Source organism: Pseudomonas sp. B414, assembly GCF_055408445.1.
This window is the reverse complement of record NZ_JBUZTQ010000035.1, coordinates 1-47,725: the sequence shown is the minus strand read 5'-3', so window position 1 is coordinate 47,725 and position 47,725 is coordinate 1. Positions and strand designations below refer to the sequence as shown.

General features: G+C 55.9%; 40 protein-coding genes and 1 tRNA gene. 15 read left to right on the top strand and 26 right to left on the bottom strand.

Annotated elements, in window-relative coordinates; genetic code table 11:
• A partial coding sequence (locus ACZRMH_RS21690; protein ID WP_464015221.1) for an Ig-like domain-containing protein occupies nucleotides 1-4,057 on the top strand: 4,057 nt, incomplete at its 5' end.
• 87 nt (nucleotides 4,058-4,144) lie between these two features.
• On the opposite strand, the gene ACZRMH_RS21685 is transcribed toward ACZRMH_RS21690, so the two are convergent.
• The 5 genes from ACZRMH_RS21685 to ACZRMH_RS21665 form a co-directional block, all read right to left on the bottom strand.
• Entirely contained in the window at nucleotides 4,145-7,723 is a 3,579-nt protein-coding gene (locus ACZRMH_RS21685) for an ATP-binding protein (RefSeq protein WP_464015220.1), read from the bottom strand.
• A 105-nt stretch (nucleotides 7,724-7,828) separates the two neighbouring features.
• Complete coding sequence (locus ACZRMH_RS21680; protein ID WP_464015219.1) at nucleotides 7,829-8,164, bottom strand: hypothetical protein; 336 nt, start codon at nucleotides 8,162-8,164, stop codon at nucleotides 7,829-7,831.
• A complete protein-coding gene (locus ACZRMH_RS21675; RefSeq protein ID WP_464015218.1) occupies nucleotides 8,088-9,260 on the bottom strand; it encodes a TolC family protein in 1,173 nt (390 codons plus the stop codon). Before ACZRMH_RS21675 ends, ACZRMH_RS21680 begins: the two co-directional genes overlap by 77 nt.
• Nucleotides 9,261-9,262: 2 nt before the next feature.
• Nucleotides 9,263-10,504 carry an HlyD family type I secretion periplasmic adaptor subunit gene (locus tag ACZRMH_RS21670; protein WP_464015217.1) on the bottom strand — a complete coding sequence of 414 codons (1,242 nt, stop codon included), beginning with the start codon at nucleotides 10,502-10,504 and terminating at the stop codon, nucleotides 9,263-9,265.
• Nucleotides 10,501-12,789 carry a type I secretion system permease/ATPase gene (locus ACZRMH_RS21665; protein ID WP_464015216.1) on the bottom strand — a complete coding sequence of 763 codons (2,289 nt, stop codon included), beginning with the start codon at nucleotides 12,787-12,789 and terminating at the stop codon, nucleotides 10,501-10,503. Before ACZRMH_RS21665 ends, ACZRMH_RS21670 begins: the two co-directional genes overlap by 4 nt.
• A 288-nt stretch (nucleotides 12,790-13,077) precedes the next feature.
• On the opposite strand from ACZRMH_RS21665, the gene ACZRMH_RS21660 reads away from it, so the two are divergent.
• Entirely contained in the window at nucleotides 13,078-13,764 is a 687-nt protein-coding gene (locus ACZRMH_RS21660) for a response regulator (RefSeq protein WP_464015215.1), read from the top strand.
• Here ACZRMH_RS21660 and ACZRMH_RS21655 read toward each other — a convergent pair.
• Together ACZRMH_RS21655 and ACZRMH_RS21650 are read right to left on the bottom strand one after the other, a co-directional pair.
• Nucleotides 13,746-14,030: a hypothetical protein gene (locus ACZRMH_RS21655; protein ID WP_464015214.1), complete on the bottom strand. Its 285-nt coding sequence runs from the start codon at nucleotides 14,028-14,030 to the stop codon at nucleotides 13,746-13,748. The genes ACZRMH_RS21660 and ACZRMH_RS21655 overlap by 19 nt on opposite strands.
• Nucleotides 14,031-14,286: 256 nt before the next feature.
• On the bottom strand, nucleotides 14,287-15,207 hold the full coding sequence (locus tag ACZRMH_RS21650) for a LysR family transcriptional regulator (protein WP_464015213.1): 921 nt from the start codon (nucleotides 15,205-15,207) through the stop codon (nucleotides 14,287-14,289).
• A gap of 305 nt (nucleotides 15,208-15,512) precedes the next feature.
• On the opposite strand from ACZRMH_RS21650, the gene ACZRMH_RS21645 reads away from it, so the two are divergent.
• Genes ACZRMH_RS21645 through pcp form a run of 3 tightly spaced genes read left to right on the top strand, consistent with a single transcriptional unit; the run spans nucleotide 15,513 to nucleotide 17,843 of the window.
• Nucleotides 15,513-16,250: a DUF969 domain-containing protein gene (locus ACZRMH_RS21645; protein WP_464015212.1), complete on the top strand. Its 738-nt coding sequence runs from the start codon at nucleotides 15,513-15,515 to the stop codon at nucleotides 16,248-16,250.
• On the top strand, nucleotides 16,247-17,197 hold the full coding sequence (locus ACZRMH_RS21640; RefSeq protein WP_464015211.1) for a DUF979 domain-containing protein: 951 nt from the start codon (nucleotides 16,247-16,249) through the stop codon (nucleotides 17,195-17,197). The genes ACZRMH_RS21645 and ACZRMH_RS21640 overlap by 4 nt, the downstream gene beginning before the upstream one ends.
• A gap of 7 nt (nucleotides 17,198-17,204) precedes the next feature.
• The gene (pcp, locus tag ACZRMH_RS21635; RefSeq protein WP_464015210.1) at nucleotides 17,205-17,843 is read left to right on the top strand and encodes a pyroglutamyl-peptidase I; all 639 of its coding nucleotides are present in this window, start codon (nucleotides 17,205-17,207) and stop codon (nucleotides 17,841-17,843) included.
• Between the two features lie 7 nt (nucleotides 17,844-17,850).
• On the opposite strand, the gene ACZRMH_RS21630 is transcribed toward pcp, so the two are convergent.
• The 3 genes from ACZRMH_RS21630 to ACZRMH_RS21620 are packed head-to-tail and all read right to left on the bottom strand — an operon-like array spanning nucleotide 17,851 to nucleotide 20,540.
• Entirely contained in the window at nucleotides 17,851-18,621 is a 771-nt protein-coding gene (locus tag ACZRMH_RS21630; protein WP_464015209.1) for a MetQ/NlpA family ABC transporter substrate-binding protein, read from the bottom strand.
• A gap of 27 nt (nucleotides 18,622-18,648) precedes the next feature.
• Entirely contained in the window at nucleotides 18,649-19,314 is a 666-nt protein-coding gene (locus ACZRMH_RS21625) for a methionine ABC transporter permease (protein ID WP_464015223.1), read from the bottom strand.
• Between the two features lie 2 nt (nucleotides 19,315-19,316).
• Nucleotides 19,317-20,540 carry an SfnB family sulfur acquisition oxidoreductase gene (locus tag ACZRMH_RS21620; RefSeq protein ID WP_464015208.1) on the bottom strand — a complete coding sequence of 408 codons (1,224 nt, stop codon included), beginning with the start codon at nucleotides 20,538-20,540 and terminating at the stop codon, nucleotides 19,317-19,319.
• A 418-nt stretch (nucleotides 20,541-20,958) separates the two neighbouring features.
• Between ACZRMH_RS21620 and ACZRMH_RS21615 the strand changes: the two genes are divergently transcribed.
• On the top strand, nucleotides 20,959-22,545 hold the full coding sequence (locus ACZRMH_RS21615; RefSeq protein ID WP_464015207.1) for an aldehyde dehydrogenase (NADP(+)): 1,587 nt from the start codon (nucleotides 20,959-20,961) through the stop codon (nucleotides 22,543-22,545).
• On the opposite strand, the gene ACZRMH_RS21610 is transcribed toward ACZRMH_RS21615, so the two are convergent.
• The 3 genes from ACZRMH_RS21610 to ACZRMH_RS21600 all read right to left on the bottom strand — a co-directional run bounded on the left by ACZRMH_RS21610 (nucleotide 22,539) and on the right by ACZRMH_RS21600 (nucleotide 25,016).
• The gene (locus ACZRMH_RS21610; RefSeq protein ID WP_464015206.1) at nucleotides 22,539-22,988 is read right to left on the bottom strand and encodes a hypothetical protein; all 450 of its coding nucleotides are present in this window, start codon (nucleotides 22,986-22,988) and stop codon (nucleotides 22,539-22,541) included. The two genes, ACZRMH_RS21615 and ACZRMH_RS21610, sit on opposite strands and share 7 nt — an antisense overlap.
• A gap of 85 nt (nucleotides 22,989-23,073) precedes the next feature.
• The gene (locus ACZRMH_RS21605; RefSeq protein WP_464015205.1) at nucleotides 23,074-24,336 is read right to left on the bottom strand and encodes a HAMP domain-containing sensor histidine kinase; all 1,263 of its coding nucleotides are present in this window, start codon (nucleotides 24,334-24,336) and stop codon (nucleotides 23,074-23,076) included.
• Entirely contained in the window at nucleotides 24,333-25,016 is a 684-nt protein-coding gene (locus tag ACZRMH_RS21600) for a response regulator (RefSeq protein WP_464015204.1), read from the bottom strand. The genes ACZRMH_RS21605 and ACZRMH_RS21600 overlap by 4 nt, the downstream gene beginning before the upstream one ends.
• Nucleotides 25,017-25,241: 225 nt before the next feature.
• Here ACZRMH_RS21600 and bamA point away from each other — a divergent pair, with 225 nt between their 5' ends.
• Nucleotides 25,242-27,608 (top strand): outer membrane protein assembly factor BamA, encoded by a 2,367-nt coding sequence (gene bamA / locus ACZRMH_RS21595; RefSeq protein ID WP_464015203.1) that lies wholly within the window; start codon nucleotides 25,242-25,244, stop codon nucleotides 27,606-27,608.
• Nucleotides 27,609-28,185: 577 nt separating this feature from the next.
• On the opposite strand, the gene ACZRMH_RS21590 is transcribed toward bamA, so the two are convergent.
• From ACZRMH_RS21590 to ACZRMH_RS21565, 6 genes are all read right to left on the bottom strand, one after another.
• Nucleotides 28,186-28,374 carry a DUF6124 family protein gene (locus ACZRMH_RS21590; protein WP_464015202.1) on the bottom strand — a complete coding sequence of 63 codons (189 nt, stop codon included), beginning with the start codon at nucleotides 28,372-28,374 and terminating at the stop codon, nucleotides 28,186-28,188.
• 19 nt (nucleotides 28,375-28,393) lie between these two features.
• Nucleotides 28,394-29,452, bottom strand: a complete 1,059-nt coding sequence (locus ACZRMH_RS21585) for a linear amide C-N hydrolase (RefSeq protein WP_464015201.1) — start codon at nucleotides 29,450-29,452, stop codon at nucleotides 28,394-28,396.
• Between the two features lie 20 nt (nucleotides 29,453-29,472).
• Nucleotides 29,473-30,288: a hypothetical protein gene (locus ACZRMH_RS21580; protein WP_464015200.1), complete on the bottom strand. Its 816-nt coding sequence runs from the start codon at nucleotides 30,286-30,288 to the stop codon at nucleotides 29,473-29,475.
• A gap of 29 nt (nucleotides 30,289-30,317) precedes the next feature.
• Nucleotides 30,318-32,105 carry an NAD(P)-dependent oxidoreductase gene (locus ACZRMH_RS21575; protein WP_464015199.1) on the bottom strand — a complete coding sequence of 596 codons (1,788 nt, stop codon included), beginning with the start codon at nucleotides 32,103-32,105 and terminating at the stop codon, nucleotides 30,318-30,320.
• Between the two features lie 356 nt (nucleotides 32,106-32,461).
• Nucleotides 32,462-33,808: a glutamine synthetase family protein gene (locus ACZRMH_RS21570; protein ID WP_464015198.1), complete on the bottom strand. Its 1,347-nt coding sequence runs from the start codon at nucleotides 33,806-33,808 to the stop codon at nucleotides 32,462-32,464.
• Between the two features lie 22 nt (nucleotides 33,809-33,830).
• Nucleotides 33,831-34,388, bottom strand: coding sequence for a helix-turn-helix domain-containing protein (locus tag ACZRMH_RS21565; protein ID WP_464015197.1), 558 nt, complete (start codon nucleotides 34,386-34,388; stop codon nucleotides 33,831-33,833).
• 182 nt (nucleotides 34,389-34,570) lie between these two features.
• Between ACZRMH_RS21565 and ACZRMH_RS21560 the strand changes: the two genes are divergently transcribed.
• Nucleotides 34,571-35,158: a LysE family translocator gene (locus ACZRMH_RS21560; RefSeq protein ID WP_464015196.1), complete on the top strand. Its 588-nt coding sequence runs from the start codon at nucleotides 34,571-34,573 to the stop codon at nucleotides 35,156-35,158.
• On the opposite strand, the gene ACZRMH_RS21555 is transcribed toward ACZRMH_RS21560, so the two are convergent.
• The 3 genes from ACZRMH_RS21555 to ACZRMH_RS21545 all read right to left on the bottom strand — a co-directional run bounded on the left by ACZRMH_RS21555 (nucleotide 35,155) and on the right by ACZRMH_RS21545 (nucleotide 37,883).
• The gene (locus ACZRMH_RS21555; protein ID WP_464015222.1) at nucleotides 35,155-35,994 is read right to left on the bottom strand and encodes an AraC family transcriptional regulator; all 840 of its coding nucleotides are present in this window, start codon (nucleotides 35,992-35,994) and stop codon (nucleotides 35,155-35,157) included. The genes ACZRMH_RS21560 and ACZRMH_RS21555 overlap by 4 nt on opposite strands.
• A gap of 84 nt (nucleotides 35,995-36,078) precedes the next feature.
• Nucleotides 36,079-37,086, bottom strand: a complete 1,008-nt coding sequence (locus ACZRMH_RS21550; RefSeq protein WP_464015195.1) for an NADP-dependent oxidoreductase — start codon at nucleotides 37,084-37,086, stop codon at nucleotides 36,079-36,081.
• Between the two features lie 14 nt (nucleotides 37,087-37,100).
• Nucleotides 37,101-37,883 (bottom strand): SDR family NAD(P)-dependent oxidoreductase, encoded by a 783-nt coding sequence (locus tag ACZRMH_RS21545; RefSeq protein WP_464015194.1) that lies wholly within the window; start codon nucleotides 37,881-37,883, stop codon nucleotides 37,101-37,103.
• Nucleotides 37,884-38,045: 162 nt separating this feature from the next.
• Between ACZRMH_RS21545 and ACZRMH_RS21540 the strand changes: the two genes are divergently transcribed.
• Together ACZRMH_RS21540 and ACZRMH_RS21535 are read left to right on the top strand one after the other, a co-directional pair.
• Nucleotides 38,046-38,594: a TetR/AcrR family transcriptional regulator gene (locus tag ACZRMH_RS21540; protein WP_464015193.1), complete on the top strand. Its 549-nt coding sequence runs from the start codon at nucleotides 38,046-38,048 to the stop codon at nucleotides 38,592-38,594.
• A gap of 154 nt (nucleotides 38,595-38,748) precedes the next feature.
• Nucleotides 38,749-38,955: a hypothetical protein gene (locus ACZRMH_RS21535; RefSeq protein ID WP_464015192.1), complete on the top strand. Its 207-nt coding sequence runs from the start codon at nucleotides 38,749-38,751 to the stop codon at nucleotides 38,953-38,955.
• A 72-nt stretch (nucleotides 38,956-39,027) separates the two neighbouring features.
• On the opposite strand, the gene ACZRMH_RS21530 is transcribed toward ACZRMH_RS21535, so the two are convergent.
• On the bottom strand, nucleotides 39,028-39,696 hold the full coding sequence (locus ACZRMH_RS21530) for a DUF3313 domain-containing protein (protein ID WP_464015191.1): 669 nt from the start codon (nucleotides 39,694-39,696) through the stop codon (nucleotides 39,028-39,030).
• A gap of 478 nt (nucleotides 39,697-40,174) precedes the next feature.
• Between ACZRMH_RS21530 and ACZRMH_RS21525 the strand changes: the two genes are divergently transcribed.
• The gene (locus ACZRMH_RS21525) at nucleotides 40,175-40,501 is read left to right on the top strand and encodes a DUF2388 domain-containing protein (protein ID WP_464015190.1); all 327 of its coding nucleotides are present in this window, start codon (nucleotides 40,175-40,177) and stop codon (nucleotides 40,499-40,501) included.
• A 145-nt stretch (nucleotides 40,502-40,646) separates the two neighbouring features.
• Here ACZRMH_RS21525 and ACZRMH_RS21520 read toward each other — a convergent pair.
• Nucleotides 40,647-40,717, bottom strand: a tRNA-Val gene (locus ACZRMH_RS21520).
• 51 nt (nucleotides 40,718-40,768) lie between these two features.
• Here ACZRMH_RS21520 and ACZRMH_RS21515 point away from each other — a divergent pair.
• The 3 genes from ACZRMH_RS21515 to ACZRMH_RS21505 all read left to right on the top strand — a co-directional run bounded on the left by ACZRMH_RS21515 (nucleotide 40,769) and on the right by ACZRMH_RS21505 (nucleotide 43,746).
• On the top strand, nucleotides 40,769-41,725 hold the full coding sequence (locus ACZRMH_RS21515; RefSeq protein WP_464015189.1) for a tyrosine-type recombinase/integrase: 957 nt from the start codon (nucleotides 40,769-40,771) through the stop codon (nucleotides 41,723-41,725).
• A gap of 892 nt (nucleotides 41,726-42,617) precedes the next feature.
• Complete coding sequence (locus tag ACZRMH_RS21510; protein ID WP_464015188.1) at nucleotides 42,618-43,028, top strand: hypothetical protein; 411 nt, start codon at nucleotides 42,618-42,620, stop codon at nucleotides 43,026-43,028.
• Between the two features lie 199 nt (nucleotides 43,029-43,227).
• The gene (locus ACZRMH_RS21505; RefSeq protein ID WP_464015187.1) at nucleotides 43,228-43,746 is read left to right on the top strand and encodes a hypothetical protein; all 519 of its coding nucleotides are present in this window, start codon (nucleotides 43,228-43,230) and stop codon (nucleotides 43,744-43,746) included.
• A gap of 523 nt (nucleotides 43,747-44,269) precedes the next feature.
• Here the strand turns inward: ACZRMH_RS21505 and ACZRMH_RS21500 are convergent.
• Nucleotides 44,270-45,955, bottom strand: coding sequence for an ATP-dependent nuclease (locus tag ACZRMH_RS21500; protein ID WP_464015186.1), 1,686 nt, complete (start codon nucleotides 45,953-45,955; stop codon nucleotides 44,270-44,272).
• Between the two features lie 493 nt (nucleotides 45,956-46,448).
• Entirely contained in the window at nucleotides 46,449-46,649 is a 201-nt protein-coding gene (locus ACZRMH_RS21495) for a hypothetical protein (protein ID WP_464015185.1), read from the bottom strand.
• A gap of 157 nt (nucleotides 46,650-46,806) precedes the next feature.
• On the opposite strand from ACZRMH_RS21495, the gene ACZRMH_RS21490 reads away from it, so the two are divergent.
• Nucleotides 46,807-47,475 carry a hypothetical protein gene (locus ACZRMH_RS21490; RefSeq protein ID WP_464015184.1) on the top strand — a complete coding sequence of 223 codons (669 nt, stop codon included), beginning with the start codon at nucleotides 46,807-46,809 and terminating at the stop codon, nucleotides 47,473-47,475.
• The last annotated feature ends 250 nt before the right edge of the window (nucleotides 47,476-47,725 follow it).

The window sequence follows — 47,725 nt, the reverse complement described above, 5'->3', positions numbered from 1 at the left end:
GGATGCTGCCATCGGCACCCTGAGTGATAACGCCGCCCCGATTACCGGCACTATCATCGACGGCAGTACCACCAATGACACCACCCCGATCTTCAGCGGCACCGCTGAAGCCGGAAGCACAGTGATCATTTATGACGGCAGCACCGAGCTGGTCCGTAAAACAGTCGATGGTTCCGGCACCTGGACCTACACCGCCACCGCCACCGCTCTGACCGACGGACTGCATAGCTTTACCACCATCGTCGAAGACATAGCCGGTAACCAAAGCCCGGCCAGCACCGCGATCAATTTCACCGTCGACACCAACCTACCAGACGCTGCCATCGGCACCCTGAGCGACGACGCCGCCCCGATTACCGGCTCTATCATCGACGGCAGTACCACCAATGACACCACCCCGATCTTCAGCGGCACCGCTGAAGCTGGAAGCACAGTGATCATTTATGACGGCAGCACCGAGCTGGTCCGTAAAACCGTCGATGGCACCGGCACCTGGACCTACACCGCCACCGCCACCGCTCTGACCGACGGACTGCATAGCTTTACCACCATTGTCGAAGACCAAGCCGGTAACCAAAGCCTGGCCAGTACCGCGATCAATTTCACCGTCGACACCAACCTACCAGACGCTGCCATCGGCACCCTGAGCGACGACGACGCCCCGATTACCGGCTCTATCATCGACGGCAGTACCACCAATGACACCACCCCGATCTTCAGCGGCACCGCTGAAGCTGGAAGCACAGTGATCATTTATGACGGCAGCACCGAGCTGGTCCGTAAAACAGTCGATGGTTCCGGCACCTGGACCTACACCGCCACCGCCACCGCTCTGACCGACGGACTGCATAGCTTTACCACCATCGTCGAAGACATAGCCGGTAACCAAAGCCCGGCCAGCACCGCGATCAATTTCACCGTCGACACCAACCTACCAGACGCTGCCATCGGCACCCTGAGCGACGACGCCGCCCCGATTACCGGCTCTATCATCGACGGCAGTACCACCAATGACACCACCCCGATCTTCAGCGGTACCGCTGAAGCCGGAAGCACAGTGATCATTTACGACGGCAGCACCGTGCTGGTCCGTAAAACCGTCGATGGTTCCGGCACCTGGACCTATACCGCCACCGCTCTGACCGATGGACTGCATAGCTTTACCACCGTCGTCGAAGACATAGCCGGTAACCAAAGCCCGGCCAGCACCGCGATTAATTTCACCGTCGATACGGTTTCACCGGATGCTGCCATCGGCACCCTGAGTGATAACGCCGCCCCGATTACCGGCACTATCATCGACGGCAGTACCACCAATGACACCACCCCGATCTTCAGCGGCACCGCTGAAGCTGGAAGCACAGTGATCATTTATGACGGCAGCACCGAGCTGGTCCGTAAAACCGTCGATGGCACCGGCATCTGGACCTACACCGCCACCGCCACCGCTCTGACCGACGGACTGCATAGCTTTACCACCATCGTCGAAGACCAAGCCGGTAACCAAAGCCCGGCCAGCACCGCGATTAATTTCACCGTCGATACCAACCTACCAGACGCTGCCATCGGCACCCTGAGCGACGACGACGCCCCGGTTACCGGCACTATCATCGACGGCAGTACCACCAATGACACCACCCCGATCTTCAGCGGCACCGCTGAAGCTGGAAGCACAGTGATCATTTACGACGGCAGCACCGTGCTGGTCCGTAAAACAGTCGATGGCACCAGCACCTGGACCTATACCGCCACCGCTCTAACCGATGGACTGCATAGCTTTACCACCGTCGTCGAAGACATAGCCGGTAACCAAAGCCTGGCCAGTACCGCGATCAATTTCACCGTCGATACGCTTTTACCAGATGCTGCAACCGGCACCTGGAGCGATAACACCCCCCTATTTATAGGCACCATCACCGACGGCAGCATCACCAACGACAATACCCCGACCTTCAGCGGCACTGCTGAAGCCGCAAGCACAGTGATCATTTATGACGGCAGCACCGTGCTGGTCCGTAAAACAGTCGATGGCACCGGCATCTGGACTTACACCGCCACCGCCCTGACTGAAGGCGTCCACAGTTTTACCACCGTGGTCGAAGACCTTGCCGGTAACCAAAGCCTAGCCAGTGCCGCCATCGGGTTTACCGTCGACACCATTGCTCCTGTTGTTCCAACAATCACCGAAGCGGTGAACGACGCAGGCGCAGTCACCGTCGCTCTAACCAACGGCAGCTGGACTGCCGACCTGACACCGACCTTAAACGGTACAGGTGAGGTTGGCAGTACCATTTACGTGCAGTACGGTAACCCAGGAGACAGTTGGCTGGATGCCATCACCTCAGTGATAGTCGGAACTAATGGCACTTGGACCTGGACCACTCCTGCTCTGGAAGAGGGCAATTGGGAGTTCCGAGCAAGATCCCAAGACACTGCTGGCAACGTGAGTGGTTATACGGAGAAGTTCACTCTAACCCTCGGCATCCCGCTTATTATCCTGGCGGTTGATGATATGGGGCCTGACATAGGTGAAATATTAAACGGGGGCCGGACTGACGATACCACCCTAACCCTGTACGGCATGGCAGAGTCAGGCAGTACGGTTTATGTTCAGTACGGTAAAACCATTGATACATGGACGGACGCCGTTGCTCCAGTAACGGTGGGTAGTGATGGTCAATGGTCATGGATAGCACCTACGTTGGATTCAGGCTTTATTTGGGAGTTCCGGGCAAAAGCTATTGACGCGGCAAGTGTTGAAAGCCCGTACTCACTGAAGTTTAGGTTGACTATTGGTCAGGATATTAGCCCAGACACGACTGCGCCGGATAATCCAACCGCACTTATCATTAACACCAACTCGGTCAACGTTGTATACGATGGTAGCCAACTGTCGGCAGGTGACTCCATCAACCTTTCAATAGGTAACGAACACTATGACTATGCGCTCACCCAGGCGGATATCCAGGCCGGGATGGTGACAATCAATGTCCCGACAGCACTCCAGCCACTTACGGTTGATGACGTAAGCGCTGCGATCGTTGATGCTGCGGGGAACAACTCTCAATACATCAGCAATGTGATTACAGTCACCACTGAAAACTTCGGCAGTGTAACCGACACTTTAACGTACCTGGCCGGGAATACTCTAACTTTGGAAAACATGCAGGTCACCGTTCTTGAAGGTCAAACTCGAGTCAATTCGTACTTCAACACATATCCCTCTTATGGCAGTGGCAAGCGTTTGTATTTCGGTGAATCTGCTGTAAACGGCACTCCCGGTGACAGACTTGAAATAACCCCAAATACCCCCTGCACGTCGATAACCTTTACCACCGATCATTTAGATGAACCGGCAAGCTATTCTTTTTACGATACTGGTGGAAACCTGCTGGAAACGTTGGAATTTGCCGCCTACAGACCTGGCTATACAGTGACTTACACCGCTCCTGCCGGTGTATTGATCGGCAGTATCCAGGCGTACACCACCGACTGGGGGTTTATGGACAACTTCCAGTTCTATCAACTTAACGGTTTTGAATTCCAGGATGCCCCAAGCATGCAAACCATCAGTGGCGAAGAGTTCGGCGCACACTATGGCACAAGCGGTAACGATGTATTTTCGCTGGCCGACGTCAGTGGCTTCACCAATAGCGTTTACGGTGAAATCCACGGTGGCAGTGGTAATGATACCCTTGCAATAACCGGTAGTGACCAACTGCTGAACTTGACCAATCTTGTTGACAAACTGAAGTCCATTGAAATCATTGACCTCGACAGTACCAATAATAACACCCTGAATTTGACCTTGAGTGATGTGCTGGAACAAGGCGGTGTCTCGTTGTTTAACGATGATGGCTTCGTACAAATGATGGTCAAGGGAACTGCCGGTGACACCGTCAATCTTGATGACCTGATGGCCGGTAGCATTGATCCGGGCAACTGGGCCAACAGTGGCCAAGTGAGCGTGAGTGGCGTGGTCTACGAGGTGTATCGCCACGATGCGCTGGATGCCGAGTTGTTGGTGCAGCAAGGGGTGCAAACAAACCTGGTGTAGGGCTCGACATTGAGTAGCGTTTTAAGCATCTGGCGAAGTAATCGGAGCGCAAATATCTGCCAATAAGTCAGCGGTCGCAGCGAGACCTCAGTGCTGCAACAGCCGCTCCTCCGACTCCTTGAGACTTGCCAGCACTGTCGCCACCGGGCCATGACAAGCCTCCAGCGAGCCTTGCTCCGCAACCCTTTCGAGCGCACTGCAGGCATCTTTTAATACGAGGTCGCCTGTCAGGTGTGCCCCGCCGCAGATCTTGTGTGCCAGTTTGCCCAGTTCCTCAACCCCTCCACTGTGCAGCAACCGCGTCAGCTCAAGCGCATCATCACGATGGGTTTTGAGGATTTCCTCCAAAAAGGAACTATAAGACTCGGGGCTGAGCAGCCTGATTTTCTCCAACTCGCCTCCCACAGTACAAGCAGCAGCCCGGGCACGACGCTCGCACTGTTGCACTACGTCGTCAATCAAGCGCGCCAGAGCATCCAGCCCCAGGGGCTTAAATATGCAGCGATTCATGCCCGCTGCCAGACCACGCTCGACAACCTGCGGCTGGGCGTTGGCAGTCAAGCCAAAAATTGGATGGCAACGCCGGGCCATAGCCTGCTCAACATCACGCATGCGCCGCGTCAACTCGCAACCGTCCATGCCCGGCAAACCGAAGTCGGTGATGGTCAGGTCGAATGCCGGGCTGGCCTGTTCCCAAATGGCCAGTGCCGACTCGCCGTCACCATATGACACGGCTTCGTGGCCCAAGTACTCCAGCTGCTGACACAGCACCAGGCGATTGGGCGCATGATCTTCGACTACCAGCACTTTCAGACGATAAGTCAAAGGCATCTTTGCTTTTATCTGGACACCGTCTTGCGCGATGTCAATCAACGGCGCTTCAAACATCAGGGTAAAGCGTGAACCCACGCCTGGTTGGCTGCTGACACTCAGGTGCGCGCCCAACAACTTGGCCAGACTGACACAGATGCTAAGCCCCAGACCGGTGCCCTTGGTTCGATCCTCGCTGGGGTTGGCCTGTACAAATGGCTCAAAAATTCTCTTCTGCTGCTCAGTGCTCAAGCCTGCCCCGCAGTCGCTGACCTCAATCGAAAACCGGCCATAGCCGGTGTTGTTCGTCCCCGGGAGCTCACGCAGCAACAATTGCACACGGCCCTGCTCGGTAAACTTGATGGCGTTGCTCAACAGGTTCGAAATGATCTGGTTGAGCATCAAGGCATCGATGCTCACGCCGTGATGAATAACCTGCATACACAACCGGTAATCCAGGCCTTTTTTTCGGGCACTGCTGTAAAACAGCTTGTACAGCGACTGCATCAACTCGGTCAGATGAGTGGGCCTTGGCAACAGCTCCATAACACCCGCTTCGATTTTGGAAAAATCCAGAATGTCACCAATCAACGACAACAATGACTGAGCTGATTGGTGAGCCACTTGCAGGTTGTCTTGCATTTGCTCCGGTGAAGCGCCCCGTACCCGCAACATCTCAATCAGGCCGATCAAGGCGCTGATAGGGGTGCGGATTTCATGACTCATGCTCGCCAGAAATACCGATTTGGAGCGGTTGGCCTCCAGGGCGTTCTCCGTGGCCAGACGCAGCTTTTCTGTCAGGTGCACACGCTCGGTAATGTCCAGCCAACCACCGATCAGGCCAATATAACGACCATTACTGTCATTGAACGGCAATACCCAATGATAAATCTGATAGGGCTGGTCTTTCACCAGCACTTCCAGATCGGCATAGACCGGCTGACCCGTTTTCAGTATGTCCAGATACAACTGATGGTAACGCGCATTGATGTGCGGGCTGACGTGCTGGCTCTCCAGTAAGGTCTTGCCGAGGACTTCGTTGGCATTGGTCTGGAGAAAATCCAGATAGGCACGGTTGCATTGAACCAGGCGTGCTTGCTCGTCCCGTACGTAAAGGGCAACCGGGGCACCATCGATCAAGGTGCGGGTGAATTCCAGTTGATCGCCAAGGGTCTGCTCGGCTTTTTTCCGTTGTTGGATCTGCACCTGCAGAAAGTAATTCCAGATCAGGACCACCAGCACAAACAAAATCGCACAGGCGATGATGATGTAAACAAGATCCTTGTAAGTGTTCCAGGAGTTGGCGAGTGCAGGTACGTCGTAACTGCTCCAGCGATCTGTCAATTGCTGAAGCTCTTCGGGGGGTGTTTCCTGCAGCACCTGATTGATGATGCCTTTAAGGATCTGATTGTCTTCGGCGACAGCCATGGCAATCCTTGCCGGCATTGCTCCAAATACCGAAGCGATATGCAAATCCTGCTGGTAGTAGTAATTGATGAAATAGTTAGCGCCGAATTGGGTCTGAACACTGCCATCGACTTGACCTGCCATCAGCATTTCCAGGCCATGGGTCGGACTTTCAACGGCCACCTGGGTAATCCCGGGATAGGTCTGCTCGGCCCAGGCTGAGAGGGCGTTGCCGGCGGGCTGTGCCACTTTCAAGCCATTGAGTTCATTAAGGCTGTGTATATCGGCATGCCCCCGCCGGGTAACCACCACAAACGGGCTGACCAGATAGGGCTGGGTATACTGCTCAGCAGAGAGCCGATAATCGTCGAGATTCAAGGCCGTAATCATATCCGCCTGATGATGCTCCAGCTGTTCGACCATATCGCCGGAACCCTCGCTGCGCACCAGCTCGAACTCAAGACCCGTGCTTCGGCTGATCCGCTTAAGCAAGTCGGCACCCAAGCCTTGCAGGCGGTCGCGCTCATCGAAAAATGTCAGCGGCGCATAAGCCCCAGCCACCAGTACCCTGACCTTGGGGTGAGCGACAATCCAGGCCTTTTGCTCGGGGCTCAAGTCGAGCATCTTGTGAGCGATCACAAAGTTGTTGCTCAACCCCCATCGTGAAGTGATCCGCGACATTCCGGCCGCCGGGAATGCCGCCTGTGATTGGTTGATCGCTTTAAGCAGTTCAGGGGTACGGGCGCTGACTGCAAAATTGATATCGGCAACATTGGGCGACGCGGCATTGCCGACAATAAAGAGTTTGTTGCGGTATAAGCGGGAAATCAGAAACTCGGCCGTAATGGCATTGGTGCGAAAGGCCTCGATCTGGCCATAAGCCAGTGCCGCCATGGCGTTCAAATGGCTGGAGTAGCGAATCAGGCTACTGTCAGGGTACTGCGCGTGCAGTAGCTGCTGCTCTGACCCGGTGCCCAGATAAGCGAGGCGGCCGCGGGCGATGTCAGTATCAGTGGTCACGGGTTCGTTAATGCGCCGAACGATAACTTGCCGGTTTAACAGGTAGGGTGTGGTGGGCAGCGTCTGCGGGTCGGTCTGGCTCACGTCGTTGAGCCCCAGCATATCAACCTCACCCCTAGCAATGGCCTGAAGCGCCTCGGGCCTGTTGCCATAACGCAGGATTTCAAAGGGAACGCCCATGGTCTGCTGCAGCAACCCCAGTACATCTGCTGTGACACCCTCAAATACATCAGGCTCATAACCTGCGTGCAGTGGAGGCCGCGCGGTACCCCAGAATGCAACCCGAACCGTAGGTTTGTTGTCCAGCCATGCGCGAGTATCAGGGTCGAACGCCACCTTGGGAGCCAGCACAGGTGTGCGCACGCGCAGTTGCGCAGGCTCTGCGGCGTAGGCCGAACAAGTCGCCACCAACAGCAGCATGCCCAGCATAAAGAGAAAACGCCTTGCGGCTGATACGTTCAAAGTGCAGCCATTCCATAGAGAATGAGGATAAAAATAAAATCCTTACACCTGACCTGGGTACAAACACCGCTATTAATGACCTTCCTGCAACCAGCGCGCAAGAACCCCCGCACTGGCGTACTCCTGCACAATCGACTGATAGCCGTCAAAGCGGTTGCTGATTTCATTGACCTGATTGTTGTAATGATCAGTTTCTGCAATGAGCACATCGAGCAAGGAGCGCTTGCCCAACTCTTTCCACTGCAGGAAAAACTCCTCACGGACAAGATCTGATTCCACCGACAAGTCGCGATACAACTCGGCCCGTTCCAGCTGGGAGCGTGCATCGTTGTCAGCCGTACGGATGCGGTACTCCAGGTCCAGGCGCTGTTGCTCCGTCTCTTGACGGCTGGCGTCGGCGCGATACAAGGCCGCACGCTCGGCTGCACGGTTTGCCCCCCCCGCTAAAGACACTCCAGGTCATATTCAGGGTGGTCTGCCAAGGCTGCTCGCGACCGAATGAGTCCTGGCTGGTGTTCTTGCTGATCACCCAGTTCAACTGCGGCAAGCCGGAAGCATGTACGACTTTGGCTTGCAACTCTGCCGACTCTGCCTGGGCAGTAGCCTGGATGATCGTTGGATGATTCTGCGCATCACTGAGCAGTTGCTCCATTGGGGTGAGGCTGATGTTCCATTGTTTGCTGCGCGGGATCGGAACCTCGCGCTCACCCACCAGTTTATACAAACTGATTTGCACATCACGGGCCCTGGCGACAGCCGCATCGCGCAAGGCCCGGGCCTGCATCAGGCGTGCCCTGGCCTGGGTCAACTCACTGGCTCGGCCATGGTCCACCGCAACGATACTAGCGAGCATTTTCTCCAAATCTTGCATGCGATTGACAAATTGCTGGCCAAGATCGCTGATGACCCGCTGCTTACCCAGTTCTATCAGGGTAGACACTACTTCGTAGCCCGTACTTTCCATCTGCGCGACCGTGCCTTCATCAGCGGCAACAGCCAACTGCTTGCGGCTGGCGATGGTGTTATCCAGGCGTCCCCAATCGTAAACCATGGTGGTTATCGAAAGGTTGATCCCTCCACCGACCTGTTCGTCCTGCGAGCTCTTGCCAAATTGCAAAGCTCTGGTTTGAGAGCCCAGTTCAACCTGGGGCCAACGGTGCCCCTTGGCTTCATCGATATCGGAGCTAGCAGCCTGCTGTTGCGCCTGGAACCCTTTCACTTTCGGGCTGCGCATGATGGCTGCGTCCACTGCCTGCGAGAAAATGCCTCGCAGCTCTTGCGCTGAAGGGCCAGTATTGATTTCGCCCTGCTGGGCCCGAGCCGTCATGCGGTTGGACAGACCGGCATAGGCCACGGCCGAGACGCTGTAGGGCTGCGGCTCAATACGCGCCAGGGCTGGAGGCGTACCAACCGCTGCCGTTTGAGAACTGAACAGAACCAACAAGCACAGCACAACGACACAAGCCCCGAGTCTGGACTGTGCAACCGCTGAATTAAACGTCATGGTTAACGCTCCCGGAATGCTTCCCGAGCCCTGAGTACCGGTTTGAGCAGGTAGTCGAGAATGGTTTTTTCACCCGTGCGGATCTCAACCGTGGCCACCATCCCGGGAATGATGGGCAGCGATTTTCCGCCGGCCTCGAGGCTGCTGCTGTCCGTCAGGATCAGCACCCGGTAATAGGTATCGTCAGCGCGGCCGGCAGCGGCTTTCTGGTCATCCTTGAGGGTGTCGGGGCTGATGTATTGGACCTTGCCCTTGAGTCCGCCATAAATGCTGTAGTCGTATGCGGAAATCTTCACCATGGCTGCCAGGCCCGGATGCAGGAAAGCCACGTCGGCTGGGCGAATCTTGCCTTCCACCAGCAACTGGTCTTCCAGAGGAATGATTTCCAGAATGTGCTCACCGGGCTGAATCACTCCGCCACGGGTATTGACCCGTACGTTCTTGACGGTGCCGCGCACGGGAGCGGTCAGCGTGGTGCGCTCCACAACATCGGCACGCCCCACCAGGCTTTCGCTGGTTTGTGACAGCTCCAGTTCAAACTTTGCCAGCTCTGCGCTGGCCTCTGCCTGGTAACGGTTAGTACGCTCGATGATCTGCGTCTTTATTTCGTTGGCTTGACGGCGCATGCGCAAGAGCTCGACCTCGGACATCAAGCCCCTGGCGCTCAGCGGTTCGGCAAGACGCAGCTCACGCGCGCTCAAGTCATAGCTGCGCTGCAGCCCGTTAATACTTTGGTTCAGTGCACTTTTGCGCGCGTTATAAGCTTGAATCTCTTGCTCCATGACCACCTTGTCGGCCTTGACCATGTCATCGAACTGCAACGGCTGCTGGTAAGCTTCGGCGCGCAAGCGGGAAATGCTGGCCTTGAGGCCGATGACTTTGGACAAGGTCTCGCGGTAACTGGCCTGGGCACGGGTAGGGTCAATCTTGAGCAGCACCTGCCCCTTCTCGACAACATCGCCTTCACGCACATCCATTTGCGACAGAATCCCGCCTTCCAGGCTCTGGATAATCTGTTCACGGCTCTTGGAGATGACCCTGGCTTCACCTTGGGTGATTTCTTCAACACGAGCGTAATGTGCCCATACCAGGCCACCTGTCAGCACCGCTACAATCAGGTACATGACCAGCCGGGAGCCAGGCGTCGTCTGGATCAGCAATGACTCCTGAACATCTTTCATGTAGAAGGAATCGCCAGGTAACAGCGGGCTAAGATTTCGACGGTGCAAGCGTATGCGGGTCATGGTGCCGACTCCGCATTGGGCTGAATTTTGCGGGTGGCATTCGAGCCAACCGACGTCGCACGGTATTTGGCTGCTGTTGGCGCGTCATGAACGTTTTTGTCCATGGCAGCCAGAATCATGTCTTTGGGGCCGTCGGCGACAATCTTGCCCTCGTCAATCACCAGAATGCGCTCTACCAGCCTGAGCACTGACGGGCGATGAGTCACCACAACCAGGGTCTGCCCCTGCGTGACACGCTGCAGGTGTTGCATAAACTGCGTTTCAGTCTGCGAATCCATGGCACTGGTGGGCTCGTCGAGCAACAGCAGTAACGGACGGGCCAGCAAACTGCGGGCCAGCGACACCAACTGACGCTGACCTCCGGACAAGCCTTCGCCCATTTCACCGATCGGCAGGTTGATACCCAAGGGATGACGAGCAGCGACATGATCCAGGCCCGTCAGACGCAGCACCCGCAAAAACTCTTCGGCTGTCGCTTCAGGCCGCCCGAGCATCACGTTTTCGCGCAGGGAGCCGTAAAACAGTCGTGCATCCTGTCCAACATAGCCAACGGCCTTGCGCCAGTCCGCAGGATCGATCTGGCTGACGTCCAGACCATCGGTAAACATCTGCCCACTCACTGGCAGGTAGAGGCGCGCCATCACCCGTAACAACGTCGACTTTCCGCTGCCGACCCGGCCGAGAATCGCCACCCGTTCGCCCGGTTCTATCGTCAGTTCAATCCCCTGCAAGGCAGGCTGATTGAGCTGTTTTGATTGCCCCGGGTAGGCGAAGGTGAGGTTCTTGAGGGTTAATTGACCGGTCAACTGCGGTTTGGCCAGATATTCAAGACTGGGATCTCGATCCACAGGTACTTTCATCAATTTGTTCAACGATTGCAGCGCAGCTTTTGCCTGCTGGAAACGCACAGCCAGCGCCACTACCTGAGCCAGCGGGGCGGTTGCACGACTGGCGAGCATCACGGTGGCAATCAGCGCCCCCATGGTCAACTGACCGGCATTGATCAGATACACCCCGAGCACAATCAGCACCACCGTCTGCACTTGTTGAAAAAACATCACCACGCCGCCGGCAACGCTCGACAGCTGTCGCGCCTTCATCGACGTATTGGCAGCCAACGCACTGAACATTTCCCAGCGCCGTTGCATAAAGGCCTCACCGCCTACAGCCTTGAGGGTTTCCAGACCTTCAATGGCCTCGATCAGCAAGCCCTGCTTGAGGCATGTTTCACGCAGGTTTTCTTTCATCGTGCGCGCTAGCGGCCACTGGACAGCCACACTGACCAGCACAATCAACGGAATCAGCAGCAATGGCACCCAGCCCAGCGGGCCGCCGACAACAAAGATCACACCGGCAAACATCAATACAAATGGCAAATCGGAGATGGCCACCAGAGTGGCAGATGTAGCGAAATCACGGACCGACTCAAATTCGCGCAACTGGTTTGCAAACGCTCCTGAAGACCCGGGTTTGTGTTCCATCTGAATCGACAATGCCTGACGAAACAACAGAGTACCCAGCACCAGGTCGGCCTTTTTGCCCGCATGATCCAACAAGTGCGCGCGCACATACCGGGCAATTGCCTCGAACACCATGGCCACCAGCACACCGATCGCCAATGACCACAGCGTCACAAAAGCCTGATTGGGGATCACCCGGTCGTAGACATTCATAGTGAAAAAAATGCTGGCCAGTGCCAGGACGTTAATCAGTACCGCACCGATGGCCGCACTGCGGTAGTAGCGCCTATAGCGCCACAGGGTACTTAACAACCAGTGCCCGGCTGGCCTTGCGGCTTCCTCGCCAGCGCGTGTATCGACCTTGGCACAGGGTTTGGCAAGAATGGCAAAACCGGCGTACAACTCGTCCATTTCGGACTGGGGGATTTCCACCGGACGGGTACTTATCTCCGGCAGAATCACCTGATACAGGCATGCCCGATTATCTTCGGCCTGAGGCTCTGCGCGGCGGCTCACCAGCACACAACCACCCCTTTCCTTGCGCAGCAGAATGATCGGAAACAACTGTTCGGATAACGCTCGAACTTGCCGTTGCACCAGTGCTGCAGTTATTCCGGCATTTGTCAGGCTGGCCAGCGCCAGCGAGGGAGAAAGTAGCCCAGCCATGGGCAAGCCCGCCGTAAGCGCTTCGGATGAGCGGCTCAAACCATAATGTTCACAAAGCCACGAGACACTTTGCAGCAACGTGTCTTCGATGCGAGTTTGTGGAGCGGATATGGCAGGGCTTTCATTCCCTGATTCGGCAGGCAGGCTGGCGGTAGACACAGAATGCCTCCAAGGTTAATCGCTAATGCCATGGCAGGCTGCGCGCCAGAGGCATTAGCCGAAGTATCCGTAGGATAATTCTGGCAACACAATCAACTCAGCGAAATGAGACTTGTCTCAAATTCAATGCATTGCATCAAAAGGAAGCACACGAGAAATATCAGCGCCCAGGACAATTGAGCGGGCTACATTGACATCCGTTATTTGTACGAACTTGAACTATAATTAATAGAATACCCTGGAAAACTTTGCAGGCTTCATCGAAACAACTTCTGGAACAGGTCGACTATGAGATGGTCTGTCGCATCGCCTTTGCGTATCGTTCTGCTGGATGATCACGCACTGATCAGGGACGCCTTAAAAATCCGGTTATCGTTGGAAGCCGATTTCAAAGTACTCGGTGCCTATTCAACAAGTCGCTACCTGATTGACAGTCTGCGAGGCCAGGACGTTGACCTGCTGGTGCTGGACTATCTGTTGGGCGATGGTGAACTTGATGGTTTGCGCCTGATTAAACTGGTACATAGCCACTATCCGACTATCCGGATTTTGATTTACTCCTCTCTGGAGCGCCCCGCCACTGTCAACATGAGCATCCGTGCCGGTGCCCATGGCTTTGTAGGGAAATCCCAGGAAACCGAAGATCTGCTGCACGCCATTCGTATGGTCGCCATGGACCGTATTTACATGTCACCCGCAATATCAACGAAAATAGAAAAGTTGTCGGTTGTGCAGTTAGATATGACCCAGCCATTTGACGGTGACAAGGTATTGGCAGACCACCCACAACTTTCCCCCAAGGAGAGCGAAGTATTGCGTTGCTGCCTGGAAGGCATGTCGGTTTCCCAGATAGCCAGCAAATTCCTGCGCAGCCGAAAAACCATCAGCGGGCAAAAACAGTCGGCTTTTAGAAAACTCGGTATCAGCACAGATACCGAACTGTTCAAACTGCAAAATCAGTTGAATGCAATTTGATCCGGATACATTTTTGCAAGCACTGCCTGCATTCCAACTTGATGGCGCAGGGTCGCGATGCAATAACCTGCATGAACCCGGCGCGGATTTTTCTGGGCGTTATTGCCCCTGATAGTGTCGCTGATCAACCCGGCGGAATCGTCGCCAGAATACCGATGCCAATGGTCAACACCAGAAAGCCGCCCAAAAACCATGCCATCTTGCTCATCAAATTTCCCCGTCAAACGTTCGTAATAAAACAGGCGCAGAGCATCAGCCGACCACACGCGAGCGTTGCTGCTTACTCAGGTCCTCGTCTGTCTCGAAAGGTTGACGGGAATTTTGCGCCGCAAGCTGCATACATAACAGTCGCAGTTAACGCGAAAAAATACGGATCAGATGTTAACTCAGCGAACGCTACTCCTGTGGGAGCGAGCCTGCTCGCGAAGGCCGTGAACGATAGCGCGTGCTGACTGGATAATCGCGACGCTCTTGAGTCCTTCGCGAGCAGGCTCGCTCCCACATCAAGTGAGCAGCATTGAATCAGACTTCAGGCAGTACAAAGTGCTCAGGCACAACACTGCGCTGATACTCAGCAACCACTGCCTGGCTGAGGCTGACCACCGCCTCGTTCAATTCCAGCCCCGCTCCCGTGCGCCAGCTCGCATACACCGCAAAGCCCGGCGCAGTTTCGATCGGCAGCGCAATCATCGCCCCGCTTTGCAGTTCGCGGCTGACCAGTACCGGTGGCAAGGCACCGATGCCGAAGCCGTCGGCCACCAGCTTGATAATCGCCGCCACCGAGTTGATACAGCTGATTCGCGGTGTGGCAATGCCGTGCTGGTGCAGGAAGTTGAGCATGTCCTGATGGGGCCGCGACAAACGCGAAAAGGTCAGCAGCCGCTCCTGGCACAGATCCGCCAGATTCTCGTAGCGGCGATCCAGCGCCGCGCCCCTGGCGATAATCCAGCTCAGGGGGTAACTGGCCAATTGCACATTGCGCACGCCATCGGCGCGCAACAAGTCGGTCTGGAAGATCAGGTCCAACTGCCCTTTAAGCAGTTGTTCATTGAGATTGAGCGCGGTATCGGCCGTCAGCTCGACCTCGACCTGGGGATAGTCGCGACTCAGGGCACTGATCAGATCCCCCAGCCAGCTGTGGATCACGGTGTCCATCACACCGATGCGCAGCCGCCCGGCAAAGCTGTCCGCCTGCCCCAGCGACTGCAGCAGGCGCTGCTGGGTGGCCAGCATCTCCTCGGCATAGCCCAGTACCTGATGACCTTCACGGGTCAGGTTGACCCCACGCGAATCACGTTGAAACAGTTGCACGCCCAGCTCGGTTTCAAGCACTGAAATGCGACTGGAGATGGCTGCCTGGGTACTTGAAAGCTTTTCGGCGGTCAGTCGAAAGCTGCCAAGACGCGCCACCCAGACGAACGTAAGAAGAAATCGCATATTCATTTAGGACGCCTCACCCAAGCAAAACCAGGGCAGCACTGTAAACCCTTGCCGCAGGTGCAGGCCAGTCGGCTTAAGTCGGTGATTGATAAAACTTTTTTGTTCAGCGGTGACAACTTTTATTGACTGGACGCCCAACCCAAAGCCACCAAACATATCGGCCAATGGCGTCATAGGTCGTCAAAAATAAAAAAACACGCTGAGTCCGGCAGCGTACCGATTTTTCGAAAGTGAGCCTGACCGCTTTCGACTTGCTCACACCAGCCTGCCCTGGTGCTGCGGCAACCAGCTAAAGGGATACTCCCCTCATGCAAACCGTCGTAAATCTGTGGCCGCTGATTGGCGTGTTCGTCATCATCATTGGCTTTGTGCTGCGCTTTAATCCGCTGCTGGTGGTCAGCGCGGCAGCCATCGTTACCGGCCTTGCTGCCAACTTCCCTCTGGAAAAAATCATCAGCGAAATGGGTGAAGGCTTTCTGCAAACCCGTGCCCTGCAACTGATCCTGCTATTGCCCCTGGCCGTTATCGGCCTGCTCGAACGCCACGGCCTGCGCCTGCATGCGCAAAACTGGATTGCCAGTTTCAAGCGCGCCACGGTCGGGCGCCTGCTGATCATGTATCTGTTTGTCCGCGAAACCACCGCCGCAGTGGGCCTGACCAGTCTGGGCGGGCATCCGCAAATGGTTCGCCCGCTGCTGGCACCAATGGCCGAGGGCGCCGCCGAAAACAAATACGGCAAGCTGCCTGCACCCGTGCGGCAGAAAGTGCTGGCCATGTGCGCTGCGACCGACAATATCGGCCTGTTCTTTGGTGAGGACGTGTTTGTGGCCTTCGGTGCAATCGCGCTGATGCACACTTTCCTGCTGGGTTCCGGGCTTGATGTCGAGCCGCTGCATATTGCCTTCTGGGGGATTCCGACGGCGATTTGCGCCTTTATCGTGCATGCCCTGCGCCTGTATCGCTTCGACCTGATGCTGGAACGCAGCATGGCCGAAGTCGCCCAGGAAGAAGCTGAAGCTGACGCTGCTCAGGAGCTGGCACGATGATTATTTCCATTGAGTATTTCTACTGGCTGGCCGGTGTTCTGCTGCTGATCACCGCCGGCATGATCCTGAGCGATCGCACCCACCCGAAACGCTGGACCAGCGGTCTGTTCTGGGCTCTGTTCGCCATGGTGTTTCTGATTGGTGATCGCTTGTCACCATTTGTGGTCGGTGTTGGCGTGCTGATCATGGCCGGTATTGCCGGTATCGGTGGCGTCGGCCGTGGTGCCCACGCCGAACTGCATGTCAAGGCCGCCCGCGCCAGTGCTGGCCGTCTGGGCCACAAGCTGTTTATCCCGGCGCTGTCGATTCCACTGGTGACGGTGATCGGTTCAATCCTGCTGAAAAACACCCAGATCGGTGGCGTGCCACTGCTCGACCCAAAAAACACCACCTTCGTGTCCCTGGGTATTGGCTGTATGGTGGCACTGCTGCTGGCCTGCATCCTGACCCGTGATACGCCACTGCAAGGCCTGCGCGAATCACGACGCCTCACCGAAGCCCTGGGCTGGACCATGGTGTTGCCGCAAATGCTCGCCATGCTTGGCCTGCTGTTCAACGACGCCGGGGTCGGTACCGCCGTTGCCCACGTCACCACTGCCTATATCAACATGGACTACCGCCTGGTGGCGGTCATTGTCTACGTGCTGGGCATGGCGTTGTTTACCGTGATCATGGGCAACGGTTTTGCCGCCTTCCCGGTGATGACCGGCGGTGTCGGCGTGCCCGTGCTGGTGGGTATCTACGATGCCAACCCGGCAGTCATGGCGGCTATCGGCATGTTCTCCGGCTACTGCGGTACGTTGATGACGCCGATGGCGGCCAACTTCAATATCGTGCCCGTAGCCCTGCTGGAACTTCCGGACAAATACGCCGTGATCAAGGCGCAAATGCCCACCGCGTTGATGATGCTGGTGGTCAATATCGTGCTTCTTTACCTGCTGATGTGAGGCCCTGATGCGCACTGTACTGCTGACCGGTTTCGAACCGTTTGACCAGGATACCGTCAACCCGTCCTGGGAGGCCGTGCGCCTTCTGGACGGTAACTTGCACGACGATATACGTATCGTCGCCCGCCAGTTGCCCTGCACCTTTAGCGGGGCACCCGGGCAACTGCAGCAGTTGCTGGAAGAGTTCGAGCCGGAACTGGTGATCGCCGTCGGGCTGGGCCCCGGCCGCACTGATATCTGCATCGAGCGGGTGGCGATCAATATCAACGATGCCCGCATTGCCGACAACCTCGGCTATCAGCCGATCGATACGCCTGTCGTGGCGCAAGGGCCTGCGGCGTATTTCAGCACCTTGCCGCTCAAGGCAATGGTGCGCGCGATTAAAGCAGCCGGCATTCCCGCGTCGGTGTCGCACACGGCGGGCACCTTTGTCTGCAATCAGGTGTTCTATTACCTGCAGCATGCATTGGCCGGTGCTGGCGTACGCAGCGGCTTTATCCACGTCCCGCCGCTGCCGCAACAGGCAGTGGAGACAGGCGGGCCATCCATGGCACTGGCCACCCAGGTGGAAGGGCTGCGTATCGCGCTGATCACGGCCCTGAACACCGGGCACGATGTGCTGGAAAGTGGCGGTCAAATCAGCTGACAGAGGATTAGAAGCCAGGCACGATCTGGCCCTTGTAACGGCTCAGGATGAACTCACGCACTTGTGGCGAGTTCAGTGCCTGGGCCAGCTTCTGGATAGCCGGGCTCTGGATATTGTCCGGTCGGGCGACCAGATACTCGACGTACAAGTCCTTGCCCTTCTCCACGATCAAGGCGCTGTTGGTGTCTATGCCCGCTTCCAGGGCGTAGTTGGCAAACACAAATGCCAGATCAACCTGACTCACCGAGCGGGCCAGTAGCGCACCTTCCAGTTCGCGGATTTTAAGATGCTTGGGGTTTTCGGCAATATCCCGAGTGGTGGACAGGGTGTTGCTCGGGTCCTTGAGCTTGATCAGCCCTGCCTCATCGAGCAGTACCAGCGCCCGGCCGGCGTTGACCGGATCGTTGGGAATGGCCACCGACGCGCCGTCCTTGAGTTCCGAAATCTGCTTGATCTTTGTCGAGTAAGCCCCGAAAGGCTCGATATGCACCCCCACTACCGGTACCAGATCGGTGTGGCGGGTCTTGTTGAACTCATCCAGAAACGGTCGATATTGATAGTAGTTGGCGTCGATATTCTTCTCGGCCAGTTGCACGTTGGGTTGGATAAAATCGGTGAACACCTTGATATCCAGATCCACGCCCTGTTTGGCCAGTTCGGGTTTGACGAACTCGAGAATCTCGGCGTGAGGCACCGGGCTGGCACCCACCACCAGTTTTTCACCGGCGTGAACGCTGAGCGCAGCAAAAACAGCCGCAAGGGCAACAAGCTTTTTCATGGCAAAACTCCAAAAAAATAGGCCGCCTCAACGACGGTTGTAACGTAAAACCAGACGATCACCGCTTATCTGCAGGGCCTGCACCAGCACCACCAGCAGCGCTACGGTGACCACCATCACGTCTGTCTGAAAACGCTGATAGCCGAAACGAATCGCCAGATCCCCCAGCCCGCCGCCACCAATCACTCCCGCCATCGCCGTGAAGTCCACCAGCACAATGGCGGTCACGGTGATGGCCGCGATCAGGCCGCTGCGCGCTTCGGGCAGCAAGGTGTGCCAGATCACTTGCCAGGTACTGGCGCCCATGGCCTGGGTGGCCTCCACCACGCCGTGATCGACTTCACGCAGGGCGATTTCCACCAGCCGTGCAAAAAATGGCGTGCAACCCACCACCATCGGCGGGATGGCACCCTTCACGCCCAGGGAGGTGCCGGCAAGCACCGTGGTCAAGGGGATCAATACGATCAGCACGATGATGAAAGGCAGCGAACGGAAAATATTCACCAGCACCGACAGCACCCGGTACACACCGGGCTTTGCATGTAACTGCTGCTTGCCGGTCAGGAACAGCACCACCCCCAGCGGCAAGCCGAGCAACACGGTAAAACCCAGCGCCACGCTGAGCATGCTCAGCGTGGCAAGGCAGGCCTCACCAATCTCCGGCCAGTTGAGGCCGCTCAGCAACGCAATCATGCTCATGACCAGTCGTGACGCGGCGGGTTGACCCCATTGAGCAGCCAGTTGCCAACTACGTGGTACTTCCAGCGCACCGGATCATGCAGGGTATGCACCCGGGCATTGCGCCAGTGGCGATCGTGGTTGTGGCGCGCCAGCGAAGAACGCGTACCGCCCAATTCGAACAGGCGGGTGCTGGCTTCCAGGGCGATCTCGGTGGTCAGCACCTTGGCCTTGGCCACTGCCACCGAGGCACGCGCCACCGCGTTTTCATCCGGGGTCGCGCGCACGCTGTCCATGACTTTTCCAGCACGTTCGAGCAGAGCTTCGGCGGCATCCAGTTGAATGCCCAGCTTGCCGATCTGGATGATCGTCAGCGGATCATCACTGGCCTTGTCCAGACCCGAGTCGATCCACGGCCGCGCATGTTCGCGAACAAAAACCAGAGTGTCGCGCAAAGCCGCACGGGCAATACCGGCGTCGATGGCCGCTGTAGTGATTTGCGCAAAGGGCCCGGCCAGGGACGGGTTTTCATAGGAGCGCCAGGTCTGGAAAACGTTGAAGTCGGCTACCAGCAGATCCTCCACCAGCACCGTGCCACTGGCCGTATTGCGCTGGCCGATGCTCGACCAGTCGTCCACCACGGTCAGCCCGGCACTGCTGCGCGGCACAAAGGCCAGGTGTGCCCTGCCCTCGTCATCCAGCGCCAGCACCCCAAGCCAGTGGGCATACAATGAGCCGGTGCAATAACCCTTGCGGCCGTTGATAACGACGTGATCTGCCTCTTGAACAAAGCGCGTCTGGATATCCTGCACGGTCTTGCCGCCGGTTTCCGAAATGGCATTGGCGAAGCGATTGCCCTTGAGGGCCAGATCGAAGAAATACGCCTTTTGCAAATCCGTGCCTTGCAGGCGGATATCTTCGAGCAGGCAGTAATGGTTCTGCGGGATCTGCCCGAGCGAGGCATCGGCGGCGGAAATAATCGTGATCACTTCGGCCAACGTGGCGTAAGACACCTGCGCCCCGCCGTACTCGGCGGGCACGGTAATACCCCACAGGCCGCTGTTGGAGAACACATCCAGCACCTCGGCGGGCACTTGGCGCAGCTGGTCACGTTCGGCATCGCCCTCCAGTAAAAACGCCGCCACTTTATGAGCGACATCGATAGCTTCGGCATCCGTGCGGATGATATGGGCATTGGCAATGGACAGGGGGTACGGGGCATCGGCAGGGGTGTACGGCATAAACTTCTCACTTCTTGCTTTGAGTGGGTCGCCAGCAAATGCGACCGTTAACAGCTTGAGAGCAGAATCCATGCCATCTATTTTTTATATATAAATCAATCAGTTATAAATATAAAAAAACATTCGCAGTTGCCAGGGCAACAGTCTGTGCAGCCACTGTTGCCTGGCAAACAGTGCTATCGGTCGGGCTGGATGACCAGAGGTTATCGCCCAATCAGCATTCGTCATTGGGCAGGCCTTCTGACAAAAACTACAGTGAGCGCCAGAAGGAGTCTTGACGGCTCGCCTTGGCTTGCCTGCGATACAGGCGATGGGTTGTTTCAGTCAGACCGCGTGGATGCCTTCGCGAGCAAGTTCGCTCCCACCGTTGACAGGCGGTGTGCCAAATAACACCACTCATTCTTTATAAGGACATGTAATGACACAGATTACCGGCCAGAACTTTATCGGCGGCAAGCGCAGCGGCGCGGGCAGCGTTCATCTGCAAAGCGTGGATGCCAGCACCGGCGAAGCGTTGCCTTATAAGTTTATCCAGGCCACCGAAGCCGAAGTGGACGCCGCCGTCAGTGCCGCCAATAACGCCTTCCCCGCTTTTCGCAGTTTGCCGTCCGCTCGACGCGCCGACTTTCTCGAAGCCATCGCTGAAGAAATCGACGCACTGGGTGACGACTTCGTGGCCATCGTCTGCCGTGAGACCGCCTTGCCTGCCGCACGTATCCAGGGCGAGCGCGGACGTACCAGCGGGCAAATGCGCCTGTTTGCCAACGTGCTGCGCCGTGGTGATTTTTATGGCGCGCGTATCGACCAGGCGCTGCCCGACCGTCAGCCCCTGCCGCGAGCCGATCTGCGCCAGTGCCGTATCGGCGTGGGCCCGGTGGCGGTGTTCGGCGCCAGTAACTTCCCATTGGCATTCTCCACTGCAGGCGGTGACACCGCCTCTGCCCTCGCCGCCGGTTGCCCGGTAGTGTTCAAGGCGCACAGCGGGCATATGGCAACCGCCGAGCAGGTCGCGCTGGCCATTGTGCGTGCCGCCGAGCGTAGCGATATGCCCGCCGGTGTGTTCAACATGATCTACGGTGCAGGCGTGGGCGCTGCGCTGGTCAAGCATCCGGCGATTCAGGCCGTCGGTTTTACCGGGTCTCTTTCCGGGGGCCGCGCCCTGTGCGATATGGCCGCCGCACGGCCGCAGCCGATCCCGGTCTTTGCCGAGATGTCGAGCATTAACCCGGTGCTGGTATTGCCACAGGCGCTGAGTGCTCGGGGCTCGAAAATTGCCCGGGAGTTGGGCAGCTCAGTGATGCTCGGCGCGGGGCAGTTCTGCACTAGCCCGGGCCTGGTCCTGGGTATCCGCTCTGCCGAGTTCAGTGCCTTTGTTGGCGAACTCGCTCAGTTCTTCAGCGAGCAATCCGCGCAGACCCTGCTCAATGCCGGGGGGTTGGTCAGCTACAACAAAGGCATCGAACGCCTCGCTGGTGTCGAAGGCATCCGCCACCTGGCCGGTGCGCCGCAACAAGGCAACCAGGCCAGTCCGCAACTGTTCCAGGCCGATGCCAGTCTGCTGATCGGTGGCGCCGAGGTGTTGCAGGAAGAGGTGTTCGGCCCCACCACGCTGGTGGTCGAAGTCGCTGACAAGGCCCAATTGCTGCAAGCCCTGCATAGCCTGCATGGCCAGCTGACTGCAACGCTGATTGCCGAGCCTGCTGACTTGCAGGCGTTCGCCGAAGTGGTGCCGGTGCTGGAACACAAGGCCGGGCGCCTGCTGCTCAACGGCTACCCGACCGGGGTCGAGGTGTGCGATGCGATGGTGCACGGCGGGCCATATCCGGCGACATCCGATGCTCGTGGCACTTCGGTGGGCACCCTGGCCATCGACCGTTTCCTGCGCCCGGTGTGCTACCAGAACTACCCCGACAGCCTGCTGCCCGATGCCCTGAAAAACGCCAACCCGCTGGGCATCGAACGGCTGGTCAACGGCAAGCACAGCCGCGACCCGCTGGGTCACTGATCGGCGGCGTAAATCACGGTCCGGGCGCTATGCCCGGCGGCGTGCCGGAGGGTGAAGTAAGTGTCACCCTCCTCGGTCAGAATCTCGTAGCCCGCCTTGCTGGCGACGCGGTTGCTGACGCTGACATGCTTGATGATTTTCAGCACCCGTTGAAATTTCACCGTCTGGGTGCCGTTTTGCGCAGGGCCGGTGAGCACATTCACACTCTGAAACCAGCCCTGGTTCTTTTTGTTCGCGACCAGGGTGCTGGACAGTGCCTCAAAACGCTCAAGACGAGTAAAGCCCCATAGCGTCTGCTCCTCGACCGTTTGCCCCAGCGCCCCGGCGCCGGTAAATACAAACAGGTTGATGGCCGGGTTGTCTTCGCAAAAAAAGTCGTAAGGCACCAGCCCGTCGACCATTTTCTTGCCGGCCACAAAACCCTTTTTATGCACCAGAAACATGCCCACCTCCGCTCGATATTGAGTGGCAAAGTCTACCGGGGCATGGCGTACAGGGCCGTCAAGGCAATGTAATCTCGTGTAAAGATCATGCCTGGCGGGGCAAATGAATTTCCACACACAAGCCGCCACCCGCCTGGTTACGTGCCAGGATAGTGCCGCCGTGCATTTCCACCGCCCTGGAGGCGATTGCCAGGCCCAGGCCAAAACCACTGCCAGCTTCACTGGCACCGCGCTCGAACGGGTCGAAAATCCGCTGCAATCGCGACTCTTCAACACCTGGCCCCTGGTCAGCAATGCGCACCGTCAGGCTGCTCCCATCAGGATTGGTTCCAGCCACCACCAACACCGCCGTCTCGGGGTGGGTATGACGCACGGCATTGCGGATAACGTTTTCAAAACAGCGATACAACAGCTCGCCGCTGACCCGGCTGACAAAAGGCGCGCACCCCTGCAGGTTGACCCGGCAACCCTTGATACCCGCCTCGAACCGGGCATCTTCAACGATCAGCGCCAGCAACTCGATAATATCCACCGGCTCACGCGCAATGCTCTCGGGGCGACCCTGCACCCGCGCCAGAGTCAACAGCGCTTCAATCAGGGTGTCCATGCGCAAGGACTCACGCTCGATGCGCTCCACCATATCGGCACGCGCCGGGTTCTGATGCAACAGTCCGATGGCCGCCTGCATGCGTGTCAGGGGTGAACGCAACTCATGGGAGATGTCATGCAGCAGGTGTTGCTGGGCATCCACCAGCAGTTTCAGCTGATTGGCCATGCGATCGCAGTCTTCGGCCAGGTCGACGATTTCATCGCGCCGCGAGCCCATGATCGGCTTGACCCGGGTTTCGAAACGACCCTGGGCAACATCACTCATGGCCCGACGCAGGTACGCCAGTGGCCAAGCCAGATAAAAGGCCATAAAACTGCTGAACAGCGCGCTCATCACGGTGCCGATCAACAATGGCATCAACCCCGGGCCGCCTTCCCCGCCGCCATTGCCGGGCACCCGCGAGGACCTGAGCGACAGGCTCAACCCTTCCTTGCTGAGCACCGTGCGCTCAAAAACCGGGTCTACGATCGGCAATCCGGCCAGCAGTTGCCCGTGGCTGTCGTAGACCGCAATCGCTTCACCATCGGGGTGGTGCCACACCTGCAGCAACTGCCTGCCAGCCTCGACGCCGAACTGGCGCAGCAACTGCTCCTCGCTTTCCAGGATGGTATCCAGATGCGGGTTGCCGGGGCCCTGGCGGCTCAGGGTAATAATGCCAATACCGACAAAAAACGTCAGGCTGGTGGCCAGCCAGAAAGCCAGAAACAGTTTCCAGAACAATCGGCTGGGCTTCATCATTCGGCGATCAACAAGTAGCCAAGCCCGCGTACGCTCTGGATCCACGCCTTGGCATCAGCGCGAGGGCCGAGCTTTTGCCGGATACTGCTGATATGCACGTCGATGCGCCGGTCATAGCGCGTCAGCGGGCAGCCCAGGGCATTGAGCGACAAATCCTGCTTGCTGACCACTTGTCCGGCACTGCGGGCCAGCTCTTCAAGCAAACTGAATTCAGTACTGGTCACGCCCAATTCTACGCCCTGCCAGAGCGCTTGACGCTTGCCGGGCCACAGCACCAGCGGGCCGGTCTTGATCACTTCGCTGGTGACCTGCCCCACCGGTTGCACCCGGCGCATGATGGCGCGCAAGCGCGCCACCAGTTCACCCGGCGAACTGGGTTTGGGCACGTAATCATCGGCGCCCAGCTCCAGACCGGTGATACGGTCAATATTGTCGCCACGGGCGGTCAGCAATACCACCGGCACCTGGCTACGAGCACGAATGCGCCTGAGCACCTCGATCCCCGAAAGCCGCGGCAGCATCACATCCAGCACCACGATGCTGTAGTGCCCGGACAGCGCCTGCACCTCGCCCTCCTCGCCGGTATGCACAGCGGTTGCCTCAAAGCCTTCACGCTCCAGGTACTCACTGAGCAAACCGGTCAGTTCCTGGTCATCGTCGACGAGCAATACACGGATCATGGCGAACTCTTGAAGGGGGATCGACGCATTATCGTCCTTGCAACCCGCAGCGTCATTGCCTGCGACCAACCTTTACCTAACTTGACACTCGGTTAACCGCACCATACGCCGCGAACTTTTAAGCTGGACCTCCACCAGCCTGCCTGCCTTGCGGTATGACCTCGTGTCGAGCCATATCCGCGCCCGCTTGTGCTGCTTGTCGATGTGTTCTGGATAAAGATCTAAATGAATTTTGCGCGCCTGCTCTGCTCGGTTGCACTGCTGCTCAACGCCATATTGGCCCATGCCCAAGGCTTCAAGATTGCCGATATCCGTATCAACGGCCTGCAGCGTGTCTCCGCAGGCAGCGTGTTCGGCGCCTTGCCGTTGAATGTCGGCGAAGAGGCCGATGACCGGCGGTTGGTGGAGTCCACCCGCGCACTGTTCAAGACCGGCTTTTTTCAGGACATTCATCTGGATCGTGATGGCGATGTACTGGTAATCACGGTGGTCGAGCGACCGTCCGTGGCCAGCATTGATATTGAAGGCAACAAGGCAATCTCAACCGATGACCTGATGAAGGGTCTCAAACAATCGGGGCTGGCCGAAGGTGAAATATTCCAGCGCGCCACCCTCGAAGGCGTACGTAATGAGTTGCTGCGCCAGTACGTAGCCCAGGGCCGTTACTCGGCCTCGGTGGAGGCCGAGGTCATAGCCCAGCCGCGCAATCGTGTCGGCCTGAAAATCAGGATCGATGAGGGTGAAGTGGCAGCAATCAAGCATATCAATGTGGTGGGCAACAGCGTTTTCGAGCAGAGCGAACTGGACGACCAGTTCACCCTAAAGACCAGCAACTGGCTGTCGTTTTTCAAAAACGATGACAAGTACGCCCGCGAGAAACTGTCCGGTGATCTGGAGCGTTTGCGCTCGTATTACATGGACCGCGGCTATATCAATATGGAAATTGTCTCGACCCGGGTGTCGATCACCCCGGACAAGAAGCAGGTCTATATCAGCGTCAATATCAACGAAGGCGCGAAATACCAGGTACGCGATATCAAGCTGCGGGGCGATCTGAAAGTCCCTGAGGAACAGCTCGAGGCACTGATGCTGGTGCAGAAGGGCCAGGTGTTTTCACGCAAACTGATGACCAGCACCTCGGAGCTGATCACCCGCCGCCTGGGCAATGAGGGTTATACCTTTGCCAACGTTAACGCAGTGCCAACCCCAAGCAAGGACGGCAACAGCGTGGACCTCGAATTCGTGGTCGACCCGGGCAAGCGCGCCTACGCCAACCGCATCAACTTTCGCGGCAATACCAAGACCGAAGATCAGGTGTTGCGCCGCGAGATGCGGCAGATGGAAGGTGGCTGGGCCTCAACCTACCTGATCGACCAGTCGAAAACGCGGCTTGAGCGCCTGGGCTTTTTCAAGGAAGTCAACGTCGAGACACCGGCCGTTGCCGGTGTAGACGATCAGGTTGACGTCAACTACAGCGTCGAGGAGCAGTCTTCCGGCTCCATCACCGCCAGTGTCGGCTTTGCCCAGAGCGCCGGCCTGATCCTGGGTGGCTCGATCACCCAGAACAACTTTCTCGGCACGGGCAACTCCGCAAGCCTGGGCCTGACCCGTTCCGAGTACCAGAGCAAATACAACATCGGCTTTACCGACCCCTACTTCACCAAGGACGGCGTCAGCCTGGGCTACAACGCCTTCTACAACAAAACCGACTACAACGATTACTACGACGATGGTGTGTCGTACTACTCAATCAACAGCTATGGCGCTGGCGCCACCCTTGGCTACCCGATCAATGAGACGTCGCGCTTGAGTTTTGGCCTGACCGTGCAACACGACAGCATAGAGCCCGGCACCTACAGCGCCGACGAGATCTACGATTTTATCGATCGTGAAGGCAAGGAGTTCACCAACTTCAAGGCCAACCTCGGCTGGTCCGAGTCGACCCTGAACAAGGGCATCCTGGCCACCCGCGGCTACTCGCAGAACCTCAACCTGATGGTGACAGTACCCGGCAGCGACCTGAGTTTTTACAAGATCGACTACACCGGCCAGACCTTTCTGCCGGTCAGCGCGGCCACCTCACTGCGTTTCCATACCAAGCTGGGCTACGGCAACAGCTACGGCTCCACCGATGGCCTGCCTTTCTATGAAAACTACACCGCGGGTGGCGAAGGCACGGTGCGCGGCTTTGAAAGCGGCACCCTTGGCCCGCGCAACACCCCGGCCACCGGCACCTACTCCAGCGCCGGGCAAGCCTACTACTCCGACCGCGACACCGATGCCCTGGGCGGCAATATCATGATCACCGGCGGGGTCGAATATTTGTTCCCCATGCCCTTTGTCAAAGACAACAAGTCCCTGCGCACCTCGCTGTTCTGGGATGTGGGCAGCGTGTACTCGAACAAATGCTACCTGAGCACCACTACCGGTTGCGACGGCGTAGACCTTAGCCAGATGGCCAGTTCCGTGGGTGTCGGGGTCACCTGGTACAGCCCGCTGGGGCCGTTGAGCGTCAACCTGGCGTTACCGATCCGCAAACCCGATGACGCCGAAACACAGGTATTCCAGTTCTCCATGGGGCAGACGTTTTAATCGCACTGCCGAGCTTTACACAGTGAGGTGAACATATGGCCAGTATGTAGCCTCCAGGGACGCTGCTATTGAGACTTGACGGGGCAATAACAGGGGAATAATCTTTTACTTGAGGACTGCAATCGCGCATACGGCGGGACTGGGTACCCGTTTTATCCCCCCGCATTTTGGCAGCAGAGAAGACGGGTTTCTCTGAAGTAGTGACGATCAGCCAGATGATCGGATTCTGAACCCAAGGCATTAATGCCGGGAGCTAAAGAACCGCTGCGACTACTCCTCAATAACACCTGAAAGGCGTCCTATGGACGCCTTTTTTAATTTCAGCGCAGCTTTTGGCGCGTATACCACCTGACCCACCAGTGTCCTACTGGCTTTGCGCTTCGGGTATCAGGTCACGATGTAGTAACCAAAACCACTGCGAGCGTTCTTGCTGCGTCCTGGGTAGTCTAAAAAGGAAAGAGCTTCGCTGTTCCGGCACCCTGATGCCGACATTTTTTTCGTCAATCGCGAACGCATTAACAAGGGCATCAATACGGCCGGTATAAATGACGCGCCTGCTGCCCCAGGCGCGTGCTGCTTAGTGCATCGCCAGACCGTCCAGCGACTTGTCGACATACGCCTTGGCCAGCTCCACCAAATGCACAACCGACAACACCAGATCGCGCTGCACCCCGCTCAAACCATTCCCCGCCTCACTCGCCGAAGCGCCCGCGCCTTGGGCCAACGGGTTGAGATCCGCCTGGTGCTTGAGCACGACGCAAAACACGGTTATCCCCTGCGCCGCTTTACGCTCCCTCAAACTTGAATGGAGGGGTGACCTGAAAACGGCTTGAAACCTCCCCGGAATAAATGGTGCTTTGGTCCGGGCCCAGGTCGAGTTTTTTAACGGCGCCAGTGGCCTTGGAGAAGTCGATCTTGTTCAAGTCCACCCAGAACGTATTGGGTGTAATGGCCGACTCGAAAAAGTACAGGCCCTGTTTATGGTCTATCACCGAGCGCCAGCGGGTCGAGGAGATGTTCGGCTCACTGGGGGTTGTGATGCCGTAGGGCACGGAAACGTTGCGAATCACGCTGAACACACTGGCCAGCGACAGGCGTGCGTCCTGAGTTTTAGGCACCGCATTGACGTAGAAAGACGCCCGGGCAAAACGGTCGGCCGAACGATTGGTGCCGGGCAGCATCACCGTGCCGCCAATGGACTGCCAATAGGCATTCATTGCCAGTTGCGCATCGAAGGCGGGCGAGTTGGTCATGACCTGATAGCTGCGGTCGTGGTGAATCACCTGCTTGCCATCGATAAACTCGATAATGGCACTGTCACCCGAGGCATCCGACATCGACAGGTGCAGAGTGGCCAGACGGCTCTCACCCGGCACATTGGCGGTGACCACGGTAAAGGGCTCGGTCTTGAGCACATCGACCGCCTCGGCAACGCTGCTGAAGTTGTCCAGTACATACTGGGCCCACGCCGCGATGCTCAGCCCCGGTTTGTCTTTATTGACCGGCGGATATTCGGACTCGACCAGCCATAGCAGGTTGGCCGACAACCCCGCTTCATTGACCCCGTCAGTGGTTGAAATGTCATAGCCGGTGGCAATCACACTGCCGTATTTGGACGTCCACTTAACCGAGCCCGGCCCCACCTCTCCTGTGCGCTGCATGCCCTGGGGGAAGATCCACAGGTTGGTCGCCACATCGGTTTTCCAGTCCATGGAGCGCGCGGTAATCACCGTGTCGTTGTCACCCAGATACACCAGGCGGGTACAGGCATTGGCAACCGGTAGTGCGAAGATAAACCCTGCCAGTGCCAGGGCCAGATGTTGGCTGTGTTTGAGCAGTTGCATTCCCTTGTTCCTTCTGCTGATCAAAAGCGCATGGACAGGCCCAGCACCGGACCGCGCTGGGTGACGTCGTATTTGAATTTATTGCCGGTAAAGTCGGTGGTGCGATAGCTCTGCGCCAGCACGCGATAGCCGACACGGATGATCGTGGGGTGGTCTGCAAGGTACATGCGGTAGCCAAGATAGCCTTGGGCATTCCAGGTTTTCTTCGAGGAGGTATCCAGCCCGCCGGTATCGGTTTCGCCGGAGAGGGTCCAGCGATCGTTCAGGTCGGCCTGCATGCGCACGCCCACGAAGGGGTCGGTCCACTCGGTTTTTTTCTTGGTGCTGAAACCGACAGAATCGATATCCAGTTTTGTCGACAGTTTGGTCCAGCGCACACCTACGGTGGGCTCGACACGCCAGGTGCGCGGTTCGCCAAAAATCGTGGCGCCACCCAGCGCGTATTCATACACACGGTAATAGGCCCCGGCAGCAACGGTGGTCTGGGTAATCGCCAGGCCTATCTTGCGCCCGTACACTCTTTCGGACTGGTCGGTTTTGGCGTAGACGCCGTCGATATAAAAGCCCAGGGTGCGATTGGTCAGTTCCAGATTGCCCATAAAGACGGAACTCAGATTATTTAAAACCTCCGAGAACGGGACATCGACGTGGGTATTGACCCCGCCGAGCGCCGCCTGCCCGCTCATGGACGGTGCCCAGACAAAGGGGCTGGCCAGCAGCAACCACTCTGAGTCCGTGGTTTTAGCTGTGATTGCAGAATCATCAGCGTGGGCCATCTGCAAAAACAACAAAAGCGGCAAGGCCGCTGATGCCGTGGTAAAGGTCTGCTTTCTCATCGTGCTGATCAGCCGCTCCCTGGATTTGATCAGTAGGTATAGCAGGTATCTCCTGAAGATGAGCTGTCGGGTGCAGCCTTATAATATTCCCCCAAAAGCGCACAGGCTCTAGCCTGGATGAGCTCCTGGACCAAAGAGGCCCACACTAATCCCTGTGTTGTGCCAAAATCATAAGTTGCCTCGGCCGTAATACAGTTGTATGCAGACCAGTGGACTATAGAAATGCCATCCAAGGTACCGGGCCGGGCAACTACCTCTGTTTGCTCTACCCCCATGGCAGTGACAACGAAATGTGTTCTGCTCAGGTCAGCAATTTGGGAACGACTCGGATACTGAGGCAGAAACTGAACTCCGGAGAGTTGCAACAGCACCACTATCTCATCCTTTATTTGGAGAAAGTTCAGATCGTAGCTCGATACATCAGCAGCCGGAGCGATCCGGGGGCCCCCATAATGCGATTGCGCAAAGGGTGCCAACGATGGATTGTCGGCCAGAAGCTTTTCAAACAGCTCTATGCCTGCGCGATTGCACTCAACGGCCAAACACTGATTTCCAGAGAGCAGGTAGCCGTTATGCAGCGGCTTTGCGGTCGTCTCCGTTGCTGATAAATGACGCATGTTCACATTTTTGTGACTGGCCCCTTCGCTCTCCTGATCGCCACCATAGACAGTGACCTGATAGTTTGCCAGGCGGCACATCACGGCCTGAAGCAGGCCATTGATACCTCTGCCGATGATCGACACCCGGGGCGCACCGGCATCAACCCGCTGAGCAGGGAGGGTCAATGATTGTGCCAACTTGCGCCTGACAAGGCCGCGCAAGCCCAGCAAACTCAGTTGAACCGACACCGCATAGTCAAGGTCGCAATTGCAGGCTTCGCTGGTTGCTGCCTGAGTGGTCAGCATTGCGGGCTTGCACCAGGTGCACGTGCTGCAGCCGAGCACCTGGGTGCGCATCCTGAACCCATCCAGGGTCACCGGCCCGTAGTCCAGTACAAGCTGGATATCTTCTGCCCATGCCAGGGCCTGCAAAGCATCATCGCTAAAAACATCCGGCTTGGCGACACAGACCAGGCGAGCCTTTTTTTGCATGCATTGAATAAGCGACTGATCAATGCGATGAGCGGATTCAGCATTCAGGGACAAGCATACGGCGACAGCTTGAGCGCCCTGCATTGCTTGGTGCCAGTCCACCACAAATGACACTCGGCTATCGGGAAAGGCTTTAGCGCAACTGTCTGCAATTTGACCGTGTCGGGCCAAGACCCTGATCCGAATATCTGGATGTCGATCAAGCAGCAGCTTTACAAGCTCTTTACCCACATTACCGTATCCCATTACACAGATATCAGAGGGTATGGAGCCATCGGCCAGTGTCAGCCAATGCAGAATATAGGCAGCAACATGCGGCGCGTTGACCCCTGGTGTATTGACCACCCTGATATGGTTGCGTGCGCACAGGTCCAGCCTCACCTTGTCCAGGCTGGTACCCCTGCGAACCAGAAAGAGGTCTCCAAACGGGTGGGATATACGCCATTGATCAATGATGTCTGCATCGATGGCCTGGTCTGCAACAATGATCGTTGAGGGGCGCAGGAGTCCGATTTGTATCAGCAGAGCTTGTTTGGTTAATGTCGGGGGAAAGAACACGACGTTACCGGGGGCTTCTGCTTTCCAGCCTTTCGACACAGGGGCTATATGCAGAATAGTTTCGGTTGTGGCAATGAGTGATGCGGCGACTGGCGGAACGCAAGAGAGCGTCATAGCTTTATCTCCAACAATTCTGACCTGCTGATGCCCCGGAGAAAGGAACGTCATAGAGTTGGGGCGTTACGAAAGCAAACTTTAGCACTTGCGAAAAGAAGTATTTATAACCGAACAACTTGCACCCTGCTTTAATTGCTCACAGGCGGCCTAAAGTATAAAAGTACTTAGTTAATTATTGAACCACTCCATGTTTAACCCCTAACTTAACAGCGCCACCCAATGCAACAATTGAATTCAGGCTAGCAGGAACTAACAATCAGATATGTAGGACGCTTCTGAAATTTCAGAAATATTTATTAAAGATCAACTCAAGTGCAAAACCCTTCGCAGGGTAACGAGCATCGGCATGAGCGACCACGGGAAAAGGCGCCAATGATGGCGCCAAACAAGTATTGAGAGGAAGCCCCTTACAAAAACCAGCGATATTCCCGGGCGCTGATTTCCTGCATAAAGGCCAGATGGTCCTGACGCTTGTTCTCGCAGTACACATCGACAAACTCGGCGCCCAAACCTTCACGCAGTTGCGGCTGGTGCTGCATGGCCCGTACCGCCTCAAGCATTTCCAACGGAAAAGCAATGCCGCTGCTGCGGTCTTCGTTAAGCGCCAGGATCGGCTCCTTGCCCGCTTCAAGCCCGTGCTCCAGCCCCACCAGAATCGCTGCCAGCACCAGATACGGGTTGGCATCGGCCCCCGCCAGGCGATATTCGACCCGCAGGTTTTTCACGTCCGACTCAGGGATGCGCAAGCAGGCATCTCGGTCTTCATAGCCCCAGCTGGCCTTGCTGGCGATATTGGTCGTGCCGCCCAGGCGGCGGAAAGCGTTCTGGTTCGGGGCAAATATCGGCATGCAGGCCGGCAACAACTCCAGGCACCCGGCGACAGCGTGGCGCAGGGTTTGCTGCTGATTGCCCGCCAGCAGGTTATTGCCACCCGCGTCGTACAGGCTGACATGCACATGCATGCCGCTGCCCGGATGTTGCAGATAGGGCTTGGCCATAAAGCTGGCGCGATAGCCGTGCTTGAGCGCAACTCCGCGGGTACTGCGACAGAACAGTGCTGCCCAGTCCGCTGCACGCAAACCGTCATCGAGATGGCCGAAGTTGATTTCAAACTGGCCCGGGCCAAGCTCAGCAGTGATCACAGTGGCATCGATACCCTGCACCTGAGCGGCCTCGACCATCTCGTCCAGCACAGGCGCAAAGCGTGACAGGCGCTCGATGTGCATATTGGGCTGGTCGTCAGCATCATCGCTCAACGGATCACGGGGGAACTGCGGTAAGCCATCACGCAGTTGCTTGTCGAACAGGTAGAACTCCAGCTCGAATGCCACCACCGGATGAATCCCCTTGCGCGCCAGCCGGGTCAGCACCTGGGCCAGCACTTCGCGGGGCTCGAAGACAATCGGTTTTTCGGTGCCGTCGGAGGTGATCAGCATCTGCCCCAGGGGCTTGCCTTCCCAGGTCACCGGTTTGAGCGTACCCGCCACCAGGCGGCGTACCGCATCCGGGTCGCCATCGTTGAAACAGTAATCGCCAATCTTGAACAACCCGCCCTGCACACCCAGCAGCACGCAGTTTTGCGGCAGCTTGAGCACGCTGCCAGCCGCTACTTTTTCCAGCATGTCGATGGGGTAGCGCTTGCCGTAGAAATGCCCGGGGATATCCAGGGAAATCAGGTCGACGTAACCCACCTCGGGGTTGCGTTGGCGAAAAGTGCGCACTTCGGCCAGCAGATCAGAACTCGCAGCATCCATCTTGGACATTCCTTTGTTGTTATCAGGTGTAGACCCACAGCACTCGCGTGAGCTGCTGGGTCAGGTTGGCGTAGCGGCAGCGGGTGTGGCTGTCGAACTGGAAACTGTCCCCGGCATTAAGGGTGGCGGGTTCATCGTCGTCACCCAGCCACAGGGTCAATTGCCCTTCGATCACATAACCGCCCTGCTCCGAGCTGTCGGTCATAGACCGCTCGCCGCTGCTGGCACCCGCTTCAAGCAGGCTTTCGAGCATGGAGAATGACGCGCGAATTTTCGGCGAGACCAGGATGTCGGTAATCCCGTTGCCCAGATACAAGGTACGGCGCTCGTCAGGGCGGGTAACCCAGGGCAACTGCTTGGGTTTGGGCAGGCTGTAAAAATAGGTGGTCGGCACACCCAGGGTTTCGCTGATCGCCGTCAGGTCAGCCACTGTGGGCTGCGACAAACCGCGTTCGACCTGAGACAAAAAACCCACCGAACGACCGATTTTGTCGGCCAGTTCCTTGAGGGTGTGTTTCTTGTGCTTGCGCAGGTCGTGGATAAGGATCGCCAGTGCGGCCATCTCTTCTTGCTTGTTCATTACGGGGCGCCGTGAAATTTAAATCATTTAATTTCATGAAAAACTACAGTCTAAATTTCACCAACGCAAGGCAAATCTGCGCGGTGCCATCACCGCCCTCTGCACAGGGCAGTTTTGTTCAATACGCCGCTGGGCATGCTCATTAATCTCAAGGCACAACCATAAAACGGAGCACCATAACGATGAGCGTGTTGATTTCGATGGCGGCATTTGCCCTGGCAGCCTCCATTTCACCGGGGCCGGTCAATGTCGTGGCCCTGAGTTCCGGCATGCAGTTCGGCTTGGGCCCCAGCCTGCGCCATGTGTTGGGCGCTACGATCGGTTTTGTCGTGCTGCTGCTGTTTACCGGTTTTGGCCTGCATGAAGTGCTCAAGCAATGGCCGATACTGACCGACCTGATTCGCTGGGCCGGTATGGCATTTCTGCTGTATCTGGCCTGGAAGCTGGCAATGGATAACGGTCGGATTGACTTTGCAGGTGGCGCGCAACAACCGTCATTCTGGAACGGCGCGGCCATGCAGTGGCTCAATCCCAAGGCCTGGCTGGCGGCGGTCGCGGGTATGGGCGCGTTTGTTTCCGGTGGCGAAGCCACACTGATCTGGTCGTTTGCGCTGATCTATTTTGTGGTCTGTTACCTGTCCGTGGCCTGCTGGGCCTATACCGGGGCGTTCCTCAGCCGTTACCTGCGCAGCGCAAGGCGCATCCGCCAGTTCAACCGCTGCATGGCAGCCATGCTGGCAGGGTGCGCGGTGTCCTTGCTGTGGTTTTAAGCCTTGTACTGCCCGGGGGTGGCCGCCAGGTATTTTTTGAACACCCGCTGGAAATGCGCCTGATCGGCAAAGCCGGTCTGCTGGGCGATATCGGCGATCAACGCACCTTCGCGCAACTGCGCCTGCGCGTGCTGAATCCGTCGATTGATCAAATAGGCGTGGGGCGTCATATGGTAATGCTGCTCGAAGGCCCGAATCAGGTAAGCCTCTGACAGGCTGGCGGCGGTACAGATGTCCTGCAATCGGATCGTGCGCAAAAAATGCTCGTCGATATACTCGGCGGCACGCTCCACCCGTACATTGACAGGCTTGCGCAGCGCAACCGAACTGCCCAGGGCCTGCTGCATCGCGGTAAAAAACAGGATCGCTGCTTCGTGCTTGGCCAACACCTCAAGGTGCGGACTGACCAACTGTGCATACAAGCCGGTAAGGCCGTGGAACAAGGCAGTGGATTGCGTGTGAGTGCTCGCAATGGGCTGGAACATTCCGCCCGTCTCTTCAGTAAAGCCCTGCTGGATGCCCGCCAGCCACTGTGCGTCGACATATAGCATCACGTAGGACCAGAGCTGATCTTCTACCGGATTACAGGCGTGAACATCCCCGGGGTTCATCAGTACCACCGTACCTGCACTGATGCTGTGGCTGGTTTTTTCGTGCAGGTAAGTGCAGCAGCCGGAGGTGATTGCACCGATGGAAAATATCTCGTGGGAGTGCCGTGCATAGCAGACCTTGCGCCCATCGGCGATTGCACGCGCCTCGATAAAGGGCAACTGCGCGTCCCTCCAGAACTTTGGCGTGGCGCAGCCTGTGTCGATGCAAACGGTGCTTGCGGGCATGGTGTCGGGACCAAAAGAATAAGGGGCCATAAAAAAGTTCATGCCCTTTGTTGTTCAGCAGCCTAGCACTTGCCAGCGTCACTCTCAGCTATCAGATGCAACACGTATGACCACCTTGCCTTTTGCCCTGCCTGCTTCGACGTAGCTCAGTGCTTCGGCTGTCGAGTCGAATGCAAATACGCGGTCTATTACCGGCTTGATCACCCCGGACTCAATCAGCCTGCTGATTTCACTCAATTGCTCGCCGTTGGCCCGCATAAACACAAACGAGTAATTCACTCCCTTTCTAGCGGCTTTACGGCGGATGCCATAACTCAACAGGCGCATGACTTGCTGCAATCCCCAGGACAGCCCCTGCGCCCGGGCAAACTCCGGGGTTGGCGGGCCAGAGATGGAAATCAGCTGGCCTCCAGGCTTGAGCACCTTGAGCGATTTTTCGAGAATATCCGCGCCCAGGCTGTTGAGTACAACATCGTAGTCGTGCAGCACGGTTTCAAAGTCCTGCTGCGTGTAGTCAATCACGACGTCTGCCCCCAGCGCTTTAACCCATTGCATATTACGGGTGCTGGTGGTCGTGGCCACATATGCGCCAAGGTGCCTGGCCAATTGAATGGCAATACTGCCCACGCCGCCCGAGCCGGCATGAATAAGTACCCTTTGCCCTTTTTTCAGGCGGGCAGTTTCAACCAGTACTTGCCAGGCCGTAAGGGCCACCAGAGGAATGGACGCCGCTTGTTCCATGTCCAGGTTGGCCGGTTTGAGTGCAAGCGCATCCTGGGACACGGCAACCCGTTCGGCAAAAGAGCCAATCGCCTCCTGCGGGGGACGTGCGTAAACCTCATCCCCCGGTTTGAACTGGCGCACATCACTGCCTGCAGCAATTACCACCCCTGCCAGATCATTGCCCAGCACCAGCGGGAACCGATAGGGCAAAATCAGTTTGAACTCGCCCTTGCGATTTTTTGAGTCCAGCAGATTGACGCTTGCTGCCTGCACCCGGACCAGTACCTGATCAGGTCGGATCTGCGGGTCGGGCAACTGCCCGATTCGCCCTGTGTTCTTGCCGTAACCGTCGATAAAAAAGGCTTTCATAACAACCCCTTCAATCAAGATTGATAACGCTCGGCAGCATGGCCCATGCGCAAATCCCCAAGCAGAGCCTGACGGGCACCATCCAGTGCATCCCACTGCGCGGCATCGTGCAACGGCGGGATGGTAATCAGTTCACGGCGGTCGAAGCCGACCAGCGCCGCATCGACCAACTCGCCCACATCCATCACCTCAGGCAGGGTATTGATATCAATCCCTGCCCGCTCCCAGATTTCGGTACGGGTGGCGGCAGGCAACACAGCCTGTACATAGACGCCCCTGGCCGACAACTCATGGCTCAAACCCTGGGACAGCAACTGCACAAACGCCTTGGTGGCAGCGTAGACCGACATGCCGAATTCCGGGGCCAGCCCCACCACCGAACCGATATTGACGATGGCACCTTCGCCAGCCTGCACCAGCCGCGGTGCAATGGCACTGGCAAGGCGGGTCAGTGCTGTGGTGTTGAGCGCAATCAGGGTGTTAAGGCTCTGCACACTCTGTTCAAGAAAGCCGCCCGACTGGGCCACGCCAGCATTGTTGATCAGGATGCCGATCTTCGAGTCGTCACGTAAACGTGCTTCTACCGCTTCCAGGTCGCTGGAGCGGGTCAGGTCTGCGGGCAGCACATCGACGCCAATGCGGTACTCCTGACGCAAGTGTGCCGCCAGGGTTTGCAGCCGGGCCTGGTCACGGGCCACCAGCACCAGATCGTGGCCACGGCGGGCAAAGCGCTCGGCGTAGGTTGCACCAATGCCGCTGGAAGCACCGGTGATAAGAACAGATGAACGAAGGGTCATGGAGGCGCTCTCTCAGAAGAATCACACCGCGGAATACGGCATGTCGATCAACGAGACTTTATGATGATGATCATAATCTAAGTCGTCAAGATTTTTGATTATGACCAACATCAATGTATATTGGGTGCCAGATTTTCAGCGGTTTGAACGAGGTAACGCACGATGAAGGTCACCAAGGCACAGGCACAAGCAAACCGGGCGCATATCGTCGAGACGGCGTCCAGGCTGTTTCGCGAGCGTGGTTATGATGGTGTGGGTGTGGCTGACCTGATGGCCGAGGCGGGTTTTACCCATGGAGGGTTCTACAAGCACTTCGGCTCCAAGGCCGACCTGATGGCAGAGGCGGCTGCCTGCGGGCTGGCGCAATCACTGGAGAACAGTGCGGGCAAGGGGATTGCCGGGTTCTTTGATCAGTATCTGACCCGTCAGCACCGTGATGCTCCGGGAGCTGGTTGCACCATGGCCGCCCTGTGCGGGGATGCTGCGCGTCAGCCCGAAGAGGTCAAGGCCGCCTTTGCCCAAGGGTTGGAAAACCTGCTGGCGGGGGTTGAGTCGCCGCAGATGCGGGCAAAGCTGATCGACAGCATGGCCCATGCCATTGGTGCGATTGTGCTGTCCCGTGCCTGCCCGGATGACTCGCCGCTGGCCGATGAGATTATTGAAGTGTGCCGTAAGGAAATTGTCGGGCCTTGGGAGCATGAAGACTTGTAGCTGCTGCCGAGGCTCTGTGTTTTTAGGCAAAACCTGTCTACCCGGCAGCTTTCAGGCCCTAAAAGATGCGCTCTGGCAAACCTGCCCTAAACTTTAGTTATTACCGGTTGCCGGTAATGGCAGGCATCAATCCCGCAACAATAAGGAGAGCATCATGTCTGAGCATTTCAAAAACCTCAGGGGCGATACCCCCTTTGGTGCCGCAAGCCCCGAGGGCAGGCGTGAATTGGCTGTGGCAGCTGCCTTGACCTTGATCCAGGCCAAGGTTCTGAACTCAGCCAGTTCCGGTCAGTTGCAAACGGAAATGAATAACTTGAACAAGTACGCCGATCAGATTCAGGCGGCACTAGAAATCGTGTGAGGGTACCAGGCAAATCGCAGACACAAAAAAGCCCGCCTCGCGGCGAGCTCCGAAAAAACACCTGACCGGCTCTTAATGGCGGCTGGACAAGTATTCACGACGCATATCCAGTGCCCAGCCATCGAGCACCAGCTTGAAATCATCCAGCGTCATGACCTGCGCATCATTTTCCAGGGTAAGCCCCGTCCCCTTGCGCACTACTTGTGCCATCACTTTGTGATCAACCGCATCTATAACCGCGATCTCGGTACTGATTTCGCTGTCCTGGTCACGTATGCCAGTGGCTGTACTGACACCGGCAGCCAACAGCGTTACAGGCAGCAACTCATAAAACCTCAGGCCCTGGGTTTTGGCCGACATCGAGATAATGGCTGGCCGGACGATCAACGTATCAGGCCCTGGCGTTGCGACAACCTTCATCACCTTACCCAACTCATGCTTGAGCGCGGCATCGTAATAACGGGTCACGGCCGAGAGCGTGGACTGGGGGCCGCGTTCGGTCGGCAGCACCTGCGGATAAATCTGGCTTGGCTCGATATACACACCGGAGTAATGGCTCAGATCCAGAGTCGGGCTTACCCAGGACAGCACGGTCTGTCCGGATGACAAGTCCTTTTCCTGCAACTGACTGTAGTCAGACAGAAACCCCGAATACTCTTCGGGCGGGACAGTTTTGCTGGCACAAGCGCTGAGCAAAATGGAGATAGCAGCCAGCAGCGCCAGCGAGAGAATTCTTCGCATTGAACAGGAGTTCCAGGAACGATGTTTTTAGGGGGGCACTCAAGTGCTCGAACGGGAGCCCCAAAGTGAATGACCCGCAGTTTGCCCGAGCGCTTTTGCTGGCTGATGTCCGGTTTGTTTCCTGGCTGAAATAAATGCGCTGGTAACGGCACGGTGAGCAAAGGTCGCTTCATGCAAAAAAATCTGCACATAGCAGTGCAAATCGGCGTGGCCGAGCTTCACTTATCGATAAGGGCTGCACAAAACAGCACAGCACTAATGAACAACCAGCGCCGCGACAGCCTGTCGTTAACTGCCCGATCCCTTACAAGAGGTCGCATCGGAATGTGATCTGGCCAGATCACACCCCCATGCGAATGGAGCCGCAAGATTGCGGGCGCATAGAGGCGAAATATACTCCACAGGCTTGTCGCCCGCCTCAATCGACCCCCAGCTCTGCTATGGTGGCGACCCGCCAAAGGTCGTGGAAATATCAATAATGGATTCATGGAAGACTCTTGTGATCGTCGTCATGGCGTCGATCAGCCCTCAAGCCCTGGCTGCCGAAAACAATAACCCGTTCCAGGCTGCACTCATGATCACCACCATTATTCCGGCGGTGATCATCTCCGGAGCCACGGCGGCTACATCAAGCATTCCTGATCTTTTCAAGTCGGCCAAAGGTGACGCCCTGGCGTTTGTTGGCTCGAATGGCGAGATCCGCGGAGCGGAGTTTGAACAGGCCTGCCGCTACTACAGAGCGACTTACAGTCAGCCGTTAATGACTGATCAGCAACTTGCACAGGCCATTGCGGCGTCTTTCTGATCCAGGGTCTACGAAACCAGAGGCGATTCATTCTGAGGTGGGGGTTTTGCAAAAGTTTTGCAAAAGTTTTGCAAATCGCAGACAACAAAAAAGGGCCCACCTTTCGGTGAGCCCTTCTAGACCGCCCAGCAGAGCGGATTTTGTTTGGTAGGCGCGATTGGACTCGAACCAACGACCCCCACCATGTCAAGGTCTGCTTGAGCAAGCTGCAAGCCTTGGTGCTCTTGGGTTTCACAGAACGCCCATTCACATTATTAGGCGTTAAAAATGGCCAATTTCCGCTTACTTCCATCCGGCAACTGGAACGCTCAGGTACGAGTCAAAGGTAAATCTCCCCAATCCAAAACCTTCAGCACCAGAGCTGAAGCAGAGTCATGGGCTAGCCAGATTGAAGCCGTGACGATGGATCGCAAGCACCACACCATCTACACGCTGGGCATGACCTACTGCGAAACCATGCTCAAAGGTAAAGGTAGCTACCAACACGCACTAAAAGTAGTTGAGCACCTCGGCAGACATTTCACCCAGCCAATCCAAGACATCACTCCAAAGATGATCAACGACTTCAAAATCATGCGACTGAAGACGGTGAAACCTTCAACGTGCAGGATACAGCTCGCTTTCATGTCTCGATTCTACCGATTCGCAAAGCGCGAATTGCTGATCAACATTCACAACCCGGTGAGTGACATTGCGCTACCAAAACCAGACAGATCCTCTGAAAAGGTAATCCGTGCGAACGAGCTTGAGTTACTACTGGCCAAACTGTCTCCCACCATGCAGCTCATTGTAGAACTGGCGTATGAAACAGCCATGCGACGATCTGAAATCTTGAAGCTGACGAAAGACTGCCTACACCTCCAAGATCGCATTGCCGATGTAATCGACGGGAAGAACGGCACACGGTCAGTCCCCCTCACCCACCGGGCTGTTGAAATTCTCCAACTTGCCCAACTGTGGGCCACTGTGGGACGCCACCCGAACGGCCAAGTGTTTACGGTTACACCGCACGCCGTAACTCAGGCTGTGCGCTTGGCACGCGTAAAGGCAGGCTTAGACAGTAGCGTTCGACTTCACCAACTCAGACACACCAGAATCACGAACGTCGCGAAAAAGGGATTCAACAACGCTCAGATCATGATTGTATCGGGACACCGAGACACTCGATCCGTAGCGCGATACTCCCATCTGAATGTCAGGGACGTGCTTCATCTCATCGATTGATGCTCACTAACCGCCTTCTGCCAGCCTACTATCCGGCTGGCAGTTTGCCCATGTGCGAGCACGCACCACTGCCAATATGTCGTTGTTGGTGCCGCCACAACAAAGTGACAGCAACAAATCAAACATCCGCTTAATCAAGCATTATGCGTGCCAACTATAGACAAGCCCCGAAGATAATGGTAAAATATCGTATAGGGCAGAGAAACAAAACACTCTGACTTACGTTCGGTACTGGCCGTTTTCATACAGGCCGAACAGCCGCCCATAGGGTTTCTCACGTTCCGCAGGGTAACGTTGGCTGCAACTCGGTAGATGGGCTAATGATCCATCGACGTTCCCGCCGTAGCGTTCAAGAATTGTAGGCTTTCAACTCATCGGCAACAACTTCGCAACACACATACATCTAGACATCGCGTGAACTTAAGACGCATAAGAGGCTAGCACCTGTTATGCGTTTTCTTTTGCTCGCTTGTTCGTTCCACCCCATTTCCAAAGGAGAACTTGTGGCCGTAGTAATTCGGCCATGTAAGCACTGCTGCACGCCATTCCCAAGTAAGACTCAGCGAGCGTTGTACTGCTCGCAGACATGTAACAAAGAATTCCACCGCTCGAAGAAACGCAATCTAATCAACCTCGACACAATCAACCCACCACAATCGGAGGAGCAAACAGATGAAGAATGAATAGAAGAAACAGGATTCACTTGAATACCTGAAGGCTTACATCACCAGACATTGCGGGCGAATGACACCAGAGCAGATTAGCTAAGAACTTCAGGTGCCGCTGTTTGCGGTGAAGATGCACTGGCCTAACCCAGTTCGTTAATACACATACACACTCATCCACGCCTAAAGGAGGACAACCAAAACACTATGAAAAGGAACTTACCACCATGGCAATATACTTTGTCGTCAACGCTCCATCCAACCTGATCACATCTGTAGTTAGTACCAGCTACTCACCCGCCGATACCAGGCTCACCCGATTTGTTCTGGCATCTGAGAAGTCTCTAACCGCCTACTACAAATACTGTCAGAAAAACCCAGACCTGCTGATGGACATTGGCGAACTCATGTCACGAAGTCCGCATGTGTCTGATCAAGTTTCAAGCGGTCGTACAGGTAGTGCAACAGTCCAGCGTAATCGATACCGCGAAGAGGCTGTTTACAAGCCCGTGAATCGCGAAGAGAAAATTCGCTGTTGGATTGAATCACATCCAAGTGCCAACGCATGGGATTTGGATTTTAAGTTCTGTCTGGGGATTACAGTGGCACGAGAATACATCGTTAAATATCGTCCTTGATCCACGCCTACTTGCTGCCTCAGATGGTTATAAAACTGGCAAACCTATGGGCTACCCCAGATACCATTTTTCCACGGTTACACGCCACGTACTACCAGCACCAAATACCCAATTATCGCCACATCACAGCCTATATCTGGCTGGCAAACAACTATTTCCCACATTCTGGCAGACATACATCTATTGAGAGGAAACACATATGACAAACACCGTACTAACAACAGTAACAAAGCAAATGATCGCTGAGTGTAGAGCCGCTGCTGAACGCGATTACCTTAGCCGCGTTGGTCGACACGACGTGATCTTCGGTGCTACACCAGATCGCCACGGAAACCTTCCACGAAAGTTATACCGGGGTGCACAAGTTGAATTCACCGCTACGGGTATTAACACACCTCTTAATCTTGTTTTTGAGAAAGTCTCACAGGGCTACAAGCGATGTGACACAGAGGCTGCAAGTTACGGAATCGAGCACTTCGTGTACTTGTTAAAGCCAGAGACGGAGATTCAGGGCGATTGGGCTTTTGTGTTTAGGGAGGTTGAAGACGAATTGCGTGCACGAGTCGAGAAGGCGAATGAGGCAATCATTACTGCCACAGTTGCCCAACGCAAGACCCAAGTGCTGAAAGAACGTGAAGAAGCGGTGAAGGCAGCCGATGAGGCACTTGAAGCTGAACTTGAAGCCGAAGTAAGAGCCGCCTTGAAGGGAGCTAAGTAATGTTAGAGGCAACAACCAGAATCCTAATGCAAAAGTATGACCCGACCAACCCGCTGCCACAGTGGGTGAATCAACCACAAGTTTATGAGCCAGTGGATGCACGAGCATCACTCTCTAAGTCTGTGAAGACTGATAGCGGCAACAAGGCAATCACGCTGATGATGTCTTCGGAAGATTACACAGACAAACAAATCACTGAGGCTGTGACTGCATACAATCGGACACATCCCGAACACATGTCACATAGTTGCCAGTTGCCAGTTGCCAGTGGAGATGCTTGTTATTCCTGCTAACAGCTGGGTGCTCACACTACCAGAGAAATGAACTAAATGAGGAAGTCCTTACAGCAATACCTTAAATGCCTGAATGAACATCATGTTCGTAGTGCTTAAATCTTCAAAGGGTAAGTATCAATTTTAGAGCTTGCTGCAAGAGCTTGAGAGAGAAAATTGATCGACTAAGGCTAACGCCAAACATTGTGTTCGGCGTACCTTCGAGATGCGGTAATGAGGCTACATGCTTATTACTCCGGAACCCCCTTCCGTGATGGATCGCTTACCCAGCTTTTTACGGAGCCGATGAAGTCCCACACATCGCCTTCGGATGGACGAACATAACTTGGCGAAGCGGGGTCTTCCCCCATGGCCTCAAAAATGGATGTTAGCCATGAGCCTTTGCTTCTTGTAACGGTTAGCTGTGCTAGCCAGCTTTCAATTTCACCACACGGGACAACAAAGACTCCGTATTCTGCAAGAGTTGAAAAGAAACCAAGGCACGCTTCTTTCTCGCTTGAGGGCAATGCTTCAACACCTCCTGCGGTTTTCATATTCTTTCCGGTCGCATTGAACGCGTCATATAAGGCTTTTCTGAGCGAATTCAGTGGTTCATGATTTAAGGGTGGTACAAAAGCGCCATTCATCGGCTTTTTCCAAACTGCTCCACCTTCCTTTAATACATCAATATCCACAATCCCTACTGTCGGTATACCTAGTTCCCTCAGTGGATGAACGATATCCCAAACGGTTTGTTTGTTTTGTGCGTTTAGGAATAGGCACCCTTCAATCCCGCGAGGATCCTTGGCTTGTAAGAGTCGCTCATTAATTTCTTGATAAAACGCTCGATCGGCGTCTGCCTCTGTAACTATAACTGCGCTATAAAATAGTGCGTTAAGAACCCCTACCGACCTCAATAAGGGATTTCGCATTAGCGGAGTTAGCTTTTCCTTTGGCAACAGTCTAGCTGTAGCCGTAGAGTAGTCATACGTTAGCCTAACTATATTTATAGGCGCTCCACCCTGGACGCATCCCATCAAGAAACTTGCACTATGCGTTGAGACAAAAAGCCTGCGGTTAGTACCGGTCAATGCAGAAGTTATTTCCTTACCTAGACGCGAGCATAACGATGGATGCAAAAACGCTTCAGGCTCATCAATTAGTGTGATCTTAGGCTCACCTGCAATTAAAGTCGTAAGCATTCCTACAAAAGCTTTAACGCCGTCGCTACCGTCTCTTAGTAACGATGCATTAGCATGGAACGCTACTGAGGTAGAATCCCAGCCTTTTTCTTCTCGCTCATCTACTGGTGGTCGGGGAGAAAGCCGAAGTCGTAAGCTTCCAATATTTGTAGGGTCTACGACTAAGTACTGGGAGAAAGCTTCATAAACAATACGCCTAACTTCCTCTCGGGCCTTGTTATCCACAAATAGATGGGCCAAGTGGTTGTGAGGTGTTTGTTGCAGGTCTCCTGCCGACTGATCATTAGTTAATGCTAATCGGCTGTTACCATCGAGCCGTAACGTAAAAAGGTTTAAATACTGTGAATAATGATTACGACTGTTATTTGGGTTGCATGCCTCGCTCAGCGTGGCTCTCTCGTGAAACTGTATCCTGCTAGCGGTATTATGCTGCGGGCTTAGCTTAGAAACTAATATATGCTCATTGCTGTGGAGTTTTTCGTCAGCGTGCGGTTTGATCTTGATCTTGGAAAGCTCTTCGCGAAAAGCATCTTCTGTCCAGCCTTCAAACTCGATAGATTTAGTAACCAAGCCCTCGCGAGAACTACTATTTCTTATGCTGTTCTCGATTTCGATTAGCGCTCGAGATTTACCACTATTGTTTGGCCCGACAAAAATCGTAACTGGAGATAGTTGTATCTCAAGAGGTTCTTTCTGCGGGGTGGACCCGGCCATGAACGTTAGTTTTGTGAGCATGAGCTCTCGCGTGTTTGTGGTGACTAGATGGATGTTTAGTATATTATTTACACTACCATTTACATGGTATGCATTTCACGATGTTTCTCGCAACAGGTAGATCTGTCAATTTGTTGACGACAACAAGCCGAGCTCGGAGATTTTGGCTTACACCAACAATATATTGACACACAGAAACACTTCAGGCAGTATGCATGCCCTGTTCTGACAAGGCAGATAACCGCTAGCATCCGCCAGCACCAACCACCGGCAATCAACGCCAACCCAATTGAAGGTAACGCCATGACATTGAACTTTACTCCAGGAGAACCATATGACCGCAGCAGCCCGCAACACCCGTGAGAACATCGAAATCGCCCGCAATAACGCTCGCCAGAGCCCCCCTCGCAGCACCAGTCTGACCCATCCCAGTATTACCAGAAGCCCTAGCCCTAGTCTCACTGCGCCCGATGCAGCTACGTTGAACCGTGCGAAGCATGATTCCGCTATCCGTTCAGCGAGAGCTATAACTGCCTATGCTGCCCGTAGAGAGAATGAACTGGCCATATTTGGCAGACCCGCCACCGCCCGTGAGCGCGGACTCCTTCGTCACTTCATGTCCTACATCAAGAACGTCCTCACCCCAGAGTGCAGGGCCGAAGGCATCGAAGTTGGCGACGTCATCACTCGTGCTATTGAGTGCTTGAAAAAACATTAGAGTCGCCTTTCCCTGACAAATATGCAGCCCGTAACGAGGGCATTGCCGTCTTCGCACATTCTGTGGAGAGTGTCTGTGCCCGCGATTTAATAACCCAACCCGGCACTACCCAATAGGAGTCGCCCTTTAAATGAACTGAACAGGAGAACTATCCATGCAGCACATTGCACGTAAACGCACCCATAATATTGATGGATTCATTGTTGACCCAGCTACCAGCGAAGTTCTGGGAAGCTACACTACCCAAGTGTTTGCCCACGCCCCCTACGATTACGAACTGCCCCAAGTCGATCAACCCCTAGCGTCATACCTGAGCTATGAACTTGACCCCGCTCCACGACCTGACGCCCCCGAGATAGAAGTTGTAACCTTGCCCGATGGCATTATTGATCTTGATGCTCAACGCAGTAAGCGCGGGCCTAAGCCAAAAGTACGAGTGAATCAGTACGCAAGTCTCTTAAGGGTAGCCCATCATGACCGCCGAGGATGGATTGATGATTACGTCTTTGGTGCATGTACGGTTGCTGGCGGCATCAGTGGTGGCAAGTTGAACGTTAATCCATCACATGTACTTCGAGCTTGCTTGCTCAGCGAGATCAGTACCGAGATTGTGAAGCATGTGATTCGGCTTAAAGGCTTATGCATGATGAGCGATCAGCAAGCACGAAGAGTCTGCCAGTGTGCAAGGTTCGCCCTTGACGGCATGGAACTCTACCTCGACCGAAACCCGACAATACGTCAGGGGCTACAGTTCGAAGTGGACTTCGCCTATTCGTACCACGAAGGTGAGGCAGATATTCCGCCAAGATCTGCTGGAGTTTAATTACGCTCGGATAAGAGAGAGAATCGAACGAACAGCAGGAGGCGTCACAATAGTTGAGGGAATTACGCTCGGATATAGAAAGTATAGCATTTGCACATTGGAATATAGCACTCCAGACGTCGACGTCTGAACTCGATGCACATGAGATGATATGTAGAAGTTCAGACTTGATCTGACAGTTACCGGATTTGCGGTCATGACTGTCAGGTCAAATTCAGTTGATCATCTTGGCCTGCCAGATTTTCTTTCC

Bases quoted from the DNA above. Each gene is read 5' to 3' on its own strand.
- ACZRMH_RS21570 (WP_464015198.1), bottom strand. From the start codon at position 33,808: ATGGATGCTGCGAGTTCTGATCTGCTGGCCGAAGTGCGCACTTTTCGC.
- ACZRMH_RS21630 (WP_464015209.1), bottom strand. From the start codon at position 18,621: ATGAAAAAGCTTGTTGCCCTTGCGGCTGTTTTTGCTGCGCTCAGCGTT.
- ACZRMH_RS21515 (WP_464015189.1), top strand. From the start codon at position 40,769: ATGGCCAATTTCCGCTTACTTCCATCCGGCAACTGGAACGCTCAGGTA.
- ACZRMH_RS21530 (WP_464015191.1), bottom strand. From the start codon at position 39,696: ATGCGAAGAATTCTCTCGCTGGCGCTGCTGGCTGCTATCTCCATTTTG.
- ACZRMH_RS21510 (WP_464015188.1), top strand. From the start codon at position 42,618: ATGGCAATATACTTTGTCGTCAACGCTCCATCCAACCTGATCACATCT.
- ACZRMH_RS21585 (WP_464015201.1), bottom strand. From the start codon at position 29,452: ATGCAACTGCTCAAACACAGCCAACATCTGGCCCTGGCACTGGCAGGG.
- ACZRMH_RS21545 (WP_464015194.1), bottom strand. From the start codon at position 37,883: ATGACCCTTCGTTCATCTGTTCTTATCACCGGTGCTTCCAGCGGCATT.
- ACZRMH_RS21555 (WP_464015222.1), bottom strand. From the start codon at position 35,994: ATGCCCGCAAGCACCGTTTGCATCGACACAGGCTGCGCCACGCCAAAG.
- ACZRMH_RS21500 (WP_464015186.1), bottom strand. From the start codon at position 45,955: ATGCTCACAAAACTAACGTTCATGGCCGGGTCCACCCCGCAGAAAGAA.
- ACZRMH_RS21670 (WP_464015217.1), bottom strand. From the start codon at position 10,504: ATGACCCGCATACGCTTGCACCGTCGAAATCTTAGCCCGCTGTTACCT.
- ACZRMH_RS21505 (WP_464015187.1), top strand. From the start codon at position 43,228: ATGACAAACACCGTACTAACAACAGTAACAAAGCAAATGATCGCTGAG.
- ACZRMH_RS21525 (WP_464015190.1), top strand. From the start codon at position 40,175: ATGGATTCATGGAAGACTCTTGTGATCGTCGTCATGGCGTCGATCAGC.
- ACZRMH_RS21605 (WP_464015205.1), bottom strand. From the start codon at position 24,336: ATGATGAAGCCCAGCCGATTGTTCTGGAAACTGTTTCTGGCTTTCTGG.
- ACZRMH_RS21535 (WP_464015192.1), top strand. From the start codon at position 38,749: ATGTCTGAGCATTTCAAAAACCTCAGGGGCGATACCCCCTTTGGTGCC.
- ACZRMH_RS21615 (WP_464015207.1), top strand. From the start codon at position 20,959: ATGACACAGATTACCGGCCAGAACTTTATCGGCGGCAAGCGCAGCGGC.
- ACZRMH_RS21560 (WP_464015196.1), top strand. From the start codon at position 34,571: ATGAGCGTGTTGATTTCGATGGCGGCATTTGCCCTGGCAGCCTCCATT.
- ACZRMH_RS21490 (WP_464015184.1), top strand. From the start codon at position 46,807: ATGCAGCACATTGCACGTAAACGCACCCATAATATTGATGGATTCATT.
- ACZRMH_RS21580 (WP_464015200.1), bottom strand. From the start codon at position 30,288: ATGAGAAAGCAGACCTTTACCACGGCATCAGCGGCCTTGCCGCTTTTG.
- bamA (WP_464015203.1), top strand. From the start codon at position 25,242: ATGAATTTTGCGCGCCTGCTCTGCTCGGTTGCACTGCTGCTCAACGCC.
- ACZRMH_RS21660 (WP_464015215.1), top strand. From the start codon at position 13,078: ATGAGATGGTCTGTCGCATCGCCTTTGCGTATCGTTCTGCTGGATGAT.
- ACZRMH_RS21640 (WP_464015211.1), top strand. From the start codon at position 16,247: ATGATTATTTCCATTGAGTATTTCTACTGGCTGGCCGGTGTTCTGCTG.
- ACZRMH_RS21645 (WP_464015212.1), top strand. From the start codon at position 15,513: ATGCAAACCGTCGTAAATCTGTGGCCGCTGATTGGCGTGTTCGTCATC.
- pcp (WP_464015210.1), top strand. From the start codon at position 17,205: ATGCGCACTGTACTGCTGACCGGTTTCGAACCGTTTGACCAGGATACC.
- ACZRMH_RS21600 (WP_464015204.1), bottom strand. From the start codon at position 25,016: ATGATCCGTGTATTGCTCGTCGACGATGACCAGGAACTGACCGGTTTG.
- ACZRMH_RS21495 (WP_464015185.1), bottom strand. From the start codon at position 46,649: ATGTTTTTTCAAGCACTCAATAGCACGAGTGATGACGTCGCCAACTTC.
- ACZRMH_RS21625 (WP_464015223.1), bottom strand. From the start codon at position 19,314: ATGATTGCGTTGCTGAGCGGCCTCAACTGGCCGGAGATTGGTGAGGCC.
- ACZRMH_RS21575 (WP_464015199.1), bottom strand. From the start codon at position 32,105: ATGACGTTCCTTTCTCCGGGGCATCAGCAGGTCAGAATTGTTGGAGAT.
- ACZRMH_RS21675 (WP_464015218.1), bottom strand. From the start codon at position 9,260: ATGACGTTTAATTCAGCGGTTGCACAGTCCAGACTCGGGGCTTGTGTC.
- ACZRMH_RS21550 (WP_464015195.1), bottom strand. From the start codon at position 37,086: ATGAAAGCCTTTTTTATCGACGGTTACGGCAAGAACACAGGGCGAATC.
- ACZRMH_RS21565 (WP_464015197.1), bottom strand. From the start codon at position 34,388: ATGAACAAGCAAGAAGAGATGGCCGCACTGGCGATCCTTATCCACGAC.
- ACZRMH_RS21620 (WP_464015208.1), bottom strand. From the start codon at position 20,540: ATGCCGTACACCCCTGCCGATGCCCCGTACCCCCTGTCCATTGCCAAT.
- ACZRMH_RS21610 (WP_464015206.1), bottom strand. From the start codon at position 22,988: ATGTTTCTGGTGCATAAAAAGGGTTTTGTGGCCGGCAAGAAAATGGTC.
- ACZRMH_RS21685 (WP_464015220.1), bottom strand. From the start codon at position 7,723: ATGCTGGGCATGCTGCTGTTGGTGGCGACTTGTTCGGCCTACGCCGCA.
- ACZRMH_RS21540 (WP_464015193.1), top strand. From the start codon at position 38,046: ATGAAGGTCACCAAGGCACAGGCACAAGCAAACCGGGCGCATATCGTC.
- ACZRMH_RS21650 (WP_464015213.1), bottom strand. From the start codon at position 15,207: ATGAATATGCGATTTCTTCTTACGTTCGTCTGGGTGGCGCGTCTTGGC.